At 32.6% G+C, this 40,664-nt stretch carries 34 protein-coding genes and 5 tRNA genes; 8 read left to right on the top strand and 31 right to left on the bottom strand.

The window, feature by feature from the left end:
* The 4 genes from ACXAHM_RS22540 to ACXAHM_RS22555 all read right to left on the bottom strand — a co-directional run bounded on the left by ACXAHM_RS22540 (position 1) and on the right by ACXAHM_RS22555 (position 395).
* Positions 1 to 72 (bottom strand) — tRNA-Lys (locus ACXAHM_RS22540).
* A 29-nt stretch (positions 73 to 101) separates the two neighbouring features.
* Positions 102 to 174: transfer RNA gene (locus ACXAHM_RS22545), tRNA-Lys, on the bottom strand.
* A gap of 41 nt (positions 175 to 215) precedes the next feature.
* Positions 216 to 299, bottom strand: a tRNA-Leu gene (locus ACXAHM_RS22550).
* Between the two features lie 23 nt (positions 300 to 322).
* Positions 323 to 395: transfer RNA gene (locus tag ACXAHM_RS22555), tRNA-Lys, on the bottom strand.
* Positions 396 to 520: 125 nt separating this feature from the next.
* Here ACXAHM_RS22555 and ACXAHM_RS22560 point away from each other — a divergent pair.
* A complete protein-coding gene (locus tag ACXAHM_RS22560) occupies positions 521 to 1,249 on the top strand; it encodes an SH3 domain-containing protein (protein ID WP_474965265.1) in 729 nt (242 codons plus the stop codon).
* Between the two features lie 81 nt (positions 1,250 to 1,330).
* Here the strand turns inward: ACXAHM_RS22560 and ACXAHM_RS22565 are convergent, their stop codons facing one another.
* The 11 genes from ACXAHM_RS22565 to ACXAHM_RS22615 form a co-directional block, all read right to left on the bottom strand.
* Complete coding sequence (locus ACXAHM_RS22565) at positions 1,331 to 3,271, bottom strand: GAF domain-containing protein (protein WP_474965267.1); 1,941 nt, start codon at positions 3,269 to 3,271, stop codon at positions 1,331 to 1,333.
* Between the two features lie 220 nt (positions 3,272 to 3,491).
* Entirely contained in the window at positions 3,492 to 4,097 is a 606-nt protein-coding gene (locus ACXAHM_RS22570; protein ID WP_474965270.1) for a MarC family protein, read from the bottom strand.
* A gap of 130 nt (positions 4,098 to 4,227) precedes the next feature.
* Positions 4,228 to 5,568 (bottom strand): MFS transporter, encoded by a 1,341-nt coding sequence (locus ACXAHM_RS22575; RefSeq protein ID WP_474965272.1) that lies wholly within the window; start codon positions 5,566 to 5,568, stop codon positions 4,228 to 4,230.
* Between the two features lie 157 nt (positions 5,569 to 5,725).
* Positions 5,726 to 7,555, bottom strand: a complete 1,830-nt coding sequence (locus ACXAHM_RS22580) for a leucine-rich repeat protein (protein WP_474965274.1) — start codon at positions 7,553 to 7,555, stop codon at positions 5,726 to 5,728.
* Between the two features lie 186 nt (positions 7,556 to 7,741).
* Positions 7,742 to 7,939: a hypothetical protein gene (locus tag ACXAHM_RS22585; protein WP_474965276.1), complete on the bottom strand. Its 198-nt coding sequence runs from the start codon at positions 7,937 to 7,939 to the stop codon at positions 7,742 to 7,744.
* Between the two features lie 222 nt (positions 7,940 to 8,161).
* Positions 8,162 to 8,578 (bottom strand): DUF2141 domain-containing protein, encoded by a 417-nt coding sequence (locus ACXAHM_RS22590; RefSeq protein WP_474965278.1) that lies wholly within the window; start codon positions 8,576 to 8,578, stop codon positions 8,162 to 8,164.
* Positions 8,579 to 8,641: 63 nt separating this feature from the next.
* Positions 8,642 to 9,241, bottom strand: coding sequence for a trimeric intracellular cation channel family protein (locus ACXAHM_RS22595; protein WP_474965280.1), 600 nt, complete (start codon positions 9,239 to 9,241; stop codon positions 8,642 to 8,644).
* Positions 9,242 to 9,249: 8 nt separating this feature from the next.
* A complete protein-coding gene (locus ACXAHM_RS22600; RefSeq protein WP_474965282.1) occupies positions 9,250 to 10,296 on the bottom strand; it encodes a glycosyltransferase family 9 protein in 1,047 nt (348 codons plus the stop codon).
* Positions 10,297 to 10,385: 89 nt separating this feature from the next.
* Positions 10,386 to 10,994, bottom strand: coding sequence for a DUF4254 domain-containing protein (locus ACXAHM_RS22605; RefSeq protein WP_474965285.1), 609 nt, complete (start codon positions 10,992 to 10,994; stop codon positions 10,386 to 10,388).
* A 46-nt stretch (positions 10,995 to 11,040) separates the two neighbouring features.
* Positions 11,041 to 11,916, bottom strand: coding sequence for a 23S rRNA (guanosine(2251)-2'-O)-methyltransferase RlmB (rlmB, locus tag ACXAHM_RS22610; RefSeq protein ID WP_474965287.1), 876 nt, complete (start codon positions 11,914 to 11,916; stop codon positions 11,041 to 11,043).
* 121 nt (positions 11,917 to 12,037) lie between these two features.
* The gene (locus ACXAHM_RS22615) at positions 12,038 to 13,327 is read right to left on the bottom strand and encodes a M28 family metallopeptidase (protein ID WP_474965290.1); all 1,290 of its coding nucleotides are present in this window, start codon (positions 13,325 to 13,327) and stop codon (positions 12,038 to 12,040) included.
* Positions 13,328 to 13,524: 197 nt separating this feature from the next.
* On the opposite strand from ACXAHM_RS22615, the gene ACXAHM_RS22620 reads away from it, so the two are divergent.
* Positions 13,525 to 14,667, top strand: coding sequence for an acyl-CoA dehydrogenase family protein (locus tag ACXAHM_RS22620; protein ID WP_474965293.1), 1,143 nt, complete (start codon positions 13,525 to 13,527; stop codon positions 14,665 to 14,667).
* An 81-nt stretch (positions 14,668 to 14,748) separates the two neighbouring features.
* On the opposite strand, the gene ACXAHM_RS22625 is transcribed toward ACXAHM_RS22620, so the two are convergent.
* The 8 genes from ACXAHM_RS22625 to ACXAHM_RS22660 all read right to left on the bottom strand — a co-directional run bounded on the left by ACXAHM_RS22625 (position 14,749) and on the right by ACXAHM_RS22660 (position 21,387).
* Positions 14,749 to 14,949: a PspC domain-containing protein gene (locus ACXAHM_RS22625; RefSeq protein WP_474965296.1), complete on the bottom strand. Its 201-nt coding sequence runs from the start codon at positions 14,947 to 14,949 to the stop codon at positions 14,749 to 14,751.
* Positions 14,950 to 15,141: 192 nt separating this feature from the next.
* Positions 15,142 to 15,226 (bottom strand) — tRNA-Ser (locus ACXAHM_RS22630).
* Between the two features lie 83 nt (positions 15,227 to 15,309).
* Positions 15,310 to 16,263: a YihY/virulence factor BrkB family protein gene (locus ACXAHM_RS22635; protein WP_474965300.1), complete on the bottom strand. Its 954-nt coding sequence runs from the start codon at positions 16,261 to 16,263 to the stop codon at positions 15,310 to 15,312.
* Between the two features lie 6 nt (positions 16,264 to 16,269).
* Positions 16,270 to 16,683 carry an acyl-CoA thioesterase gene (locus tag ACXAHM_RS22640; protein ID WP_474965304.1) on the bottom strand — a complete coding sequence of 138 codons (414 nt, stop codon included), beginning with the start codon at positions 16,681 to 16,683 and terminating at the stop codon, positions 16,270 to 16,272.
* Between the two features lie 193 nt (positions 16,684 to 16,876).
* Complete coding sequence (dnaJ, locus tag ACXAHM_RS22645; protein WP_474965307.1) at positions 16,877 to 18,037, bottom strand: molecular chaperone DnaJ; 1,161 nt, start codon at positions 18,035 to 18,037, stop codon at positions 16,877 to 16,879.
* Between the two features lie 16 nt (positions 18,038 to 18,053).
* Complete coding sequence (locus tag ACXAHM_RS22650) at positions 18,054 to 18,611, bottom strand: nucleotide exchange factor GrpE (protein ID WP_474965311.1); 558 nt, start codon at positions 18,609 to 18,611, stop codon at positions 18,054 to 18,056.
* A 219-nt stretch (positions 18,612 to 18,830) separates the two neighbouring features.
* Positions 18,831 to 20,027 (bottom strand): M20 metallopeptidase family protein, encoded by a 1,197-nt coding sequence (locus ACXAHM_RS22655; protein WP_474965314.1) that lies wholly within the window; start codon positions 20,025 to 20,027, stop codon positions 18,831 to 18,833.
* Positions 20,028 to 20,070: 43 nt separating this feature from the next.
* A complete protein-coding gene (locus ACXAHM_RS22660; protein ID WP_474965316.1) occupies positions 20,071 to 21,387 on the bottom strand; it encodes an ABC transporter permease in 1,317 nt (438 codons plus the stop codon).
* A 442-nt stretch (positions 21,388 to 21,829) separates the two neighbouring features.
* Between ACXAHM_RS22660 and ACXAHM_RS22665 the strand changes: the two genes are divergently transcribed.
* From ACXAHM_RS22665 to ACXAHM_RS22680, 4 genes are all read left to right on the top strand, one after another.
* On the top strand, positions 21,830 to 24,415 hold the full coding sequence (locus ACXAHM_RS22665) for a WG repeat-containing protein (protein WP_474965318.1): 2,586 nt from the start codon (positions 21,830 to 21,832) through the stop codon (positions 24,413 to 24,415).
* A 331-nt stretch (positions 24,416 to 24,746) separates the two neighbouring features.
* Positions 24,747 to 26,198 (top strand): sodium:proton antiporter, encoded by a 1,452-nt coding sequence (locus tag ACXAHM_RS22670; RefSeq protein ID WP_474965352.1) that lies wholly within the window; start codon positions 24,747 to 24,749, stop codon positions 26,196 to 26,198.
* Between the two features lie 172 nt (positions 26,199 to 26,370).
* Entirely contained in the window at positions 26,371 to 27,402 is a 1,032-nt protein-coding gene (gene gldB, locus ACXAHM_RS22675) for a gliding motility lipoprotein GldB (protein ID WP_474965320.1), read from the top strand.
* 381 nt (positions 27,403 to 27,783) lie between these two features.
* Positions 27,784 to 28,368, top strand: coding sequence for a DUF4822 domain-containing protein (locus ACXAHM_RS22680; RefSeq protein ID WP_474965325.1), 585 nt, complete (start codon positions 27,784 to 27,786; stop codon positions 28,366 to 28,368).
* Between the two features lie 109 nt (positions 28,369 to 28,477).
* Here the strand turns inward: ACXAHM_RS22680 and hpf are convergent, their stop codons facing one another.
* From hpf to ACXAHM_RS22710, 6 genes are all read right to left on the bottom strand, one after another.
* Positions 28,478 to 28,792 (bottom strand): ribosome hibernation-promoting factor, HPF/YfiA family, encoded by a 315-nt coding sequence (gene hpf, locus ACXAHM_RS22685; protein ID WP_474965329.1) that lies wholly within the window; start codon positions 28,790 to 28,792, stop codon positions 28,478 to 28,480.
* A 191-nt stretch (positions 28,793 to 28,983) separates the two neighbouring features.
* Entirely contained in the window at positions 28,984 to 29,874 is an 891-nt protein-coding gene (locus ACXAHM_RS22690) for a tyrosine-type recombinase/integrase (protein ID WP_474965333.1), read from the bottom strand.
* 163 nt (positions 29,875 to 30,037) lie between these two features.
* Positions 30,038 to 30,232 carry a 30S ribosomal protein S21 gene (rpsU, locus tag ACXAHM_RS22695; protein WP_044203046.1) on the bottom strand — a complete coding sequence of 65 codons (195 nt, stop codon included), beginning with the start codon at positions 30,230 to 30,232 and terminating at the stop codon, positions 30,038 to 30,040.
* 134 nt (positions 30,233 to 30,366) lie between these two features.
* Positions 30,367 to 31,359, bottom strand: a complete 993-nt coding sequence (locus tag ACXAHM_RS22700) for an ion channel (RefSeq protein WP_474965335.1) — start codon at positions 31,357 to 31,359, stop codon at positions 30,367 to 30,369.
* Positions 31,360 to 31,533: 174 nt separating this feature from the next.
* Positions 31,534 to 32,184 carry a rhomboid family intramembrane serine protease gene (locus ACXAHM_RS22705; protein ID WP_474965337.1) on the bottom strand — a complete coding sequence of 217 codons (651 nt, stop codon included), beginning with the start codon at positions 32,182 to 32,184 and terminating at the stop codon, positions 31,534 to 31,536.
* Positions 32,171 to 33,154, bottom strand: a complete 984-nt coding sequence (locus ACXAHM_RS22710) for a PhoH family protein (RefSeq protein WP_474965340.1) — start codon at positions 33,152 to 33,154, stop codon at positions 32,171 to 32,173. The genes ACXAHM_RS22705 and ACXAHM_RS22710 overlap by 14 nt, the downstream gene beginning before the upstream one ends.
* A gap of 131 nt (positions 33,155 to 33,285) precedes the next feature.
* Between ACXAHM_RS22710 and dacB the strand changes: the two genes are divergently transcribed.
* Both dacB and ACXAHM_RS22720 read left to right on the top strand, forming a co-directional pair.
* A complete protein-coding gene (dacB, locus tag ACXAHM_RS22715; RefSeq protein ID WP_474965342.1) occupies positions 33,286 to 34,743 on the top strand; it encodes a D-alanyl-D-alanine carboxypeptidase/D-alanyl-D-alanine endopeptidase in 1,458 nt (485 codons plus the stop codon).
* Between the two features lie 192 nt (positions 34,744 to 34,935).
* Positions 34,936 to 38,112, top strand: coding sequence for a tetratricopeptide repeat protein (locus ACXAHM_RS22720; protein WP_474965344.1), 3,177 nt, complete (start codon positions 34,936 to 34,938; stop codon positions 38,110 to 38,112).
* A 16-nt stretch (positions 38,113 to 38,128) separates the two neighbouring features.
* Here the strand turns inward: ACXAHM_RS22720 and ACXAHM_RS22725 are convergent, their stop codons facing one another.
* Both ACXAHM_RS22725 and ACXAHM_RS22730 read right to left on the bottom strand, forming a co-directional pair.
* On the bottom strand, positions 38,129 to 39,841 hold the full coding sequence (locus tag ACXAHM_RS22725; protein WP_474965346.1) for a phosphoethanolamine transferase: 1,713 nt from the start codon (positions 39,839 to 39,841) through the stop codon (positions 38,129 to 38,131).
* 227 nt (positions 39,842 to 40,068) lie between these two features.
* On the bottom strand, positions 40,069 to 40,664 hold a 596-nt coding region (locus ACXAHM_RS22730), incomplete at its 5' end, for an IS3 family transposase (protein ID WP_474965349.1).

Genomic DNA, 40,664 nt, shown 5'->3' on the forward strand with positions numbered 1-40,664 from the left:
GATCCCGCTGGGGCTCGAACCCAGGACCCTCTCCTTAAAAGGGAGATGCTCTACCAACTGAGCTACGGAATCGTCGTATTTCTACGAGTTTATTTTAGAAGTGATCCCGCTGGGGCTCGAACCCAGGACCCTCTCCTTAAAAGGGAGATGCTCTACCAACTGAGCTACGGAATCGTCTTATCTAAGATAAGAAATATTTTTAAAATAATAACTAGTGCTCACGATTGGATTCGAACCAACACGGGATTGCTCCCACCACCCCCTCAAGATGGCGTGTCTACCAATTTCACCACGTGAGCTTGATATCAGTTATTATCAAGTGTGATCCCGCTGGGGCTCGAACCCAGGACCCTCTCCTTAAAAGGGAGATGCTCTACCAACTGAGCTACGGAATCATAATTTTTCTAAAAGATTGGACTTAAAATTACTTAATTCAAAATCCTCTCTTAAATTTGGAAACTCGTTTAGTTTCCTTTTTTGCGAGTGCAAATGTAGAATGATTTTCAATATCAAGCAAATAATGAGATTTTTTTTATTCTTAATAAGTTTTTACGCACTGATTTTCAGTCAAGTATCATTGGCAAATTCTTCAATAGAAGGCGATATTGCTAAAGCAGATGAGTTTTTTGAGTCCAAAAAGTATATAGATGCTTTCAATATCTATGAAGATTTGTTGGAAAATAAGAAAATGTATTCTTCAAAAATGCTTTTAAGAATGGCATTTATTCAAGAAGGGCAGGGAAATTATGCTTCGGCCTTGTATTTTCTTAATTTACAATACAGACTTACTGCAGATCGAAGAACATTTAACAAAATGTCAAAGATTGCAGAAGACCATGTATTATTAGGGTACCAATATTCCGACAAAGAATACATTATTTCATTGTTTAATAAAATGAGTAATGGAATAGGTTTAGGAGTAGTCGTATTGCTTATAATTGGTCTTGTACTCATGTTTATGAGGAAAAAGGAAGGACTTTCTATAGTGCCTGTAACTGTAGCTATTGTTTTGATCTCATGTGTTTACCTCTGGTTTTCAAATGATGGGTTAAAAAGAGAATTAGCCATTGTGAAAGGTACAGGAACCTTATTAATGGGTGGTCCTTCTGCAGGAAGTAAAAATATAACGAATCTAACAGCTGGAGAAAGAGTCGATATTATTGGTGAAGATGATATCTGGTATAAGGTGATGACACCTTATCAAATCGAAGGTTTTGTTAGAAAAGGAAAAGTTTTTGATGTAAAATAAGCTTTTCTTGAAATTCTTATAAACGAAAAAAGGATGTTCCAATTGATGAAACATCCTTTTTTTGTGAATTTATAGGATTGATTAATTAATTATCCTGAAAACCCACTTATCACTATTTTCTAAATAAAGTTTTTCGATTACAATATTTACTTCGAATAATTCATTTTCACTATTTTTAATCGATATCGAAAGTTCATCTTTATCCACTTTCCAATTTGTCTTTTCTTCAAAAGAAGGGAAAAGTTGACCAATTTGTAATTGATGTAAATCTTCAATTTCAATATTTACAAATTGAATAAATGAATTACTTCCAAACCAAACATTTCCATCTTCTTCTACAATCACAAGACGTCCGCCAGTGATGTCTACAACTTCATTCAAGAGCTTTTTAGCCTTTTCAGTTTCCCTTCTTTCACGTACAAGTAATTCTTGTGTAGCTTGAAGTTCCTCCATATTCTGCTTCATTTCCTCCTCACTGGTTCTAAGTTCATCCGTTAGTCTTTTACTATCATTGTAAAGCTTACTTACGTTAGAAGTGTTCTCAGAGGTTACTACAGAGGTGGCGATTGCTCCGCCGATCTCTTCTAATAGCTGGAAGGACTTTTTCTCAAATGGTTTAAATGAGGCTAATTCTAAAATCACTTCAACATTACCATGTGATTTAAATGGATAAATAATCAACGCAGAAGGACCGGCATCACCTAAACCAGAGCGTATACGAACATAATCATCAGGGATTTCAGTAAGATATATATACTCACCTTCTTGCCAAATTTCACCAATTAACCCTTCTCCAATTCTTATTTGTTGTTTTTCTACTTCTTTATAAAAATCAAAGGCATACAAAGAAGCAAGTTCCATGTATTCTTCTGAAGTGATAGGATCTTTCTTATGAATGTAAAAAGAAGCATGAGAACATTCCATAAACCTTGAAATTTCTTTTACTAATGCATTCCCAAGTTCAGTTGCATCATTACTATGAATTCTGATAAGTTTATTTAACCTCGCAGATCCTTCATTGACCCATTCTCTTTCACTTCTTTCCTTAGAGTTTTGCTCTAATCTATTTTTAGTTTCTATTAATGAATGGATAAAAGGGTCATTTTTAAATTGCTCTTCTTGAATTCTTTCAAAGGCGATATTGAAATTACCTTTACTAAATTCCATTACATATTCAGAAATGTCTTCTAATTTTTCTTTCATGAAAACCAATGAACTTTTCATCGTGTTCATTTCTTTGGTTCCCATCGTTTCAAAATTGACATTTAAATTTCCTGAGGCTATTTCATTACTTTTTAGAGCAAGCTCATTTAAAGGATGAATAAGCGCTCTTCTTAAAATGATTCCATTAACGATACCGATAATCAGTATGACTATAACAGCAATGATGATGAAGCGTGTAATTTGATATTCTATTTCAATTGCATCATTTACATACGCTTGTACTAAGTCTTGATTGACTTTCAACATATCATCCGAATTGTTTTCCAAGAATGTTAAACTATTACGGATAGTTACATTTTCTTCATCTATTTTTGTCAATAACCCTACACTGTCTAATTCAGCTGTATCTAGGGTAATATTCATGTTAAAAGAATAATTAGAAGTCGTCAGTGGCTCTTCAAGGATGATCCTGATATGATTTCTGAAAGGTTTCCAAACTTCTTCTACTCTTTCGATATAATCATTTACTCTATCACTAGCAGGGCGAATTCTTTTGCCTTCCATATTTGGAACAGTACCACCGTGCTTCATGGCTAATAATGAACCGTCATAAAGGTCTAAAGCTTCTTTTAGATTATTTAAATTAACGTCTTCGCCTGTATTTACATAAATATTTGAGAGCAACACCATTCTTTGAGAGAGCATGGCATTTCTTGAAGAAATATCTACCTCCAAACTTTCATTTTGGTAAAGTCCCACTAATGTCAATACTGTAAAAAGCATCGCACCAATGATGATACCACCTATCCAAAAAATGATTTGTTTGATAGTAAATTGCTTTAAATATTTGTCTATCATTCTTATGCTTTGTTAGATCTTCTCGATTGATATTAAGAGATGAAGAAGTAAAAAATAGTTTTTAGATTTTATGCTTCATCACTAATCACTTTTATAACGACACAATTGTAGAAATTGTACATTACAATAGGATTAACTTTTAAAAGCGTAAAATATGTGCCAAAAAAGGTCTTTGCTTAAAAAAAATGAAAGAGAAGAGGAGGAGTAATAGTCAATCTTCTTAATGTGGGTAATTTTGTGTGAAGTCCATAATGCCTGATAAAGCAAATTGAACGCCCATTGCTAAAACAATTAAACCCATAAAACGAGTTGTAACTTGATTAGTCATTGATGGTTTGAGACTTGTTTTACGGCTTAAAACAGCTACAATAATCCAAGTGATAAAAAGTACCATTCCAATAGATGATAAAGCCACTCTTGGCAAAGCATCATCTGATTGTGCAATTGCTAGGGTAATGACGCCTGTTATGGTGCCTGGGCTTGCCGCAAATAAGATTAAAGGAATTAATTTATCATCCTCTTCATCTGCTTCAACAGTTCTATTTGGCGTTGATGATTTGCTCAACATATTAAAACCCATCCATATCAGAACAATTCCACCAGCAACTTGAAATGCATCTAAACTGATACCAAATTGATGTAATAATCTTGCTCCAAAAAAAGCAGCACCGGCTAAAATAAAGCCTATGACAAGGATTGCCTTTGTAAGCTCTCTTAACTTCGTTTCATAGCTACTTTCCCTATATCTCCCAATAAAAATTTGAGCACATATTACAGGATTTACCAACGAAAATATGGTTAAAACCCCTTGTAAATAATGATCCATGCTTCTACAGTTTGCTATAAAAAATAAAAACTACCCCAAGTTAATGAAGTAGTTTTTATGTCTTGAGGATATTGAGTGAATTTAAACATTTTTAATGCTTAAATGCTCAGAATATGAAATAATTAGCAGCTTATGCTACTTTCTTTTTGTCTTGTACAATAAATACACATAAGGCTCCAACTAATAGAATAACTCCTGCCATTGTTAATAAACCTACAGCATTACCATCAAAAAATGTTGAAGCAATTGATCCACCAAATAAGCCTGCAAAAATTTGAGGACCCGCAATAGTTACATTGAATATACCCATGTAAATACCCATTTTTTCAGCAGGTAAATTCTCGGATAAAATACTAAAAGGCATCGCTAAAATTGCAGCCCATGCAATTCCGACTCCAATCATCGAAATTAATAAGAAGTATTTATCTTGGATCATACCAATACTTAGTAAACCTAGACCACCTAGAACTAGTGCTCCAGCATACACAGTTTTTCTACTTGTTGCTTTAATTAAACTTGGCATTGCCACAGAAAATAAAGCAGCCGCAAAAGAATACATAGCGAACATTATTCCCACCCAGTTACCAGCTTCATTGAATGCAATTGAAGTTGAATCATCTGGTGCTGTATGCCAAATATGTTGAGCAATTGCTGGTGTTGAATATACCCACATGAAGTAGAATGCAACCCATGAACATAGTTGAACTGCAGCTAATTGATACATAACCTTTGGAGAAGAGATTAAGGTTTTGATAAATGAATCATTCGATTTCTCTTCCTTTTTATCTAAGTCAATGTTGTTATATTCTGCATATTCTTCTGGAGGATACTCTTTAGTTCTTAATGCAGTCCATAAAACGGTTAACATTAAAGTAGCACCACCAATATAAAATGACCAAACAACACTATCAGCAACTTTTTGTCCTTCTGCTGGTTCATTTGCTACACCTATCATGGTGAGAATAAATGGTAAAGCAGATCCAATGACTGCTCCAGTATTGATCAAGAATGATTGTACTGAATATCCTAAATCTCTTTGTTTGTCATTTACCATATCGCCTACCAAAGCTCTAAAAGGTTGGAAAGTGATATTAAATGAGGCATCCATGATTAATAACATAGTTGCTCCAAACAACATAGGAGGCATTAAAGCGACAAAGAATTCTGAGTTAGGCATTAAGAACATTGCTAATGTAGCAGCAATTGCACCACCAAAGATAAATGGAATTCTACGTCCAAATTTAGTCCATGTACTGTCTGATGCACCACCGATAATTGGTTGAATAATTATACCTGCTATTGGAGCCGCAAGCCAGAAGTATCCTAAATCATGAACATCAGCACCTAAAGCTTGAAGGATACGACTTACATTACCATTTTGTAATGCAAAGCCAAACTGAACACCTAAGAATCCAAAACTTAGGTTCCAAATTTGCCAAAACGATAAATTAGGTTTAGCGGATTTAGACATAAATTAGTTTATTGTTATTGATTATTAATTCATTGAATACTGACAAATATAAAAATGTAAACAGAACATTTAACTGATAATCGTTAGGTCTTATGACTTTTTATCGACTTTTTTCTCTGCAATCGGTTGATAATTTGATGTGATTATCAATCTTTTTTTACTCTTTGTCTTTTTGTTCTGTTTTTGACCTAGACCGATGGCTAACTATGATCACTTTTCCACTGTAGGCGACAGTATGATTTACCTTTACGGTGAGAATATAAGTGCCTGCATGAAAAGTAGAAACATTAAAAGTAACTTTTGACCTTGAAGATGTATTATCAGGTGTAGCATCAATAACTAGACCTGAGGAAACATCTGTAAATTGGTAAGTAGCAATATCATCTTGAGTCAAATTTAAAGCAATGTTAAGTTTATAGTTGGCAGGATTAGGATACACACTTACAACTTTTTCCATGCCATGACCACTATGCTCTATTATTTTAGTCCAAGTCTCTTTGTTACCATCAAAATCCACTTGTGTCAACCTGTAATAGATTCGACCCTTTAAAGGAGACTTATCTATAAAACTATATTGATTTTCTACATTTGAATTTCCAGCCCCTTGTATTTTAGCCGATAATAATTCGTAAGATCTATTATCATTTGATTTTTCTAAAATAAAATGACTATTGTTGATTTCTTGTGTCGTTGTCCATATGATCTCTACATTTTCTTCATGATCTAATACATCAAAATGACTAAGCTCAATAGGTAGATCAATACTATTAATACAAGGAGGGTAGAAAAGATGATTGTTTTGTTGAGCTTTAGTAAATAGAATTGATTTTTCACCTTTAATTTTTATTTGATCAATATCTTTTCCGTTATAATGACCTAATACTAAAGGGAATTTATTAGGGTCTAAAACATCTCGATAACCTGTCATAATATTTCCAGAGAGTATAGGATCCATGATTAACTGGATTTTTGTTCCACTAAATGCATCATAAGGAAATTCATCTAAACTTATCGAACATGGAATAGCTATACTACTTAAATTAGCATTATTACTAAAGATTTTATTTTGAAAATCACGTGCAGAAGGAGTTCTAATTTCCACTTCATTCCATAAGTTATTTTCAAAAGCTTTTTCTTTTATTACTGTTAGGTTGGGAGGTATGGTTAACTTACCTGTAAATCGATTGTTTGAAAATGCAGCATTACCAACAGATGAAAGATTAGATGGAAGTACTAATGTTCCACTAAAATTATTTCCTTTAAATGCCTCTTTTCCAATTGTATTTAGCGTTGATGGTAATAAGAGTGTACCATTTTGTTGATCACTTTTAAAGGCATTTCTGAATGCATTATCTTGAATCTCTTTTAAGCCTGATGGAAAATTGAGATTGCCCGTAAAGCTATTTTTCTCAAAAGTTCCTTTCGAAATTGTAATGAGTTTATTGCTATTAATAAATAAATATCCGTCTAATTTATTTTGAGAGAATGCACCTTCTGCAATTTTCTTTACATTCCGAGGAATCGTTAAATCTCCTGTGAAATTATTTTCATTAAAAGCTTTGTAACCAATTTCATCTAATGAATTTGGAAGTAAAATTTCACCTTTAAAATCATTTTTTCTAAAAGCATCTACACCTATTTTTTTTAGATACTTTGGTAGATATAATCGACCACTAAATTTTACATACCCCTTACCATTGTTTCTTTTAGGAAAACTAAAAAATGCTTTATTATCTATTTCAACTACTTTTCTTCCATTGATTTTATCGGGTATAACAAGATCTCTACTTTTATCACTATTAGAGATATGATGACCTGTTATTTTTACTGTTTTTGTATTGCCTATACTTTCAAATTTAAAATCCTTCCAATGATTCTGCTTTGGCTTTTTTTGAGCATAAGTACATTGGAAAATAAAAATCAGTGATAACGTGAAGAGAACTTTTGAGTAAAGTAGACGGGATAGAAAAGTATTATTTATTTTCATAAAGCTAGTAGACTATAAAAAAATAGTTCATGTTTTGGTTGCTTTCTAAAATACACGATTACTGGAGAGTAAGCAAGAAATAGGAATTTTTAGGAAGTAGAGTCAAATAAAAAAGTCTAAATACACTATTTGGTATTTAGACTTTTGCACTATTCGAGAGATAGTGTAATTTTTTTAGTAGAGAGATTATGCACTCTGCTGTTTGTTTTTGCATTGGCTTGGGTCATTACCACAGAAGCTACATGTTTTTCCTTCAGGATTAAGGAAAGGGCTTTGTGACGCACAAGTACCTTCAAATTTACCGTCTTTTTTGAAGATTAACTTCACTGACATCAATAAGAAGAATGCACCAAATATACCTAATGTTAATAATACGATTTGCATAATAAACTTATATTTTTAGTCTCCAACGAGACAGTATTGGATTGCTCAATAGAATAAGAAGAACATCAATCCTATATGATTAAATAAAAGATTAGCTTCTTATTATTCATAACAAAGATAATTAATCATTACCACAATTGTTGTTAAAAGAAAAGGATAGGAAGAATATTTGTTTAAACTTTCGAACAAATTAACAAATCTTCATATGTTATCTTTAATTCCTTATAAGTATTGTAGTTTAATCTTGACTTCTGTTTCATTTTCTTCCTCCACAGTAAAGGCATAATCTTCAAAATCAGGTTCTTTCATGACTACTTTTCTATCCCATGAATATCCAAAACCTTCTTTTGGAATACCCAACCAATTTAAAGTCATATCATTACTACCATCTTCATCATGACAAATTCGGATACCATATGTTCCGGGTATAATATCTGAGATAGAAATGGATAAAATATTGTCTACAATAGCTTCCTTGATTTGTTTTATTGTATTATCATTTTCGTCAATGACCTCAATTAAAATAAATCCGTCTGTACTTCGTAATTCTTCAATACTTAAATTAATTTTTGAAGGATTTTGTGCATACAGCATACTTGCAAGAAGCATTAATAGGAAGGTAAGACTAATTTGTTTCATGATTTAGATAAGTTTGTGGAAGTTTGATTTAATGAAAAATCAAGATAGCATTTATTGAAAAATTTAAATTTTAGGGAGACCAATTTTATATTTGATCGCTAATAAACGAATCAGGATTACGGAACCAATACAACTCCATGTGGCAATGAAATGAGATACGTCTAAATAAGATAATCCAATAAAAGTCAGGCATCCAATGATACAAGCAGATGCATATATTTCTTCACGGAAAATTAATGGTACTTCATTACAAAGCGTATCACGTATAACACCTCCCAAAACGGCCGTAAATGTTCCCATTACAATACCAATAGAAGGTGTGATATCGAATAATAAAGCTTTTTCTAGACCAATAAAAGTAAATACTCCTAACCCTAAAGTGTCAAATAAGAATATTGTATTTCGGAGTTTTGCTACTGTTTTTTTAAAAAGAATAGTAAAAGCAACTGCCATAGTAATGACAATTAGATAGTTGACATCGACAGTCCAAAAAACAGGAGTAGCCCCTAAGATCATATCTCTTACGGTTCCTCCTCCAACAGCGGTAACACTGGCTACAAACATAGCCCCAAAAATGTCAAAACGCTTTTCTGATGCAGCTAACGCACCAGAAATTGCAAACACAAAGGTTCCAACAAGGTCAAGTACATTAATTAATGTCATATTTTAAGTTACGCTTTTTCTAGTACATCTACAGTTTTCTTGTAAACCATTTCAGGAGTGATATGATCTAAACAAGCATAATCTTCTCTTAGGCATGGTTTATTGCCAAAGACAGAACAAGGTCTACAATCTAGTTCTTTAACTGAAATTTCAGCAATATTATCTGTAGACTGACCGTACCCTAAAAATCCAGCATAATGATGTGTTGCTCCCCAAACGGATACGCATTCTACTCCTTTTAATGAAGCCATATGCATGTTGGCTGAGTCCATACTTATCATTACATCTAAGTGAGAGATAATATCTAATTCCTCTTTTAGCTTAACAGTTCCAGCCAGACTTATGCTATTAGGTACTTCTTTTAGGCATTCTTTAAGAATTTCTTCTTCTTTGCCAGGACCTCCAAAAAAGATAATTTTAGCATTTTTCTTTTCGGCTAAAAGTTTACCTAAAGCGACTGCTTTTTTCTCACCCCAAATTTTTCCTTGATGTTGAGCAAAAGGGGCAAGACCAATCCAAGGACCTTCTTTTATACCTAATAGAGATTGACTTTCTTGATCTAAAATTGGATTTTCTTTTTCAGGAAGAGTATGCGATAAATTTACATTGAAACCTAATTTTCTAAATACATCTGCATATCTTTCTGTTGTTTTCTTAAGCTGTTTTAATTCTCTATTTTTTGGATTAACAAGTGCTTTTTTCTCATTTCTTCCTTTATCAATTCTTACAACTTTATGGCCAGATAATTGGAATAATCCACCGATTACAAAAGTTCTTAGTACTGAATGAAGATCAGCTACAGCATCAAAAGGACCTAATTTTTTGAGATCTTTGACTAATGCTCTTAACCCTCCAAATCCTTTATATTTGTTATTTAGATCAGCTCCAAAAAAAGTAAGTCTTGGAATATTATCGAAAAAAGGCTTCAAAAATGGTCGAGAAACCATTACGATTTCAAGATCCTCATTTTGAGCTAAAATTTCTTTTAATACCGGTGCTGTCATCGCAACATCACCCATTGCTGAAAATCGAAGTGATAGAATTTTTTTAGACATATCTTAAGACGAAAAAAGTTGTTCACCTTCTATTTATTATAAAATAATTGAAAGAGAACAACTTCTGATGTATCAATAAAAAAGAGGAATTATTTTCCTTCTTTGTAAAGAACTGGGTTTAATGAAGGGTCATTATACATTTTCATTTGCTTATAAACCTTCATGTATTTTTTGCCTGCAGCGATATCATTGATAAGTTCTTCTATAGCAGTAGATAAATCTACTCTTTGCTCTAATAAGATATCAAGTTTCGCTTGACAAGCTTGTTTGTGTTCCTCAGAAGCATCTGTACGTTCTGCTTCTTCTTGCATATGATAAATTTTCAAAGCAAGAATAGAAAGTCTATCAATTGCCCAAGCAGGACTTTCTGTATTGATAGAAGCACCTTCTACTGGAGTAACATTACTGTATTTATCTAAGAACCAGCTGTCGATATATTCTACAACATCTGTACGTTCTTGGTTAGAAGCATCAATTCTTCTTTTGATTTTTAATGCTTCATCAGGATTGATATTTGGATCACGAATGATATCTTCCAAGTGCCACTGAACTGTATCAATCCAGTTTTTTAAGTAAAGTAAATGTTGGATATCTTCTTTATCGAATGGGTTTTCGATAGGTGTGTCAACGTGATCTTTTATATGATATTTCTCAATACTTGATGAGAAAATGGAATTACAATTCTCCGTAAATTGCATACAATGCTTATTTATAGTTTATAATTGACTGCAAAGATAAGAAAATCTATTTCTGTGCCGTCATCATTCGCTGTCTGTTTGCCTCAAAAATGATAATTCCCGCAGCAACACCTACATTTAATGAACTTACTTTACCTGTCATTGGAATTTTCGCCAATTTATCTGCCATATGAATGATATCTGGTGAGATACCATCTTCTTCAGAACCCATTACTACAGCAGTAGGGATTTCCATATCTACATAGTAAACATCTTTAGACCCTTTTTCTGTACAGCAAACAACTTGTAAACCACTACCTTGGATATCAAGAATAGCAGATTGTAAATCATCAACTCTAGCGACAGGAATATGGTTTAATGCACCAGCAGAAGTTCTTACAGCATCACTACCAATTTGAGCAGATCCTTTTTTAGGAATTACAATTAAATCAACACCAGCACACTCTGCAGTTCTTGCAATAGCACCGAAGTTTCTAACATCAGTTACTCTATCTAAAACTAAAACTAGTGGTGTTTTTCCTTCTTCAAAAGTAGAGGCAATTACGTTTTGTGGATCAACGTAGTCGATAGCAGGAACAAAACCAATTACACCTTGGTGATTTTTAGAAGTGATTCTTTGTAGCTTTTCAACTGGAACTCTTGAAACAACAATCCCAGCTTTAGTAGCCATTTTATGAATTTCAGCAATTGATTCATTATGTGAATCTCTTGTGATGAAAAGTTTCTCAAATTGTTTTCCAGCTTCAAGTGCTTCAACTACAGGCTGTATGCCATACATGATATCATCAGCATTAGGCTTTGGACGTTGCTTATTATATCTTTTGAAATGCTTTTTCTTATTATCGTCTTGCATAATATTATTTGTCTCGTGTATACGAACCGAGTACATTCCAATATCTGCACAAGGTCCAAATTTTTGCAAAGTTAATGGAACTTATCAAGAAGCAGTCATGAAAGTTGTAAACTTCTCATAATCATATCAACAAAGTAGAAGAAATTACTATTTATCTAACTATTTAAGTGTTTTTCAAGAAGGAATAAAGTTATTCTGTAAGCATAAGTGCATTACTAAAGTTCGTAATTAATTGGTAAGCATTTGAAAAATCACTTAATGGAAGTGGAGGAGCATCATAAATATCATGATAATGTGTCCATGATTTTCCCATTAGATAAAAGAAAAAACTAGGCACTCCATTTTCTGAGAAAAAATAGTGATCAGAATTAGCTGCTTTACCTCTCGCTAAAACTGCTGTTAGATATTTATTCTCGTCATTAATTTTACGCAATAAATCATATTGCTCCGTAAATATTTTTCCATTGACAGCCATTACCCCTTCTTCTCCTGAACCAAAAAGATCTAAATTAATCAGGAATTCAATGTTTTTTAGCGGAAATAAAGGATGTTCTACATAATGAGCAGAACCGATTAACCCTGCTTCTTCACTTCCAAAACCTATGAAAACAACGGAATAATTAGGAGGGTGTTGTTTATAATATTTTGCTAATTCAATAAGCATACTAATACCTGATGCATTATCATTTGCACCAGGGAAATAACACTTTTTTCCAATACTTCCTAAGTGATCATAATGTGCTGAAAATACAATGTATTTATCCTTATTTTTTCCAGGAATGTAACCAATCACATTCTGAGAAGTATAGTCTTTATAAAATTGAGGTGAAATATCGAAAGACACAGTATTAATATCTTCTGGTAAAGCTTGTCTTGAAACATAAAATCTAGGCTTAGGTAATTGCCATCTGTTTTGACTAAAAGTTAATTTATCATCATATAAAACTACGACAGCTTCTGCCTGCATTATTTTTTCATGCAAAGCTCTATTCCAATTGAATCTTGTTCTTTCATGTTGCTCATCATAACATACTACTTTTCCAGCTAAATCTTCTTTGATAAAAGCTTTAAGAAGTTGATCATCATTAAAAACAGCATCATCTAAAATAAACCAATCAGCCTTTTCGTAGGCACCCTTACCTGCATCTCCAGCTGGAATATAATCTACACCTAACTTTAATTTTTTATTATTGATTTTGAATGTTGAGGCTTCTGGAAATGTATTGATGTCCAAATTGTATTCTTGGAAGTAACTTGATTGACCAGGGAAAGGAATAACTCCGATCTCTTTAAATTCGTTACCAATAAAAGAAGCTGCTTTTTTATCAGCGTTAAAAGTATATCCTCGTCCATAAAAATTATTGGAACATAAAGTTTTAATATTGGACTTTACGGCTTTCATATCTTGAGCATTGCTCAAAAAAGGAGTTGATAATAGGATGAAAGCGAAATACTTAATGATACTTAGATATTTACGCACAGAACTGTTGCTTTAAGGATTAATTTTCTTTAGTTTAAATATTGTAATAATAAAACTACTATTCTTTAATTAGAAAACACATCAATTAAACAGTAAATTTTAACCATAATAAGATTATTCAAAAGGTAAGCTATGCCTTTTTGAATCACTACTCTTATTTTATTTAACCACACTAACCACACATAAAACTAAACATTATGGTACAAGAAAGTTTGGACACCCAAAAGATGGTCGCAGACTCGGTCAAGAGTTTTGGCGAAAAACACATCGAACCCTATAGAGAAAAATGGGATGATGACGAACATTTCCCAATCGAAGTATTTCATAAGCTAGGTGAGCTTGGCTTAATGGGGATTTTAGTTCCTGAAAAATACGGAGGAACAGGCCTAGGGTATCACGAGTATGTAACTGCTATTTCTGAATTAGCTTATTTCGATCCAGGTATTGCATTGTCTTTAGCTGCTCACAATTCATTGTGTACAAATCATATTTTGATGTTTGGTAATGAAGATCAAAAACAAAGATGGTTACCAAAATTAGCTAGTGGAGAATGGATCGGTGCATGGGGACTAACAGAACCTAATACAGGATCTGATGCTGGTAACATGATGACCGTAGCCAAAAAAGAAGGAAATGAATGGGTTCTTAATGGATCCAAGAATTTCATCACACACGGTAAAAGTGGAAATGTAGCCGTTGTAATGGCTAGAACAGGTGAAAAAGGAGATAAGCATGGTATGACAGCTTTCGTTGTAGAAAGAGGAACGAAAGGTTTTTCTGGAGGACGTAAAGAAAGAAAGTTAGGTATGCGTACTTCTGAAACTACAGAGATGATTTTTGAGGATTGTAGGCTTTCAGAGGATAATGTTCTAGGAGAAGTAGGAGAAGGCTTTGTACAGGCATTAAAAATTCTTGATGGCGGTAGAATTTCTATTGCAGCATTAAGTTTAGGAATTGCTAATGGTGCTTTACGTTGTGCTATTCAGTACTCAAAAGAAAGAAAGCAATTCGGTAAGTCGATATCTTCTTTCCAAGGAATATCTTTCAAACTTTCTGATATGGCTACACAGGTCGAAGCATCAAGGTTGCTGATCAAAGAAGCAATTATCAAAAAGCAAAGAGGAGAAAATATTAATAAAGCATCCGCAATGGCAAAATATTATGCCTCAGAGGTTGCTGTGAAATGTGCAGATGAAGCTGTACAGATTTTTGGTGGGTATGGTTTTACAAAAGACTATCCTGTTGAGAAATACTATAGAGATGCTAAATTATGTACTATTGGAGAAGGTACTTCTAACATTCAAAAAATGGTCATCAGTAGATGTCTTTTAGATGAATAACAATGTACAGGTAGTTGTATAAAAAAAAAGAGATTAGTTCGTATTAAGAACTAATCTCTTTTTATTTATCTAGCCTTTTTTCTAATAGAAATATGTATCATCCTTTGGCATTACAAAAGCCATAGCAAAATAAACTAAAGCTGTTGAGAAGAATGTAAAGAAAAGGCTGGCAACGAATCCTACACGTAAAATAGTAGGGTCGATGTTAAAGTAATTTCCAAGACCACCACAAACTCCAGAAAAGACAGAATTAGAAGTGGATTTTACTAATTTTTTAGACATGTTAATTTGTAATTATTTAATATTTGACACTTATTTAAATATACGTAACTTTTCAAAAAAAGGATTCAGTTAGAAGAGTTTTTTTCAAAAGAGATATTTCAATGAGTGCAATGCATTAATCTCTGGACATAATTTACAAAAAAATATAGGCATAAAAAAAACCTTTAGAACGAATTCTAAAGGTTTTACTTGCAGAGAGTGAGGGATTCGAACCCCCGGTACCTCGCGGTACAATGGTTTTCAAGACCACCGCATTCGACCACTCTGCCAACTCTCTGTGTCATTGGACGGGTGCAAATATGCAAGGTTGATTTTAATTATCCAACACTTTTATAAATAAAAAATCTAAATAAAATTAAATTACCTAAATTCTTCAGGTTGATTGTCACTTTCTACCCATAATTTAGCTTCTTCGATCGTTGTATTGATCTGAAAACCGATTAATAGGATCATAGCGATTGTAAAGATCCAACCCATCATTCCCATAATTGCTCCCAATGAGCCATATAAAATATCGTATGAATTAAATGTATCTAAGTATAATCCAAATAATAAAGAAACAACAATTGATAAAGTGGTGGCAATTACTGAACCTGGATTTAAGATTTGATGTTTCATTACTTCATTCGGTGCATACTTAAATATCAAGGTGATATTCATAAAAAAGATGAGAATAATGAGAAATAATCTCAAAAAGATGAGAGAATAAATTGTGAATGCATTATTCAAAAAACCAATGTCATGCAGGTGTTCAAAGAAATGTTTACCTGAAATGAGTAAGAATGATGAAACAAATAATGTGAGAAGAAACAGGAATGTGAGGAATAAAGCCACTCTAAACTGTTCTATCATACTTCGTTTGTCTTGCATATGGTAACAGCTATTGAATGCATTCATTAATGTTCTCATACCTGTTGTTGCCACATAAGTAGCACCAATGAAACCAAAAGACAATAAACCACCTCTTGATCTACCACTCAAATCTTGTATAGGTCCTTCAATAGCTTGATAAACATATTGAGGTAACATTTCTTCTCTGAAAATCTTAAACATCATGTTGACCTGATCACTTGGTATATAAGAGATCAAGGTGGAGAAGAATATAATAAAGGGGAGCATTGCAAGGCTAAAGCTAAAAGCAATGGCTTGTCCTCTTTGAAGTAAATCATTTTGGTCAATACGATTAATAAGTGCAATACAGAATGTATAAAAAGACACTTTCGTATGTGGAACTCTTTCACTTCGCAAAGAATCTATTGTTTTTTGATAGACCTTGAGTTCTTTTAATCTTGTATTTAAATCTTTCTTTGTCAAAGTATATTAATTTTCAGGAAAGAAAGGAGCAATACACTCTAAAAAGCGTTTTGGTGCTCTACACGGGCGATATGTTTCTTTACTCATAAAGGCTAATTTCGTCCAACCTTTATGTAAAAGTTCTCCTTCTTCATTTTGAATCTCATACTCAAAATGTAATCGGACAGTAGGTAATTTGACTAATTTAGTAGTGATCGTAAGAAGATCATCATACTTTGCTGGTTTAATATACCTAGAGTAGTTTTCCAATACAGGAAGCATTACGCCATCAGCTTCCATTTCTTTGTAACTCATACCCAATGATCTAAGGGCTTCCGTTCTTCCAATTTCGAAAAACTTTGCATAATGACCATAATAAACAAAACCCATTTGGTCAGTATCTGCATAATTAATTCGGATTTGTGTCTGGCGAGTTAACATAAAGAGGTTATTTATATAATCTAAAATGCAAATATAATAGGTATTACCCTAGTATTTTAATTGATTTTAAACAAAAAAATCACTCCGAGCTAAAATTCATAGCTGGAGTGATTTATATATTGGTATTGAATCTTTAACTCAAAACCATGTAGATGATAAAAGAGTATTCCTTTGTAACTAGTTATCGTAAATCTTATTGAGCAAAGAAGTCTTTCATTCTTGAGAAGAAATTCTTACGCTTTTCTTGTTTGTGCTCTTTTGTAGGAATAAAGTTTTTGTGATCTCTTAGTTTTTTCATCATATCTTTTTCTTCTGATGATAGTTTCACAGGAGTGAATACAGAAATATGAATTAATTGATCACCGACACCATATCCATTAATATCACGAATACCTTTTCCTCTTAATCGAAGCACTTTACCACTTTGTGTTCCTGCATCGATTGGTACTTTTACAGTTCCAGTCAATGTTGGAATTTCTACAGTTGTTCCTAGTGCCGCATCCATGATGCTTAGGTGTAGTTCATAGTGAATATTTTCACCATCACGATGTAACTGCTCATCTTCGATAGCTTCGATGACAATTAAAAGATCTCCAGCAACACCACCACCTTTAGGCATGTTACCTTTACCTCTCATAGAAAGTTGCATTCCATCATCAACCCCTGGAGGGATGTTGATTGCTACTTCCTCTTCAGTATACATACGTCCTTCACCTTTACAATTATCACATTTTGTTTTGATGATTTTACCTTCACCATTACAAGATGGACAAGTCGTATTTGAGACCATTTGTCCCAACATAGTGTTCACTACCTTTTGAACTTGTCCACTACCGTGACATTGTTGACAAGTATCAAGTTCAGTACCGTTTTTAGCACCTGTGCCGTTACAAGGTTCACAAGACGTATAACGTTTGATTCTAACCTTCTTTTCAACACCTTTAGCCATTTCTTGAAGGTTAAGCTTAAGTTTAATTCTTAAGTTAGAACCTTTTTTTTGACGTCGGCCACCACCTCCGCCACCGAAGAAATCACCAAACGGGCTACCACCGCCACCGAAAATATCGCCGAAGTGTGAGAATATGTCATCCATATTCATTCCACCTCCACCACCGAATCCACCAGACCCATCGAAAGCTTGATGTCCAAAACGGTCATATTGAGAACGTTTTTGATCGTCACTCAATATTTCGTAAGCTTCAGCAGCTTCTTTGAACTTTTCTTCAGCTTCTTTGTCTCCAGGGTTTTTATCTGGGTGATATTTAATAGCGACCTTACGGTAAGCTTTCTTGATTTCGCCACTAGAAGCACTTCTCTCTACACCAAGTACTTCATAAAAGTCTGTCTTCGACATAAATGATAATTATAGTTTATTGCCCAACTACCACCTTAGCGTAGCGGATAACTTTATCGTTTAACGTGTAGCCTTTTTCAACTACATCAACAATTTTATTTTTAAATTCTTCAGTTGGGGCAGGGATTTGAGTGATTGCATCATGGTAATCTGTATTTAACTCTTTACCTGTAGCATCCTCGATTTGTTTTAAACCTTGTCCTTCTAAAGTTTTAAGCATTTTATCTTTAATCATCACTACACCGTCAAGTACTGGTTTTACTTCAGCACTTTCGATTTTTTCATTCGCCGCAATCGCTCTCTCTAAATCGTCAATTGTAGGGATAATAGCCGTAAGTACTTTTTCAGAAGCAGTTTTTTGTAACTCTAATTTTTCTTTTGAAGTACGTCTACGGAAGTTATCGAACTCAGAGTATAAACGAAGGTATTTGTCCTTCATTTCACCAAGTTCTTGTTGTAATTTTTCTGTTTCGCTAAGATTTGCATCTTGCTCTTCAGTTTTATTTTCAGAACCAGTTTCTTCTACTTGTTCTTCTTTATTTTCTATATTTTCGTTTTCTTTATTTTCTGCCATTTTGGTATTTTTTCAAGTCTAAAATATACACCAACGTTACTTTTCAACAATTCTGCCAAGCAACATTTTTAAGTCATTCTGTCTTAATTCAACTGACAACGTATAAAAAACGGTTGTCATAATGTCTATTTTACTGACAAAAGTAGAAAAAAATCAGCATAAAAAAACCTTGTACATTTTATATAAATCTACAAGGCTTTATTACTTGTTTAATGATCGTTATCCTTGGAACTGAAGCTCTTTAATAGCTAACCAAGTCATTAATCCAACACCAATTTCCATGGCATCTTCATCAATATCAAAAGTAGGAGTATGTACACTAGAAACGATTCCTTTTTCTTCATTTCTTGTTCCTAATCTATAGAAACAAGCATCCATTTCTTGCGAATAATAAGAGAAATCTTCTGCAGCTAACCAAATGTCTAGATCAACAACATTATCCTCTCCAAGATATTCAATTGCACCCGCTTTATTTCTTCTTGTTAATTCAGGTTCGTTGACTAAGAATGGATAACCTTTACAGATATTCATATCTACTGTAGCGCCCATACCTTCAGCAATACCTTTGGCAATACTTGTAATACGTTCGTGTGCTTCAGCTCTCCACTCTTCATTCATAGTTCTGAATGTACCTTGTACCTTAACTTCATTAGGGATGACATTGGTAGCACCAATTGCTCTAACATCTCCAAATGATAATACAGATGGAATTTTTGGAGCAGCATATCTACTTACAATTTGTTGTAATGCAACAATAATATGAGATGTAATGACTACGGGATCTATATTTTTTTCTGGCATTGCAGCATGACCTCCTTTACCCTTTACAGTAAAATAAATTTCATCAGCACTAGCCATGTACATTCCTTCTCTAAAGCCTACTTTACCCACTTCAATGAATGGCATTACATGTTGACCGATTATTTTTGAAGGAGCAGGGTTTTGTAAAGCACCATCTTTGATCATTAATGAGGCGCCTCCAGGAAGTTTTTCCTCTCCTGGTTGAAAGATTAACTTAACAGTTCCTTCAAACTCATCTTTAATTGATTGTAAAATTTGAGCAGCACCTAATAATGAAGTTGTATGTACATCATGACCACATGCATGCATCACACCTACATTTTTAGATTTATAAGGAACATCATTTTCTTCAGTAATTGGTAGGGCGTCCATGTCACCACGCAAAGCAATAATCTTTTTATCTGGATTTTTTCCTTTAATTAATCCGATTACGCCTGTTTCTGCAACACCTTCCTGTACCTCTACACCATAACTTTTTAACTTATTGACTACAAATTTTGCAGTTTCAAATTCTTGATAAGATAATTCTGGATTGGCATGAAGATGTCTTCTATTGGCAATGATTTCGTCTAAATTTTCCTTTACAGAAGATTTAATTTTATCGATTAAACTCATGATATATATTTATTTTGTTTGTATCAATACTATTATTTAAAACTTATCGTCCAGCATTTTTCATTGCATTTCTTGCTGGAATGATAGAAGCAAAAAGAGTAATTGTAGTTACAGTAAGGCAAATAATTAGAAAGTCTTCCCATCTTGTTTCAACAGGGTAAGCATCAAGGATTCCATTGTTGGCTCCTGTACTAATCCATTTGAATTTCTCTTGAGTAAAGCAGAAAATATATCCTGAAATCAATCCAAAAATAGCCCCTGATAAAGCAACTAAGCTCCCTTCGAATAAAAAGATTTTACCTATCATTTGTCGAGTTGCTCCCATAGATTTTAAAATGCTCATATCATGTCCTTTTTCGATAGATAACATTGCTAACGCAAAGAAAACATTAAAAGAAGCAATACCTAGAATGAGAGCAAAAGTACCATATGTGAAGAATTTTTCAATTTTCAATGCTCTTAGTACTTGAGCTTGTTGTTCGGGCCTTGTTTTGATGATAAAGTCATTGCCTAGAAGTTTTTGTAATGATTTTTTGACTTCATTTGCTGTAACTTCATCCGTTGTTTTTATTTCTAAACCTGTTCTCAAGTTTTCATAATTCAGAAGAGAATTCGCAAACTTAAGAGATACAATTACTGTTGCTTGATCGAACTGAGGTTCAGCAACAAAAACGCCTCCTGCTTGTATGATTTTTTTATTGAATGCTTTAGTTGGATCCAAAGAAGCTTTTCCTTTACGTTTTGGATACCAAAATTGTAAAGGATACATACTATCTCTAAGCCTTAGTCCAAGTTCTTGATAAACACCAGAACCTACCAATGCATACCTTGTATCGTTGTTAAAAAGTTTATTGGTTCCTAAAACAACAGTAGTATCAATTTGTGTTTGTTGAGCAAAATTCTCACTCACCCCTTTCATTGTAACTACTTTTTGTTTGTTGTTATAAAGAATAAGTACTTTATCTTCAATAACTTCTGTGATTGCTGAAATACCTTCTACTTCCTCTATTTCATTTCTTAATGTCCATGTATAAGGAAAAGATTTCCCATTAGCAGGAATGATTTTTAACTCTGGATTATGTCGATTAAACATACCTGTAAGTGTTTGTTCCATTCCATTGAAAAGAGAAAGAACAATCACAAGTGCTGCAGTTCCAAAACCTACACCTATCATTGCAATATTTGATAGTGTTTGAATGAAATTTTGTTTGATAAACCGTTCAGCTAACCCTTTATAGGTTTTGCGAATTTTTTTGGGAGAGAAAGTAAATAGTACACCGATTGCCTTTCCAAGAAATATTAGGATACCAAAAAACATTTGAACCACTAAAACAATAAGCATAAGTGGTATACTTTTCATATTCCTTTGAGAAATGAAGTATCTTTTGGCAACAAAAAAAGGAAGACCTGATTTAGACATCTATTTTTAAAATTAACTTAGTCACAAAGTTAAACTTCACTTTGAATTCTTAATAACAAAGAGTGAATTACTTCTTCATTTTGTGAAACAAAACTTTAAATTAGGAAAAACAGTGATTAAAAGTACGTAATTGAAGGATTTATAATTGATTTTGGTGTATAGTTATATAATATCTTAACTTTGGCCTTATAAATAGAACGAAAGTAATGAAGTTGATATTCAGATTTTAGTAAAACTACCAACCAACTAAAAATGTTTTCTGAAGTTGATTCATTAAAACTAAATAGCAAATACGATAATATTGAATATATTTTTACTTCTCATAAATATTAGAAAGGCAAAAAAACTAGTCCTTTTGCTACTTCTTTTTATGTTTACTAACATGTTACACGCTCAAAGTGTTAATACATTTTGGAAGTGGGCATTGAAAGGTGAATATGAAAAAGTCGATAAAAAATTACAAAAAGAAGATGCTGTAAATTCAAATAGTGCTGTTCTACAATCAGTTGTAGGTTTGTATTATTTACATGCAACAGACCACATAAACCTTGATACATCTTATCAACATTTTCAGATAGCTGATTCATTGTGGTCAGAGTCGGATGAAGATGAAAAAGAAGATTGGTTGAAAGGAAATGTTTCGGAAGATTCGATTATTTTTTGGCTCAATCAAGTTGAAGAATTAGCATTTATACAATGTGAAGAAGAAATGGAAGAGGAGAGTTTTGTAGCCTACATTAAACGTTTTCCTAATTCATTATTAATTCCTAGAGCTATCGAACTTCGTGATAGCTTGGGTTTTGAAACAGCAAAAGAGGAACATAGTTATACTTCATATGAGGCTTTTGTTCGTACTTATCCAAATGCAAAACAGGCTGAGGAAGCAAAAGAGAAATATGAACTTTTAGTATTTCATTCAAAAACAAAAGATGCGGATGAGAAAGCATTAAGTAAATTTTTGAGAGAACATCCTGATAACCCACATCGTGAAAAAGTAGAGGGACAGCTATATACACTCAGAACTGAAAATCGTTCTACTTCAGATTATATTCAATTTATTAGAGATTATCCAAAGAGTATTTATGCTGATTCTGCGATTACACATTTATGGTATTTTACTCCAGCAAAAGACAGTATTCTTTTAACCTATCCTGGTTGGAGTGAAAAACAATATTATCAATCTGTTTTAGATCATAATAAGCAGCTTTACCCTGTTATCCGTGAAGATGGGATGGTTTTCATGGAGAAAAATGGACAAACTTTCCTTCAAGATCAATTTACTGATGCAAGTAATACTTATAACTGCCAAGGAACTCATGACCGTTATTTAGAGGTCACAAAATCTACTGGAACTGGATGGGTCGATTGGAAAGGAAAAGAGGTTGTTGCTTGTCAGTATGATGAAGTAAATCCACTTGATGAAGGACTAGTGAGTGTCAAGAAAAATGGGAAATATGGCGTTTATGCATTAAATGAAGGAGAGTGGTTACCATTGCAGTATGATCAAGTATTAAGGATTAGTAATCGATTGTTCGGCATTCGTAAAAAAGCAAGATGGGGAATTATTTCTATTGAAGGTGATGTGAAATTTCCTTTTGAAGCAGGTCAATTAATTCATATTTCTGACAATATGGTATTGATTATGAAAAAAGGGAGATGGGCAAACTATAAAGAAATAGATATCCATAATGGTAATATTAAAACAGATGATTCAATATTTCATTTTGAAGGATATAAAGTGTTGAATGATCAGTGGTATGCTCTTTCTGAAGAAGGAAAATGGTCTATTTATTCTCCTAATGGTAAAAAATGGAACAAAGGAAAAGGATATGATGAAATAAAAGATGCTCCGGATGAATCAGGATGGTTTGTCCGTCAAGATACTTTATGGCAGTTGATGAATTATGACCTTACTGTGAAAATTGATTCCATGTTACTTCCTGTAGAAGTCAAGAACCGTGGAGTAATAGCGAAATGGAGAAACAATTGGACTGCATATACTTGGGAGGGGGAAAAAATTAGTTCACATCAATCAGATACTATGTCATTTATCAATGATGATTTAGATTTACTGATCGAAAAAGATAAAGAATATTGGGTGCGATTTAAATCTGGTAAAGCCTTGAGTATGAAAAAATACTCGAAATGGAATGTTACTCATATTGAAACAGATTCTTTACAACCTGCATTTCTTTCAGTAAAAAGTAAAAAGAACAAAAAGTTTGCATTAGTGAGTGAATCAGGAACGCAAGTGATGACTCCTCAGTTTAGTAAATTAAATGTATATCCTGAAGGTTTAGTGGTAGCTAAATATGGTTCTTCAGAATTTCTTTATTCTGTTAAAGGTAAAAAAGTACTGAAAGAAGGATATACTTCGATAAAATATGATAATGGTGTATTTCATTTAATGTTGAAAGGTAAGTATGGATTATATGTTCCAGATTCTTCTTTTAAAGTGTCACCTCAGTTTGAAGCTCCATTAAAGAAAACACATTTAGAAAAAGAAGGAATAACCCTTTGGTTAGGGAAAAAGAAAGGTCTTTACGGATTATTGACTTTAGCCAATGCGGATCAAGCAAGATTATATTATGATAAAATGGAACCTATAACAGACCGTTTTTCATTTGTATGGGAAGATGAAAGATGGAAGTTGTTGGATGTTAAGGGAAACGTTATTGTAATGGAATGTGATTCCTATGAAATTTTTCCAATGAAAGAAAACACGTTTTGGATTAGATATAAAAGAAATGGTAAGATAGGAGTATTTACCTCTCAATATGGAAATTGTATTTATCCTGAGTTTTCCACAATAGAAAATATGGGTACATTGTATGAGCCATTATTTAAAGGAAAGCAATATATTTATCAAGCCAAATTAAATGTATTACTATATATGGATTTACAAGGAAAAGTTGTACATCAATCAATCTTAAATGAAGATCAATATAAGAAAGTAGAATGTCAATAATTACAGTCGTTTAAAGCTCAACCTTCTAAAAAGAGTTTAAAGAATTGTTAAATCTTACTTAAGGAAGGGCTATATATACATTTGTTGAATTATGTCATTGTTTTAATTTATCTTATTTTCATAAAATAGCATCGCAGTTATAGAGGATAGATAAAAGAGTGTAAAAGATTGACGATACAACAATCAGAATTTTAAAGATTAAAAATGAATTCTTCCTTTCTCTTAAGAAAGAAGAAGATGCATCTTTCTAATTACATTTTTGCATCAAGTACGATATTAAAAAATTATGAAAAAGAAATTAATACTTCTACTGTTGTCTTTGGGAATTGGCATGTCTGTAGGAGTAGCTCCTGCCCTAGCGAGTGGAGGTGGTCATCCAGAAGCCGCCGCTTGGTCAGTAATACCATTTGCAGCACTACTAACGATGATTGCTACGGGCCCTCTTTTCTATGAAAAGTTCTGGCATCACAATTATCCAAAAGTAGCTGTAGGTTTAGCTGGAGCAGTCGTTTTATATTATATAGTTGGTTTACACAATACGCATGCACCAATTCATGCTTTCTTTGAGTATTTCCAATTTATAGCCTTGTTATCAGGTCTGTATATTGCTTCAGGCGGTATCATGATCAATGTGGATAGAAAAGGTACACCAATGGTAAATACCTTATTATTGGTTTTTGGTGCAGTAATTTCAAATATTATTGGAACAACTGGAGCATCAATGCTTTTAATTAGACCATTTATGCGTCTTAATCAGGAAAGAATTCAGCCTTACCATATCGTATTCTTTATTTTTATTGTAAGTAATGTAGGTGGAGCATTAACTCCAATTGGTGATCCTCCACTATTTTTAGGTTTCTTGAAAGGGGTGCCCTTTGAATGGACATTAATTCATAGTTTACCTATGTGGACTTTTGCTATTACTATTCTAGCAGTTATTTTCTTCTTTTTCGATAAGCGATTCATCAATAAAAGAAACTTATTATTTGATGAGGATGAAGAAAGAGAGTATTCAAATAAAGTAACAATCACAGGGAGTAAAAACTTTGGATGGTTGGCTGTTTTAGTAGGGGCGGTATTCTTAGACCCTTCAAAATTAGGTTGGTTACCAGGTATTCTTCAAACACATGATGGATTCTCTATTGGATTTTTAGCTGATTTAGAACATCATGAAGGTGCTACATTATTCTCATTTATCCGTGAGATTATTATGCTAAGTGTTGCATACTTATCATTTAAGTTAGCAGACCAAAAAGCAATCAAGGGTAATGAATTTAACTTTGAACCAATCCGTGAAGTAGCATTTATCTTTATTGGTATTTTTGGAACTATGATGCCTGCTTTAGAGTTGGTAGCCAATTTTGCTAAATCTCCAGAAGGTGCAGCAATGATTAATCATAATTCATTGTACTGGGCGACTGGCGCACTTTCAGGAATTCTTGATAATGCTCCAACTTATCTCAACTTCTTTACTGCTGCAATGGCCTCTAAAGGTGCTGATATAGGAGTAGTGAAAGATGTAATAGACTTTACAAATGGTATTGTTCAAGGCTCTGCAAGTGCTGAAGCAATTTTAGAATTAACAGCTATATCTGTGGCAGCAGTATTCTTTGGAGCAATGACATATATTGGTAACGGACCAAACTTTATGGTAAAATCAATTGCTGAACAATCAGGTGTTGAAATGCCATCATTCTTCGGTTATATCTTACGTTACTCATTACCAATTCTATTAAGTGTATTAGTAGTAGTTTGGTTAGTTTTCTTTGCTTTTGCAGGATAATTTAAGTTGATTTTAAAGGAAGATTAAGTTCTTTCATAAATGATATAATAATACCTGAAGTGTTTTCCTAGCACTTCAGGTATTTTTTTGTCCTTTGAAATTTTGAAGAGGTGTTGAAAAAAGATAGTTTTGGGTTAATGAATTAAATTCTTTTTTAGCACCTTATTTTTTTATGAAATATTCATTTCCCCATTTAATACTAAATCTAGTTGTCCTACTATTTGTCTTTTCTTGTGAATCAAGTTCAGAAAAGGAAATACCTGATGTATCTGATATCAAAGTAAATGTAGAAGTTAGACGATTAGAAAAAGAGATTTTTGCCCTCAATTCAAAAGATGAAATTGTAAAATTCTTGATTGAAAACCCTGAAATAGAACAGAAATACTTTTTACAAGCAGGGTTATTTCCAAACAGAAGCTATTTAGTAGAGGCTTTGTGGGACTTTAGACAAAAAGTTGAGAATGATACCTTAATGATGGATGCAGAACGAGTGTTTGGAGATTTTGAGGTTCAGAAAAAAGAATTTGAAAAAGCTTTTCAATACATTAAATACTATTACCCTGATTTTGTACCGCCAAAAGTATATACTTCTATATCTGGATTTTCTAATTGGGGATTTGGAGGAGATGTTTTAGATTTTGGTGATTTCATTGTGGTAGGATTAGATTACTTTGAAGGTGAAACAGCCACATTTAGAGTACCGGAAGTACCTCTTTATATTTTAAAGCGTTATTCACCGGAATATATGGTTCCCTTTACGATTCAAATGATGTCGAATAGATGGAATAAAGTCAATCCCAATGACCGTACAGTACTGTCTCATATGATTGCTTGGGGCAAAGCTTATGAATTTGTGGATGATGTGATGCCTTTTGTACCAGATACTATTAAGGTGGGATATACAGCTCAGCAATTACATGAAGTAGATTATAACGAAGGATTTATTTGGGGGCATTTTGTGGAAAATGAATTACTCTATAAGTCTGAGAGAATGACTGTAAAACGTTATGTAGATGATCGTCCAACAACTTCAGAGGTATCAGGTGATAGTCCTGGTAGGTTAGGACGTTGGCTAGGTTGGAGAATTGTGGATAGCTACATGAAATCTCATCCAGATGTGACATTGTCCGAACTGATGTCAAATGATAACGCTCGTCAAATACTTCAGCAGTCAAAGTATAAACCTTTGAATAGGAAAAAGTAATGAATGCTAAAAAGTGTTTTAATAATGAATTAAATAAGTCTAATCGCAAATAAATATTAGATAAGTTTAAACATTCTTAAAGAATTAGCAGTGTTCTTTTATAATATTTAATATTGATAAGTGAGGATTGAATAACAGTATTTACACATATCAAATTTTTCGTTATCCATTGGTAAGCTCAGCTTATTCAATGTGATTAAAAGAATTTATTTATATCCTCGTTTATTGAGCCTCCCATTTTGTCTTACAGAATGAGGAGGTTTTTAATTTGATTTTATTAACGAATGAACTGTGTTGTTAGCATTGTGTTTGTTAAACAATATATGTTCGAACAAACAATTTTTTATACTTAGTACTTAAATCTTAAAGTAAAAATCAACAATGAAAAAATTACTTAGTCTTTTTATTCTTTCTTTAGCATTTATTGCTTGTGACACAGATGAAACTCCAGTACAATCAAGTCTAGACCAAGCAAAAATGTCTATCGTAAGTGCTTCTCCATGGGTAACAACTGCTGTATATAGAGAAGTAAATGGTGAAATTGATAGAAGTGTAAATTTCATTGACACTCCTTTGGCGTCTGGAACAATTAGTTCAGCACAGTATAGTAATTCTTCTTTTGTTTTTGTTCCTGTTAATCATATAACTGGAGAATTTGACTTGAGCAATGAAGGTATTTTAAATAATCATGGATTATATGAGATTGCAGAAGAGGGTGATAATTTAGTAAGAAACATTACATGTACATTTTTTGGGTACTCAAACAGTAGAGTAATCACTGAGATCAATGATAACATGTTTACGTATAAGTTTATTCCTTCAGCTGAAAATGGTAATATTGATAATTCTTATTACTATGTTGAACATGAACCATATAGTACAATTTTTCCAGAGAAGACATATCCATCAGCATTACAATCTCAAGTTGATGAGTTATTTTCTACAATGGATTTAGACTGTAGCTAATTGAATACAGATTAATAAAACAGAAAGGCAGGTTACTTTATAGGTAACCTGCCTTTTTTGCATCTTTTATATTATAAACTTTTAGCGTTATACGTTTTTGGCTTAAGGATTAAGCGCCCGATTTGTCTAAAAGTTTTTCTTTATGTTTTTTTACTTGACGACGTAAAGACTCTGTTGCTTCATCAGCTGCAGCTTCAAAAGAAACGCCATGTTTCTTCGCTACTAAGATATCACCTGGAATATGTAGTTTAATTTCCACAACCTTGTTATCTCGACTATTGTCACTATTTTTTTCTACTCTTAAGTATACTTCACCACCTGTAAATCGGTCGTAAAAAGTTTCTAATTTATTTATTTTACCCTCGATAAAGTCGATTAATTTTTGATCTGCTGTAAAATGTATTGATTGGATGTCGAGTTTCATATTCTTACAGTTTTTAAGTGTTATGAAAAATTTTTTTTTAGGAAAAGATGCTTTCCAATATCTCTTATTAATAGATAAATATTGTGTAGTATAACACCTTGCTAAAAGTATTAATTTTACCGTTTTGTTATAACTTATTTAACGGTGTTAATTCAACTTGGTTGCCTCAAAATACAACATTTTTTGAGAACTTAGGCCTTTTTTTTTCCTGCTCTAGGATGGGCCTGAGCATGCACTTTTTTCATTCTTTTTAAGGACGAATGTGTATATATCTGAGTAGCAGAAAGATTAGCATGTCCAAGTAGTTCTTTGACATCATTCAAAGCAGCTCCATTCTCTAAGAGATTAGTTGCAAAAGAATGCCTTAAAATATGTGGACTTTTTTTTCCTGCTGTTGTATTCAGCTCCAAATACTTCTTTACAATGGCGTAAAGTTGTTGATACTTCAAGGAGGAACCCTCTTGATGTATGAAGAGGTCGGGGTTTTGATGTGCTTTTCTATTGCTAAGGTAAATTTTTAATTGTTGAACTAAAACAGGGTGAAGAGGAACGATACGCTCCTTATCACGTTTACCTAAGACCTTTACCGTATTTTTATAAAAGTCTAAGTCGTTGATTTCTATTGTCAATAACTCATTTGCTCTTAAACCAGTTCCATAAAGGAACTCAAAAATCAATTTATTTCGAATTCCATCAAAAGAATCATCAAAAATATCACCTTGTAACATGTTATCCATTTCCTTCGACTTTACATATTGTGGTAGTCTTTTAGGTGTTTTGATCACATGAATGGTTTTAGAAGGGTCTACCTCAATTATTCCACATTGTTTAAGGTACTTATAAAAGCTTTTTAAAGAAGTGCTTTTACGGTTAATACTTCTTGGGTTTAAGTCTGCTTCCATTAAAGAAGCGATCCAAAGTCTGACTTCCGCTTTTGTTGCTTTTTCTAGAGCAGTATTTTCATCTTCTTGTTTTAAAAAAGACTCAAATTGTTTTAGGTCAATACTATATGCAGTAAGTGTATGTTTACTTACTTTTTTTTCAAATTCTAGATAAGTTAAAAAAGATTGGAGTGTTGTCATATATTGTTATTGGTACTTCTACAAAATACAGTTTTTAATTAGAATATGAAAATTTTGTAGAGATAATAGGAGGGAAAAGTTCAACTTTTTATAGAAATGCTATAAATGCAAAAAGCCTATCAATTTGCATTGATAGGCTTCTTTTTTGAGAACTCAAAAGAGATTAAGCACCTTGCTCAGTTCTCATTTTGATTTTGTAAGCTGTTTTGATAGCTTTTTTACGGTCAGCTACAGATTGCTTCTCATAGTAAGCACGTGCACGTAATTGACGTAATACTTTTGTTCTCTCAAATTTCTTTTTGAAACGCTTAAGAGCACGGTCGATAGACTCGTTATCTTTTACTTTAATTTCGATCATTATATTCTCCTTTTAATAAGGTATTTTCAAATTCAATTCATGATTTCGGATCGCAAATATAATCAAGATTTATAAAAAAGGAAAATGATTTGCAAAAATAATGAATAAGATTTCTAAATGATTCTTATTGATATTCAATCTTGTAGTGTGGAAATTTGACTTTCAATCTTGTTCCAAGGGAAGTTTTCATAGGTGGCTAAGGATAAATAATCCCCTTTTTCTAAGATTGTATTAGGAGAAGGACATGAATCAGTCTTTCCATTTTTGATCAAAGCAAGCACATTACATTGGTATTCTGAGTCTGAGGTAGTTGTCAATAATTTGAATTGAAAATCCTTCCAAGTAAGGCCTGCAGCATGATTTACAGTCACTGTCATGGGATTAGCTCCATGTGTATTATAGAGTAGATCTTCGACAACCATTGCTGAGTATGGATCTTGACATTCTTGAACAATTGCTAGAATAGAAAGATCAGCATTAATATATGTTGCATCTGTATTTTCAAACATCCAAGCATTTCCTTGATCTACTAATACAAATAAGATCCTTGTTCCTTTGGTAATGAAACGATCTAGAAGATCTACGGTGGTTTTAGTAGCACCATCTGCAATGGTAGAGTGCCTATCTGTTGGGAATACTACAATGGTCTTATTTTCATTAACCCCTGCTTCTAAATATGTCTTCTTTTGTAAAGGACACCCTTTGATAAAATGTATATTCGGTAGTTCTTGAATTTCTTCAGGTAATGCTTCAAGATTATTATCAACAAAACAAATACCTACAGTTTTTTCAACAACTCTTAATTCATCTATAAAATGTTTAGCTAATGCCACACCAGGGAAGTTAAAAACAACATAACCCTCTTTATATGGATTTTTCATAAAGCCTAGTCTCTTTTGAATTTTGTAATATTCTTTATAATCAAAGGCAGCACTGAATAATGCTCCAACAAATGCGATACTAACTGTACTTAGTATCATGGTAATAATACGGCCAAAGAGTGTTTCTGCAGGTCTATTACCATAACCAACAGTAGTTGCAGTTTGCCATGTTTGCCAAATCGCCTCATTCCATGAGACTTCTTCTACAAATTTAAAAAGTATAGCAAACAGAATATTAACCGCCATAGTATAAACAAAGATCTTTTTTAATCTTGTATATACCTCACTGTCTTTGTGCAGCTGAAAGCGCCGAAATATATTGAAAATCATATTGTCTGTCTGTAATTGCTATTTCTAGAATAGTGTTGTTAAAATCAATGGATTAAATATACACGAAAATTGAATCCGTTTCAATAGATATTATTTATCTTCTTTATAATGATATTTGAATTCTGGAGATTCTAGGTTGCGATAACCTTCAAATGAAATGTCATCTTCTACTTTTAAGGGTGGTTTTCTAGAAAATTCAGTTTCAACATGTCTATAATAATAGGCTAATACGCCACCGACAATTGCTCCTGATAGATGTGATTCCCATGAAATTCCATCATCATTTGGCACTAATCCTACTAACATTCCATGATTCAAGATTGCAATACATAATGAAATGATTAATGAACCGGGATTTTTCTGGAAAATGCCAATAAAAAATAAAAAAGAAGCGATACCATAAATTACCCCACTAGCCCCAATATGAAAAGATGGTCTTGCAAATAACCACACCATTAATCCAGTATAAACAGTAAGTAATCGTAAGATTTTGGAAGCTATTTTTGGAATGAAAAAATAAAGAGAGAAAGATAATATGGCAAAGGAGACTGTGTTAGAGAAAAGATGTTTGAAACCTCCATGTATAAATGGATGAAAAAGTATACCAAACGCTCCTAATCTATCTCTAGGGTGAATTCCAAATTGATAGAATTCGACACCTAAAGCTACTTCAAGTAACTTTAGGAGCCAAGCTACCAATATTAGAAAGAAAGTAATTTTAGCACCTCTATTTATTTTCATTTTTTAGTGCTTCTTTTTCCGCTTTCTTCTTATCATCCACTTTTTTGTAAGCAGAAATAATACTTTTCACAAGTCTATGACGTACCACATCTTTTTGAGTAAGATGCATGACTTTAATTCCTGGAACGTTAGATAAAATTCTTGAAGCTGTAACTAAACCTGATTTTTGACGTGGTGGTAAATCGATCTGAGATTCATCACCTGTAATCACCATTTTTGAATCAGGACCAAGACGAGTTAATAACATTTTCATTTGCATCTCAGTCGTATTCTGTGCTTCATCCAATAAAACGAAGGCATTAGAAAGTGTTCGACCTCTCATGTATGCTAACGGAGCAATCTCTATAACTCTATTTTCCATGTAGAATTTTAATTTTTCTGATGGAATCATGTCATCAAGAGCATCATAAATAGGTCTTAAGTAAGGGTCAACTTTATCTTTTAAGTCACCTGGTAAGAATCCTAAACTTTCACCGGCTTCTACAGCAGGCCTAGAAATAATAATTCTCTTTACTTGTTTATTTTTAAGTGCTTTTACAGCTAATGCGGTTGCAACATAAGTTTTACCAGTACCAGCAGGTCCCAATGCAAATACCAAATCATTTTTCTTGATGGCATTGACCAGTTTTTGTTGGTTACTTGTTTTTGGTCGAATGGCAATACCTTTCGCTCCATAAAGTAAAATCTCATCTTTTATATCCTCATCATGTAGATCTGCATTCATTTCTACATAATCCAATACATTATCAACAGTTACTTTACCAAACTTTTTGTAATGAATTAAAAGTTCATTGATGGCTTTATGTACTTTGATAATTTCTGCACTTGTACCCTGAATTCTGATTTCGTTTCCTCTCGCGATAATTTTACTATGCGGAAAAACAGTGGCTAACTCTTTAATGTTGCTATTATCTACACCTAAGAAGTCCACTAAGGCTACATCATCTAATGAAATTACTTTCTCTATCAAATGCTTATATATTTAATTTTTTACTGTTCTTTTTTACATAAACTACCTTGTGGTAGTAAGAATTAATTAGTTTATACTAACTTGTTCAACGGTCAAATTTACCTAAAATTTGAGAGATAAACGAAGTTAACATGAATACTAATCAAAGAAAATCATTCTTTCTCACTTTCAGTAAGATATTATTTTTTAGTCTAATTCTCCAATTTTTATTTTTTCAAAGCTTTGCACAAACTAAAAAAGGAAATGTAGACAAGGCTTTTAAGACTTTTTTAGCACATGATTGGATGAAGGGTGCCTCTGTTTCTTTTTATGTTACTTCTGTAAAAGGTAAAGCATTTGATTTTAATTATGATGGCAAAAGAGCGTTAACTCCAGCTTCGATTACAAAATTATTGACAACATCTTCTGGTTTAATGTATTTAGGAGATAATTTTCAATTTGAAACAAAAATCAGCCATACTGGAAGTTTTGAAAATGGTATTTTGAATGGAGATTTAATCATTCATGGTGGAGGAGATCCAACATTAACTTTAATGGCATTAGATAGTGCAGTTAAAGCAGGCTTACCAAATTTAAAAGAAATAAAGGGTAAAATAATTGCTGATGCAACATTGTATGGTACGCGAACAACACCTCCAAATTGGGTTTGGGAGGATTTAGGGAATTATTATGGAGTAGGTGCTGCTTCATTAAATCTAAATGATAATATGTTTAAGCTATATCTCAAAACAGGTTCTACTGGATCTGTAGCTAAAATAAATAGTATAGTGCCTCAACCTCCTTATCTTCATGTCACTTCAGAAGTAACCGCAGGACCTAAAGGTTCTGGAGATAATTCTTATATTTTTTCAGCTCCCTATTCAAATTCTCACATCATTAGAGGTACTTTACCACCAAACCGCTCAAACTTTAGAGTTAAGGGGGGGGTGACAGATCCAGATTATCATACGATTTGGATGCTTACTGATACTCTACAATCTCAAGGAGTTACTCTCAATAAAAAGGCTTTAAAAGTAGCTTATTTGGAAGAAGAATTGCCGACTTCGAAATATATAAGTACCGTCAAGTCCAATGATTTATCTTGGATTATTGATAAAACAAATAAAAAAAGTATCAATCTATATGCGGAATCGATTGCAAAGTACGTTAGTAAGAAAGAGACGGGGTCAATTGTAGCAGATAGTATATCTAGAACAACCTTTAATAAGTTAGCCTCTATCGGGGTAAATGTAGAAGGAATCTATTTAGAAGATGGAAGTGGATTGTCACCCTATGATGCTTTTTCTGCCTATCATATGACTTCAACTCTAAAAGAATTATATAGTGAACCTCAGTTTGATGCTTTCTATAATTCTTTGGCTATTACAGGTGTTTCAGGAACGCTGAAATATTTTTGTCGATATAATGCAGCCAAAGGAAAGGTTCATGGAAAAAGTGGTTCCATGAGAAGAGTAAGAAGTTATGCGGGCTATATTACTACAAATTCAGGAGATGTTTTAGCCTTTACTTTTATAGTAAATAACTTTTCGTGTAAAAGTAAAACAGTAAGGAAGGCAATGGAACCTGTAATTGAGACGTTAGTAAAATAGTATTATTCTAATAAAGAGTTGAATTAATGTGTATTTTTGACAAATAAAATTTTTTCAAAAGCTTTGTTCGACGACATGATGTTATGTACATTACACCATAATTATCAAAATCACCTTTATTTTTAATAATATCACGGCTATTGATTTTTTAATATTAAGTATTATCAAGAAGATTTTAGACTAGCAAGGTATATGTTTACAAAAAAATTAACTCGTTTAATTTTAGTACTATTCGGATTTATTTTTCTTTCTATACAGTCTTATGGGCAAGACATACAAGAGTTAAAGTCCGAAATTTCAACTTTACCCGAAGGGAGAACAAAAGTTGATAAACTGATCCAGTTAGCCCAACTAGAATTAAATAAAAGTAATTTTACTTCAATGCAGAAAAGTGCTGACGAAGCATTAAAAATTTCTGAAGAAGTAGATTATAACATTGGTAAGGCAAAAGCCTTAATGATGTATTCTACTATGCACAAACTTCGTCGTGAATTTAAAATTGCAATTGACTATGGTCTAAAAGCAATTAAAATTTTCGAAGAGGAAAATCAGCTCGAACCATTGTATCTGGCATATGGTGAACTCTGTTTCTTATATCAAGATTGGGGCATTATTGAAAATGCAATCAACTTTGAAAAGAAGGCATTAAAGGTCGCTGAAAAAATGAATGACTTGAGTCGTCAAACTGAAATTTGGCAGTTATTAGGTGGTTCTTATCTACAATTACAAAATTTTGAAGAGGCATTAATCTACTTTAGAAAAGCTGCAGAGTATCATAATTCTCAATATCAGTTATATAATAAAGAAGAAGATTTACAATCACATAATTCTATTTTATCTAAAATTGCCCAAATTGAGATGAAAAGAGGTAATTATGAGATTGCAAAAGATGTCAATTTTAAAATCTTATCTTACAAAGAAAAGTTAGGAGATGAAGAAGGAACACACGTGCCTCTAAACGATATTGGTTATTGCTATCAGATGCTTGGTAAGAGTGAAAAAGCACTTAAATATTTCCAAAATGCTCTTGAAGTCAATAAGAAATTTGGTAAGCCTGAATCACAGAATACTACGCTACTTATTAATATTGGTACTCTTTCAAATCAAAACTATAGATATGGTGATGCTTTAAGAGCCTATGATGAAGTACTTTCTATCAGAATGAAGCAAGGACAGCCAGGTCCAATCGCAATGGCTTATTCTTATAAAGCAACGGTTTATTTTGGTAGAGAAAATTTCAGTGAAGCAAGAAGATACTTTAATAAATCATCAGAATATGCTCGAATGGCTGGGGATACTGAACGTTTGGAAAAGAACTATAAGCAGATTGCCGATATTTATATTAAAACAAATGATTATAAAAGAGCATTTTATACTATTAAAGAATTGAATACTCTTAAAGATAGTATCATTGTTACAGAAAGAAATAAGTATAAGAAGAATGCTGAAGCAAGGATTGCAGCGGAACAAAAAGAGAAAGAAATTGATCTTTTGGTGATGAACCAGAAAGTGGCTGTAGCTCAAATGAAGAAATTGGAGGAAGAAAATGCACGTAAAGCAAAAGACCTTGAACTTCTTCAACGTGAACAATCATTAAAAGAATTCCAAATCAAACAACAAGAACTTGAGCAAGAAAAGAAAGATCAAGAGTTGTTGATTACTTTAAATGCTTTAGAGACAGAAAGAATTGCTAAAGAAAGAGAGTCATTAATTAAAACAAAAAGACTGAATGAATTAAGACTTCAGCAAAATGAAATTATCTCTGAGCAAAAGCAGAAAGAACTTCAAAAGCTAGAAGAGGAGAATAAGCAGCGTCAAGAGCTTATCAACGCAGCAGAAACTCAAAAAAAGTACTATATCATTATGGTGGTACTCTTGTTTATTGTAATTGGTGTAATTATCACTGGTTATGTTCAAAACAGAAGTAAGAACAAGAAGTTAGCCAATAAGAATAATGAGATTTTAGGTCAAAAAGTTGAGATCGAAAAGCAAAGAGATGCCCTAGAGTCTGCAAAAACTCAAATTGAAAAAGCATACAGTAACATTCAAGTACTATCTGAATTTGGCCAAAAAATTACGGCTATTTTAGATTTAGAATCTATTAACTGGACCGCTTATGCTTATGTCAATACACTTATGGATGCTGCTGTTTTTGGTATCGGTATTTACAGAGAGAAATTTGATAAAATTGAGTATATCAACTTCCTTGAAAATGGAATTAGCTTACCATTATTTAGTTACGATATGGACAAGAAAAATAGCTTGTCAGTACTGTGCTATAAATCAAGTGAGGAAATTGTAATCAACGATTACGATAGTGAAATAAGTAATTTCTTAAGAGAAGACCCAGATTTTAAAACATCTGAAATTCCAAAATCACTTGTATATCTACCTTTGATTACTGAAAAACCTTTAGGTGTTCTTACTGTACAGAGTTATGGTCGAAATTCATATTCTCGAAACGAACTCAACATCTTAAGAACGTTAGCCTCTTATGTAGCAATTGCTTTGACCAATGCAAATGCGTATCAAGAGATTGAAAATCAAAATAAGCATATTACAGATAGTATTCGATACGCTCAAACTATTCAAAGAGCCATTCTACCATCAAATGCAAAATTACAAACAGGTTTACTAGAAAACTTTGTCTTCTTCAAACCTAAAGATATTGTATCAGGTGATTTCTATTGGTATTCAAGAATTGACGAGAGAAAAGAAAAACTAACTGGAGGTTTCTCAAAAGACGATGTTACAGAGAGAATCTTTATTGCAGCTCTTGATTGTACAGGTCATGGTGTACCAGGTGGTTTCATGTCGATGATTGGTAACACATTATTGAATGAAATTATTAACCAGAAAGAAATATTTGATCCAGCAAAAATCTTAGATATGCTAAATGAAGGTGTAATTGATGCCCTTCATCAAGAAAATAAGAGTAATGATGATGGTATGGATGTTTGTCTATGTATGATAGAAAAAACATTGACAGGAGAAGATAGAATCGTCTTCTCTGGAGCAAAAAGACCTTTGTATATTATGCAACCTGGCTCAAAAGAACTTATTGAATATAAAGGAGACAATAAATCTATTGGTGGTGTTCATAAGAGAAAATCATCTAAGATTAGTTTCTCAAATACAGTGATTGATGTGGTGAAAGGATCGTCGGTTTATTTAACGACCGATGGTTTGCAAGATCAAAACAACAAACATGGTAAGAAATTCGGTAAGATTAAGTTGATTGAAGTATTAGAGCAGAACGCAGATAAGCCGATGCTTGAACAGAAATCAGCTCTTGAGAAATCTTTAGATGAACATATGGGAGTTATTCCTCAAAGAGATGATATCACCATATTAGGTGTTAGATTATAAAAGAAGAAAGCAGTCATTATTGACTGCTTTTTTTATGATTAATATTGTAGTATTTCGACTTCTTATACATGGCATCTTTTGCCAAAACACTATCATAATCTATAATATTATTCACTCCAATGTAAGGATCGTATATTAAGTGTTTATCTCTAGGTTGGTATGAAGTATCGACTAAAACATATTGATCAAGTTTATCTTTAGAAGTGAAATTTCCTAAGGCAATTAGCGTATGAAAAAGGTCTTGTGATTCAATTCTTTTTTTACGGTTAAATTCTAAAGCTGAATACTCCCTTTTATATTCTTTTTTATATTCATCATTTGCATAAATAATAAAAGGTACTTCTAATAAAAATTGCGTTGAAAAAGTGCCATGAAAACTCAATTGTCTACTATCATCATAGAAGTTTTCACCATGATCAGAAATATATAATACTATTGTAGGTACTTGTAATTGATCTACAAAAGAAAATACATCATCTAAAAAAATATCTGTGTATCGAATTGTATTTAAATATTGATTTATTAAAGTTTCTTTTTCATCTAACCCATTGTCCATAGGAGGAAATAAGTCTTTTGGATAGCGTTCATCGTACTTAGTGTGAGATCCGGAAGTCTGTAAAATCACAAAATTCTTATCCTTAAATTGAGGTGAAAGTGATTTTAATTTTTGAGATAGATTTAGGTCGTAAGCAATTTTACCAATTTGATCATTATAATGAGAATAAAAATATTGATCCGCTTCAAATCTATAACTGTCAAGAATACTTAGAGGCAATTTAAAATGAGGCCTTGTGTCAGCATTCAAATAGAAAGTTTGAAAATTAGCTTTATTGAAATAAGAAGTTATAGAAGGAGTTGAATAAATTTCATCGAAAGTCTCAGAAGTATTTTTACTTAAAACTAGAGGAACTGCTCTGAAAGTACTAGTAGCATTTGAATATGCCGATTCATAAAGGATTACATCTCTTTCTTTTAATAAAGGGTTGTTTTTCTGTAAACTTCCATAAAGCTCCCAAAAGTCTTTTCTAGAAGATTCACCAAGTACTAAGATGATATTTATAGGTTTATTTTTAGCATCATAAATCGTAATCGGATATTTCTCAATTTCTTTAATTCGATCTTTATTTTTTCCACTTGTTCTAAATAGATCAACAGTTGCATTAGCCAATGATAAAGGGAAATAAAGATTATAAACATTATAATAGTTTTGTTTAAAAAAGATGGCAATGATAGTTAAAACAACTAATATGGGTAATTTCTGAATTGTATTTAGTCGAATTTTTGAAGTGAAAATTAATCTGAAAATACTTAGTAATACTATGATTAAGAGTATAGAAAAAGGGATTATTACAGCCCAGCTTGAATGAATAAATTCAAAACTTTCTTTTGGATTAGAATTTAGAATAGCATTTAATACTTCTGTGTTTACGGGAAATTGATTGATGATATAATTTACTACTGCAAAATAATTTATGACTATCAGCGAACAGATCCATAATGTACCTAGTAATCTATTTAAGTAAAGGATCGAAATTGAAAGGATAAATAAAATTATACTACCTAAAAATGGATGGTTAGGTACTCTCAATGCACATTTTGAACAATTGATATATTCTTTTAATTCATCTTGGAAAATCAGCCATATTAAATCATAAGAACATGCAAAGATGTAGATGATGAGGAATAGAGAGAGTGTTTGTAATATTTTTTTATTCGTTAACCTTGGCATTTACAGAAGCTGATTTAATACTGTCAAGTAGATTTTTTTGATAGAAATAATATTTAGACTTTTCAAGTTTTGATTCTAATTGGAGGATGGAGTCGTAGGATATATTTAATCCTTTTGAATGCATAGTTAAATCATTATAGTTACCCCAGTAGTTCGGACTGTCTAAGCGGAAAAGATAATTATCTTTTTTTGAGAGATTCAGCTTCAAATCTTTTTTAAAACCCATTTTATGATTTGTCAAGGCTGGTCTGTGTTGCGCATGCGGCAGACCATTCATCTTGGCCTTTACAACTCATAGAATGTGGTTTTTCTTTTGGTTTTGAGCTTGTGTCTCGGCGACCTTTCTCAAAGATATAGAAAGGTTTTTGATTATCGATTGAACTATGTCGTCTTTCGTGATTATAGTAAGCCATATATTCTATTATACCTAAAGCTAACTGATGACCATTACTATAAGAATGTTTATATATTTTCTCATATTTCAAACTTCGCCAGAAACGCTCTATAAATATATTATCAGTTGCTCTTCCTTTGCCATCCATACTGATGGTTACACCTTGACTAATCAAGTATTCTGTAAATACATCACTTGTAAATTGTGCCCCTTGATCTGTATTGACAATTTCTGGAACCCCATGCTCTTCTATACATTCCTGTATCGTTTCTTTGCACCATTCTGCTTCCATTGTATTGGAAAGAGACCAGCCTACAATGTAACGGCTGTGTATATCAATTACAGCCATTAAATACATAAAACCCTTTTCCATTGGAATGTAGGTGATATCGGTCGCCCATACTTGATTTACTTTATTAATGACCATAT

The sequence above is a fragment of the Flammeovirga sp. AWQ4_249 genome (assembly GCF_056161045.1).

Coding starts and splice junctions, on each gene's coding strand:
- ACXAHM_RS22560 (WP_474965265.1), top strand. CDS start 521: ATGAGATTTTTTTTATTCTTAATAAGTTTTTACGCACTGATTTTCAGT.
- ACXAHM_RS22565 (WP_474965267.1), bottom strand. CDS start 3,271: ATGATAGACAAATATTTAAAGCAATTTACTATCAAACAAATCATTTTT.
- ACXAHM_RS22570 (WP_474965270.1), bottom strand. CDS start 4,097: ATGGATCATTATTTACAAGGGGTTTTAACCATATTTTCGTTGGTAAAT.
- ACXAHM_RS22575 (WP_474965272.1), bottom strand. CDS start 5,568: ATGTCTAAATCCGCTAAACCTAATTTATCGTTTTGGCAAATTTGGAAC.
- ACXAHM_RS22580 (WP_474965274.1), bottom strand. CDS start 7,555: ATGAAAATAAATAATACTTTTCTATCCCGTCTACTTTACTCAAAAGTT.
- ACXAHM_RS22585 (WP_474965276.1), bottom strand. CDS start 7,939: ATGCAAATCGTATTATTAACATTAGGTATATTTGGTGCATTCTTCTTA.
- ACXAHM_RS22590 (WP_474965278.1), bottom strand. CDS start 8,578: ATGAAACAAATTAGTCTTACCTTCCTATTAATGCTTCTTGCAAGTATG.
- ACXAHM_RS22595 (WP_474965280.1), bottom strand. CDS start 9,241: ATGACATTAATTAATGTACTTGACCTTGTTGGAACCTTTGTGTTTGCA.
- ACXAHM_RS22600 (WP_474965282.1), bottom strand. CDS start 10,296: ATGTCTAAAAAAATTCTATCACTTCGATTTTCAGCAATGGGTGATGTT.
- ACXAHM_RS22605 (WP_474965285.1), bottom strand. CDS start 10,994: ATGCAATTTACGGAGAATTGTAATTCCATTTTCTCATCAAGTATTGAG.
- ACXAHM_RS22620 (WP_474965293.1), top strand. CDS start 13,525: ATGGTACAAGAAAGTTTGGACACCCAAAAGATGGTCGCAGACTCGGTC.
- ACXAHM_RS22625 (WP_474965296.1), bottom strand. CDS start 14,949: ATGTCTAAAAAATTAGTAAAATCCACTTCTAATTCTGTCTTTTCTGGA.
- ACXAHM_RS22640 (WP_474965304.1), bottom strand. CDS start 16,683: ATGTTAACTCGCCAGACACAAATCCGAATTAATTATGCAGATACTGAC.
- dnaJ (WP_474965307.1), bottom strand. CDS start 18,037: ATGTCGAAGACAGACTTTTATGAAGTACTTGGTGTAGAGAGAAGTGCT.
- ACXAHM_RS22650 (WP_474965311.1), bottom strand. CDS start 18,611: ATGGCAGAAAATAAAGAAAACGAAAATATAGAAAATAAAGAAGAACAA.
- ACXAHM_RS22655 (WP_474965314.1), bottom strand. CDS start 20,027: ATGAGTTTAATCGATAAAATTAAATCTTCTGTAAAGGAAAATTTAGAC.
- ACXAHM_RS22660 (WP_474965316.1), bottom strand. CDS start 21,387: ATGAAAAGTATACCACTTATGCTTATTGTTTTAGTGGTTCAAATGTTT.
- ACXAHM_RS22665 (WP_474965318.1), top strand. CDS start 21,830: ATGTTACACGCTCAAAGTGTTAATACATTTTGGAAGTGGGCATTGAAA.
- ACXAHM_RS22670 (WP_474965352.1), top strand. CDS start 24,747: ATGTCTGTAGGAGTAGCTCCTGCCCTAGCGAGTGGAGGTGGTCATCCA.
- gldB (WP_474965320.1), top strand. CDS start 26,371: ATGAAATATTCATTTCCCCATTTAATACTAAATCTAGTTGTCCTACTA.
- ACXAHM_RS22680 (WP_474965325.1), top strand. CDS start 27,784: ATGAAAAAATTACTTAGTCTTTTTATTCTTTCTTTAGCATTTATTGCT.
- hpf (WP_474965329.1), bottom strand. CDS start 28,792: ATGAAACTCGACATCCAATCAATACATTTTACAGCAGATCAAAAATTA.
- ACXAHM_RS22690 (WP_474965333.1), bottom strand. CDS start 29,874: ATGACAACACTCCAATCTTTTTTAACTTATCTAGAATTTGAAAAAAAA.
- rpsU (WP_044203046.1), bottom strand. CDS start 30,232: ATGATCGAAATTAAAGTAAAAGATAACGAGTCTATCGACCGTGCTCTT.
- ACXAHM_RS22700 (WP_474965335.1), bottom strand. CDS start 31,359: ATGGCGGTTAATATTCTGTTTGCTATACTTTTTAAATTTGTAGAAGAA.
- ACXAHM_RS22705 (WP_474965337.1), bottom strand. CDS start 32,184: ATGAAAATAAATAGAGGTGCTAAAATTACTTTCTTTCTAATATTGGTA.
- dacB (WP_474965342.1), top strand. CDS start 33,286: ATGAATACTAATCAAAGAAAATCATTCTTTCTCACTTTCAGTAAGATA.
- ACXAHM_RS22720 (WP_474965344.1), top strand. CDS start 34,936: ATGTTTACAAAAAAATTAACTCGTTTAATTTTAGTACTATTCGGATTT.
- ACXAHM_RS22725 (WP_474965346.1), bottom strand. CDS start 39,841: ATGCCAAGGTTAACGAATAAAAAAATATTACAAACACTCTCTCTATTC.